This window comes from Micromonospora yasonensis, from assembly GCF_026013475.1.
GTDB classification, from domain to species: Bacteria; Actinomycetota; Actinomycetes; order Mycobacteriales; family Micromonosporaceae; genus Micromonospora; species Micromonospora yasonensis.
The window spans coordinates 1-54,921 of sequence record NZ_JAPDPH010000007.1 but is presented as its reverse complement, the minus strand read 5'-3'; the positions used below and the strand labels follow the sequence as shown (position 1 = coordinate 54,921).

Here is a 54,921-nt window from a genome sequence, read left to right as displayed (position 1 = left end):
GTCGACCGGGTAGCCGGTGGCGTGCGGGTTTTGGAAACCCGCAGGCCGGCCTATGAAGCGGTTGGGTGGAGGGGCGCATCTCCCAGTTGCCCTCGGGACAGCGGCGAAGCCGGATGTTCGCCGCGCTCGCCGACACCAACCCGGCCAACCCGTTTCCGCAGCTCACCGAGCGCGAGTTCGATGTCCTGGCCCGGATGGCTGCCGGCCAGTCCAACCAAGCGATCGCCGCCCGGCTCGGGATCAGCCCCAAGACGGTGCAGAACCACGTCTCCAACGTGCTGCTCAAACTCGGCGTCGAAGACCGGGCCCAGGCCGTAGCCCGCGCCCGAGACGCCAACGTCCACCGCCCGACCTGAAGGCGCGTCGAGTACGTTGAGCCAGATGTCGAGCAGGTGTCGGCGGGTCAGTGCGCTGTTCATCGGTCCTCCGGGGCGTCGGTGGTCTCGACGCGGGCGATGAGCAGCTTGAGCCGTTCGATCTCGTCGGTGAGCGCGGTGCTGCCAGCGGCGGTGAGCGTGATCCAGGTACGGCCACGCCTGCCCTCGTAGCCCTTCTCGACCTCGATCAGGCCGGCCGCATCCAGCACGCTCAGGTGCTTGGAGAGGTTCCCGGCGGTCAGGTCCAGTTGGGTACGCAGGTAGCCGAACTCGACCCGGCGGGCCTCGTGCGCGATGGTGAGGATGCCGAGGCGTACCCGCTGGTGCACCACCTCGTCCAGCCCCGTGACCGGGTGGGCGGGCTCGGGCGGTTCCGGGGCCCCGTTCTCGGCGGTCACCGGCGCCGCCGGTCGGCCAGCCGGAAGCCGATCGCGCCCAGCAGCAGCACGGTGCCGTTGATGATCTGCTGCGGCAGGAACGCCGTGCTGTTCTGGCCCTGCCAGTGCCAGCCGAGGTCGATCGGCACCAGTGCCACCGCCAGGTAGCCCGAGGGTGAACACCAGCAGCCCGACGTTGCGCTCCAGCCGGGCCAGCACCAGCAGCGCCACCCCGATCGTGCCCCACGGTGCGATCAGCCGGTCCAGCACGAGCACCCAGTACGGGAACTGGTGCGGGTGGCTCGGGAAGTACAGGCGCGCCGCCACCCAGGCGGCGGTGAACAGGACGGTCAGCGCGACACCGGTGAGCGCGTACGGCAGCACCCGGGCGCCCAGCCCCCGCACCCGGGCGACCCGCACGTAGCAGACGGCGATCGCCGCGTACGCCAGCAGCAGCGCCGGCGGCCAGTAGTACAGCACGCCTTGACGCGAGAACTGGCACACGGTGCCGTCGCCCACGCAGTGGAGGACGAGGAAGTACCAGTCGAACCAGATCCCCACGAACGTCACCGCGGCCAGCACCAGCAGCGCGAACCAGGTCACCCGCTGGTCGACCCGCACCCGGCGCGCGAGGCCGCGCGCCTCCGACAACAGCCGCCGGGGATCGCCACCGGCGGGTACCGAATCAGTGGTCATGCCAATAGGTTTCCACAGCAAACCTGTTGGCGCTAGTGCCAACTTCGACGCCGGGGAGCCGCCTGGGTTCTGGCCGGGGTCGAGGCGAGCCGAAGTACAGGCGTCGCTGGCAGACCAGGACGAGGGCAGTCGCAGGCGGCCGGGCCCGGACAGCCGGGCAACTCGTCGACGCGTGTCGACACCAGTCGGCAGCGGGCGACAGCTCGAGACCGCATCGACCGCGAGGAGTCCGGGAAATCTACCCATCGCAGCTCGCGGGACCGCGCCGAGCAGTGCCCTGGTACGAGGCAGCAGGGCGCGGGCCACCGTGATGGTCAGCCCGGTGCCGGGCGCCCGTGGGACGTCCCAGTGTGCTTCTCGATCGAGGATGGTGGCGTGGATGCCGGCGCGGCGAGTGCGGCGAGCAGGCCGGGTGCGGCGAGCCGCTGATAGATGCTGGCGAGGGCGGCGGGTCCGGGCCGGAAGTCCTGGTCGACCCACCAGGTGAGCATGCCGAGGGCCGCGGAGGTGTAGAACGCGGCTGCGACGTCGACCGGCAGGTCGCTGCCGGCGGTCTCGATGTGCGGGCGCAGGTGGTCGCGGAGCAGGTCGCTGACGAGCCGGTGCAGGTGGCGCTGCGCGACGGTGCCGCCGCGCCGGCCGCACAGCGCCTTGTAGAGGTCTCGGTGGCGGTAAGCGTGGGCGAAGATCACGCCGGTCGGACTGGTCGGATGGGGTGGCACGCCGGGGCTGAGGGCGTCGAGGTCGCGCTTCAGGTCGGTGCGGAGGTCGTCGAAGCCGGCCAGCAGCAGGTCGTCCTTGTCCCGGTAGTGGCTGTAGAAGGTGGAGCGTCCCACGTCGGCGCGGTCGAGGATGTCCTGCACGGTGATCCGGTCGTAGCCCTTTTCCGGGATCAGGGCGACGAGCGCCTCACGAAGAAGGCGTTGGCTGCGCCGGACCCGGCGGTCTTGTCCCGGCATCTCCCACCCACTTTGCGAACAGTAGCCAGCGGATGTCCGGTAACGGATCGTGGCGCTGTTCTGATCGTTGAACCGGCTCCCTGCCCGCGACCATACTCGGACATCGTGTTCGACATCGTACGGGTGTCCACCATGGCCCACAGCTGTGGCCACGTCAACGGGAGGGAGAGATCCGATGTACCTGCCCCCGGGTTCTCGTCGTCTGCTGCTGGCCGCCCACGTCATCGTCACGGTGGGTGCGCTGGGTGCCGACGCGGCGCTCCTGGCGCTGGGTGTGTCCGGCCTGCGCGGCGCCGATCCGCACGCGGTGTACCCGGCGGCGTACCTGCTCGGCCGGTGGCTGGTCGCGCCGTTGGCGATCGGCAGCGTGCTGAGCGGCCTGGCCCTGGCGGCGGCAGGGCCGTGGCGGCCACTGCGGCACGGCTGGGTCACCGTCAAGCTCGCGCTCGCGGCGGTACTCGCCGCAGCCGCCCTGGCTTTGCTCGTACCCCGGCTCGGGCACGCAGCCGCCGCGGCGGCGGTCGGGTCGTCGCCGCTCGGCATGCCACGCGGCGACCGGGTCGTGGCGGTGGCGGCACCGGCCACGGCACTGCTGTTCCTGGGGATCAACGTGGTCCTCGGCGTCTTCAAACCGGGCCGGCGGCGGCCCGGTCAGGCGGCAACCTCGGAGGTGGCACATGCAGCCGATCGTCAACGTTGAGCAGGCCGAGGCGTGGAACGGGCCTGAAGGCAGGCACTGGGCCGACCACGCCGCCCAGTGGGACGCGGTCAGCGCGGAGCTCAACGAAGCGCTTCTCACGGCGGCCGGGATCAACCCGGACGACCGGGTGCTCGACCTCGGCTGCGGTAACGGCCAGACCACCCGGCTGGCCGCCCGGCGCGCCCGGGACGGATCCGCGACAGGGGTCGACCTGTCCGGCCCGATGCTGCAGGCAGCGCGAACCCACGCCGCCGGCGAAGGGCTGACCAACGTCCGGTTCGAGCAGGGCGACGTACAGGTATACCGGTTTCCGCCCGGCGAGTTCGATGTCGCCCTCAGCCGCGGCGGACTGACCTTCTTTGCCGACCCCGCGGCGGCCTTCACCAACATCGCGCACGCGCTGCGGCCCGGCGGGCGCCTGGCGTTCACCTGCGCGCGAGCCGTCGGGGACCAGCAGTGGTTCACCGTATTCATGACCGCGCTGGCCGGCCGCGTCCCGCGCAGCGATCCGAGGGCGACGTACGAGCCGGGCATGTTCTCCCTCGCCGACCCCCAACGCATCGACGAACTGCTGACCGCGGCCGGCTTCCGCGACATCACCATCACCGGCCTCGACCCAGCCATGACCTACGGACACGACGCCGCGGACGCCGCTCAGCTCGTTCTCGGCAGCGGACCGGCACGGGCACTGCTCGAAAACGGTGACCGGAAGGCCGCCACCCGTGCGCGGATCGCGCTCACCACCGCACTGGGCAACTACGAGCAACCCGACGGCGTACAGCTGAAGGGGGCATTCTGGCTCGTCACCGCCGCGACGGAGATCCAGGGGCAGACGATCGAGGCTTGAGCTTCGTGGGTCAAACGGTGGTGAGCAGCGCGTCGAGCGGCCGCGGCAAGATATCCCGGCCAACTGCCGCCTCGACGAGCAGCCGCGCGTAGCGCAGGTTACGGCGTGAGCTGCTGCGCAGGAAGCGCCACAGCTGCGCTTCGGGCTCCCGGCCGCGCCACGCGGGCTGGCTCTGGAACGAGCGGAACGATCGGAGGTCGCCCTGCGAGTCGAAGAGTGCTTCGACCCGTGCGGTGCCGAGGGCGCGGATCAGCTCCTCCTCCAGATCGTTGACGCAGACGTAGAACCCGAGGTGCTCCATGTCGGTGCGCGTGCGGGGTGAGCCAACACGGGTCACGTCCAGCCCGCGCCGGAATACCTCCTCCTCGCGCACGTCACACAGGCCGGCAAGTCGCACCCGAGTGCCCAGGGGTGCCAACCTCGTCAGGAAGCGGCTGATCGCGTGCGCCCCGCCGATCGGCACAATCACGACCCGCTCCGCCTCGAGATCCCGGCCGCGGCCCACTGCGGCCGTTTCCAGGGCGATCTGGTCGCTGATGCCCTCGACGAGCACCACGGCCATGGCGGACTCGACCTTCGCCAGGGCGCGGGTCGTCGCCCGGATCGAGGCGGCATTGCCACCCAAGTGGCCATCGAGCGTCCCGGGGGTGCAGCTGTCAGCTCGTCGGGTCGTGGCCATGGCCGCAATCATCGGTGATACGCCTATCGGCCGACCAGGGATTTAGCCACCGCCCATCTTGTCGACGAGCTCCGCACCCGACACCCGTGAGCCCGCTACCCGTGGCCGTACAGCGTACGCCTAGGTGGGCCCGCTGTGGGCGACGTCGGGGTGGTGCCGGCTTGGCAGGTGATGCAGAACCGCCCCGCCGGCCGGAGCGCCAGCTGTTCGATCGGGATGTCGCGGTGACACCTGACGCAGCTGCCGTAGTGGCCCAGTTCCAGGTAGTGCAGTGCCCGGGCGATGTCGCTCAGGGCTCGTCGGGACGCGGCGGCCAGTGCGGAAGCGGCGTCAAGGCCGGCGCCGTCACCGGGCGCCTGCCGCGCCTGGCGGGCCAGCAGCGCCAGTTGGGTGCTGTGTCGCTCGTACTGCTCCTCCAGGACGATGCGCAGCACACCCAGCTCGTCCTGCCTGCTCGCGGCGTACATGATCGGTTTCCTTCCGGGTCGGAAATGACTGCGGGCGGAGCGCTGTGGCGCTCCGCCCGCAGTGCCGATCAGCGGGGCCGTGGTGCTGTCGAGCGACGGTGACGGAACGCCGGCACGACGAGGTGTCAGCGCAGCGGGTCGAACGGCCGGAGCTCCTCGGGCTGCCGGCCGGTGGTGATCTGCTCGGTGAGCAGCCTCCCGGTGAGCGGGCCGAGGGTGATGCCCCACATGCCGTGACCACCGGCGGCGAAGACCCGTGGTGACCTGGTCGCGCCGATCAGGGGAAGGCCGTCCGGGGTGCAGGGCCGGGCCCCGACCCATTCGTCGACCCGGGCGTCCAGGTCGGCGCCGCGCAGCAGGGGACGGGCGGCCTCGGCGATCGCGAGGATCCGGCGTGGGTCCAGCGGCGCCTCGGCGCTGCGGAACTCCATCATCCCGGCGACGCGTAACCGGTCGCCGAGGGGCGTGCACGCCACGCGCTGCGCCGGGAAGTACACGGGTCCGGCGGGAACGTGTTCGATCTGCACGCTGAAGCTGTACCCCCGGCCGGCCTGCACGACGGTCCGGACGCCGAAGCGCCGCGCCAGGTCGCCGAGCCACGTGCCGGTCGCCAGCACCACCGCGTCGTAGCGCTCGTCCGCGCCGTCGGCGGTCACCACCCGGACCGCCGCGCTCTCGTCACGGATGTCCACTACCTCCGTCCCGGTCACCAGCGACGCTCCGCGGGCGCGGACGGAGTCGGCGAGCGCGTGCACGTAGTGCCCCGGGTTGATGAACCGTTGGTCGTGCAGCCGGATGGCGGCGCCGATGGCGTCCGACAGTGCGGGTTCCACCTCGCGCGCCTCGGCCCCGGTGAGGACGTCGAACTCGATTCCCTGACCCGCGGCGTGGATGTGCGCCAGCTCGTCCAGCAGGACCGACCGTTCGGCCTCGGTCCGGTACGCGGCGATGAACGACTTCGCCTCGTTCGTCATCGACGCGACCCCGCCGTCCGCCAATGCGTCGAACGCCTCGAACGCGCGCCGGTTCATCGGGATGTAGGCGCGCATCGCGGTCCGCCACTTCGTGGGGGTGCTGTGCCGGGCGAAGCCGGTCAGGAACCGCAGCAGCCGGAGGTCCGCGCGGGGCGGTACGTAGACCGGCGACGACGGGCTCAGGACGGCGCGCAGCCCGTAGCGCAGCACCGCCGGCTCCGGCAGGGGAGTGGTGATGCCCGGGGTGAGCCAGCCGGCGTTGCCCCACGACGCGCCCGCCGCCACCCCCGTACGGTCGAGCACCGTGACCTGCACCCCTCGCTCCTGCAGGAACCAGGCGGTGGCCAACCCGACCATGCCGGCGCCGACGACGGCGACGCGTTGGGGGGAAGGCGGGGAACTCATGGCAGGCATCCGATCTCTCTCCTTCAGGGCACCTGGGATCCGGCCCATCCTGTCCCCGGCGTGACCGAACGTCATTGTTCGGCCAGGCCAATCTTGATCGTGGCGATTGGCCTGGCGGGACAACGTGCAGGCATAATTCGGCAATGATCACCACCGCTGGCGTGGCCGATGCCGTCGGTGCCGCCCTGCTCAAGATCGTCGTGCCCGCCGGTGACGCGGAGGTCCGCGACGTGACCATCGCCGAACTCGACGACGCACCGACGGGCCAGAGCGGCGACCTGGTGCTGGGTGCCGGTGTCACCACGCCGGAGCAGGCTCTCGCCGTGATCGAGCGCTGCGCCGCGGTTGCCGCGGCAGGCCTCGTCCTCAAGCCTCCGTTGGCCGCGCATCCGGTGGTGATGGCGTCGGCTGCCGAGCGCCACCTGACCCTGGTCGAGCTGCAGAGCCACGGATCCTGGGCGCAGCTCGTCTGGCTGCTGCGCGGGGTGATCGACCGCGCCGCCGCGCCGGGCCCGCCCGAGACCGGTGAAGCCGGCGTGTACGACGAATTGTTCGCCCTCGCCGACGCGACCGCCGCCGTACTCGACGCGCCAGTGACGATCGAGGACGCCCAGTACCGGGTGATCGCCTACTCATCCCGCCAGGACCGCACGGACCCGGCACGCGTCTCGACCATCGTCGGACGCCGTGTGCCCGGCGACGTCATCGCGCACTTCCGCTCCCGCGGTGTCTTCCGCAAGATCGCGACGGGCAGTCAGCTGATCTTCGTGCCGCAGGGTCCGGACGGCACGCTGCCCCGCCTCGTCATCCCGATCCGCGCCGGAGGTGAGCTGCTCGGCTCGATCTGGGCCGTGGTCGAGGGGCCGGTGCCCCAGGAACGCCTGCGCGATCTCCAGGCTGCCGCCTCGGTGTTGGCCCTGCACCTGCTGCGCCTGCGGGTACAGGCCGATGTCGTCCGGCGGGTGTCGGCCGACCGGCTACGGGCCGCCCTGCGGGCCTCCGGCCGGATGAGCCGCGAAGACCTGGGCCTGCCCGACGGCCCATGGCGGGTCGTCGCGCTCGGCGCGCACGGCGGGACGGGGGAGATGGTGCACAACCTGGCCCTGTGGGAGTCGATCACCCGTCGGCATGGCTGGCACCAGCCGCTGATCACCGACGTCGGAGACCTCCTGTTCGCCGTCGTGGTCGACGCCGGCGAGTCGGCGGGCTCCTGGCGGTGGCTGGAGCGGCTGATCCACGACATCGCCGAGCACGACCCGGGGTTGCACGCTGCGTCCGGGAGCACCGCCGCACACCTGACGGACCTGCCGCGCTCCCGCGTCGAGGCGGCGGAACTGCTCGCCCTGCACGACTCGGCCCACCGGCGGGGCCCGGTGCTCCGGTTCGAGGACCTCTGGGCCGAGGTGGTCGTACACCGGGTGGTCGCCGCAGTGCCACAGGTCGACCTGCTCGTCGGCGGTCCTTTGCCCGACCTCGTCGCCCACGACCGCAACCGCGGCACCGACTACGTCGCCACCATCTCCGCCTGGCTCGACCAGCAGGGTGACCCGCAGAAGGCCGCCCGAGAGCTGCACGTCCACCCCAACACCCTCCGACACCGGATGCGCCGCCTCACCGAGGTCGTCACCATCGACCTCGAGTCACCGCGAACCAGGCTGGCGTTGCAGATCCAGCTCGCGGCCCTCCGCGCGGGGCCGGCCATCGCCGCCAGAGCGCATCGGTGAAAGGCTCGCCGTTGGTGTCCTCAAGCAGATGTCGGTTGGCGGGGCAGCGGCGCGCTGGCCGCCTGGCTGGTGTCGTAGCCGGCGGCCTGGAGGGTGAACAGCTCGGCGTACCGGCTGCGGGCGGCCATCAGCTCGTCGTGGCTGCCGGACTCGACGAGGCGGCCGTGGTGCAGGACGTAGATCCGGTCGGCGTGGCGGACGTTGGCCAGCCGGTGGGTGATGAGGATGGTGGTGGCGCGGCCTTGCCGGTCGCGGATGGCTTGGAAGAGGGCGTCTTCGGCGCGCGGGTCGAGGGCGGAGGACGGCTCGTCCATGATGAGCAGTTCCGCGTCGCGGAGGAAGCCGCGGGCGGCGGTGATGCGCTGCCACTGCCCGCCGGAGAGGTCCTGGCCGTTGGCGAAGGTGCGGTCGAGCAGGGTTTCGTACCCGTGCGGCAGTTCGGTGATCATGTCGTGGGCGACGGCCCGGGCGGCGGCCGTCTCAATGCGCTCCTGGCAGTGTTCGGTGCCGATGTCACCGATGGCGATGTTCGTCGCGGCGGTGAAGGGCCACTTGTGGTACTCCTGCGTGACGACCGCGATGCGGGCTCGTAGCGCGTCGACGTCCCAGTCCGACAGCAGCCGGCCATTCCAGCGGATGGTCCCCGCGGTGGGAGCTCGCAGAATCGCGATCATCGCGGCGAGTGTGGACTTGCCGGAGCCGTTCTCGCCGACGAACGCCACTGTCTGCCCCGCGTGGATCGTCAGTGTCACCTGGTCGACGGCGGGGGTGTCCCGGTCGGGGTAGCACAGGCTCACCTCCTCGACGCTCAACTCCCGGAGCCGGTCCGGGGCCGCGCTCGCGGTCCGGGTGGTTTCGTCGGGTAGGTAGGTGACGGCGCGGGTCATGAATCCGGTGTAGTCGCGGAAGTGCTGGCCCTCGGTGTAGACGCGGTCGACCTGGAAGGTGACGACGGCCAGCGAACGCTGCGCGGACTGCACCGCCACCACGCAGGTCGCCGCGGCGGCGAGGGGGATCTGCCCGTCGACCAGCAGCAGCCCGAGCAGCACGTAGACCACGGCGGTGGCCACCCCCGCGATCATCGATCCCACGGTGGTGGTCGTGGTGACCCGCCGGGCCAGAGCGAGCTGTATGTCGGTCTCCACGCCCATGACCCGGTCGTACTGGTCGAGCAAAAAGCGGCGCAGCCCGTAGGAGCGCAACTCGGGCGCGGAGTCGCGTTCGGCCATCAGCCGGTGCAGCAGCCACAAGCGGCGCCGGCGTACCGAGCCCGCGGCGTAGGTCTGGTAGCGCAGGTGCCCGGCCCGCAGTGACGCCCACGCGTTCGGCACCGTTGCCACCAGCAGTGCCAACAGCAGCAGCGGATGGATCACCACGACGGCGACGGCCACGGCGAGCAGCCCGGCCAGCCCGGCGAGGAGATTCATCGACGACTGCACCAGCGAGGTGGTGGAGTCCGCACCGCGGGAGGCGCGTTCCATGTCGTCAGCGAACGCGTCGGCGTCGAACGCCTCCAGCCGCACGGCGGTGGTCATCTCGAACAGGCCCCGCTCCACATCCCGGTCCACCTTCGGATTCAGGCCGTTCTGGGCGTAACCCATCGTTGTCGCCATGCCCGCGCGCAGCGCGGTCGCCGCGGCCAGCGCCGCCAGCGCCGGCAGCGCCGCCACCACCTTGTCCGCGGTCGGTCCTCCAGCGAACAGTTCTACGAGTACCCGCTGCGTGGCGAGGAGCCCGAACGCCGCCATCACCCCCGCCCCGACCGTCGTCGCCGCCACTATCGATGTGCGGCTGCGGTCGGCGCGCCAACTGACCTGTAGGGCGGCCCAGACCAGCCGGGGGAGCTCGGCGAACACCGCGAACAAGCCGGCCTGCGCCCGTGCCCGCACCCCGGTCTCCCACCACATCGCCCGCAACTCGGGCAACACCGACTCCGCGGGCGAGTCGGGTCGTTCAGCCTCGGTGTCTCGCCCGGTGGTCGCGGTCTCTGCCATGGACGTACCTCCCAGCGCGGCGGCCGATATCCAAACTCGCTCTCAGTGTTCACCCAGGTACCAATAGTTATCACCCTGGATATGGTGACGGGCAGTGCCGCAAAGACGACAGAGGAGGTCGACGGCACTTGGTGACGCCGGCCTACCGAAGTCTTGATCTTGAAGGTTGAGGGGTGGGGCGGCTTAGCCGCCCCACCCCTCAATGAGCCGCCCGAGCCGCGGGATCAGATGGCGGCGTGCCAGCCCGTGCCAGTAGCCAGAGCCACCCCCCTCCGTCCGGCCCTCAGCTCACCGCCTGCTTCACGAGCGCGCCGATCCTCGCCTCGTCGTCGGCGGTCAGCTCGGTCAGGGCGTACGAGGTCGGCCAGATGGTGCCCTCGTCGAGGTTCGCCCCGTCACTGAAGCCGAGCACTGCGTACCGCGTCTTGAACTTGGCCGCAGGCTGGAAGTGGCAGACCACCTTTCCGTTGCGGGCGTAGGCGGGCATCCCGTACCAGAGCTTGGGGGTGAGGACCGGCGCGTTGGTCTTGATCACGGCGTGCAACCGCTCGGCGATCGCCCGGTCGGACTCCGGCATTTCGGCGATCTTCGCGAGCACCTCGCTCTCCGTGTCGGTCTTGGCGCCCCGCCGAGCGCTCGTCTTGAGCTCCTTGGCGCGCTCCTTCATCGCGTCGCGCTCCTCAGCGGTGAAGCCGTCGTACTTCTTGCCGTTCGCGGCGGTGGTCTTCGTGGTGGTCGCCATGACAATTCCTCTTTCTGTGACGTGTGGCTACAGGCGGGTACTAGTCGCGTTTCGGGAACAAATATCACCAATTGCCGGCCTGCTGGCGGGTCGGCGCGTTGAGGCGGTTGAAGGCGTTGGTGATCGCGATGTTGAGCAGCAGCGCGGCCAGCTCCTTCTGGTCGAAGTGCGTGGCGGCCATGTCCCACACCTGGTCCGGCACCGGGTCCGGCTGGTCGGCGAGCCGCGTCACGGCCTCGGTCAGGGCCAGCGCGGCGCGCTCCTCGTCGCTGAACCATGGCGTCTCCCGCCACGCGGCGACGGCGTGCAGCTGGTCTGCGGTCGCGCCGTGCTGCCGGGCCTGGTGCGCGCCCCCGGCCACGCACGGGCCGCAGCCGTTGATCTGGCTGGCCCGCAGGTGGCTCAGCGCCAGCACCTTGCCGTCCACTCCGGCGCCCGCGACGGCCCGGTTGACGGCCATCAGGGCCGCCATCGCCTCGGGGATCAGAACGGCCGGGTTCGGCATGCGCTCGGTCGACATCGCTTCTCCTTCGTCACGGGTGTTGCTGACGGGAGTCATCCGACCATCGGGATGCCGGGGCCAGCGCGGCCCGTGGGACACCGTGGGACACGAAGAACCCCGTCTAGCAGCGCAAACGCACCGCCGGTCCGGTTGCGCGGGCCGGGACGGGTACGGTGTTGCGCGTGTCCAGCCCCCAGGAGCGACTGGTGGCTCAGCTCGCCCGGATCAAGGAGCTGAGCGGGCTCAGCCTCCGCGCCCTTGCCCGCCAGACGGGCCTGAGCAGTTCGTCGCTCTCGCGGTACCTGACCGGTCAGCTCGTGCCGCCATGGGAGGCCGTCGTGGCGCTGTGCCGGGCCGTGGGCCGCGACCCCCGGCCACTGCGGGCGGTGTGGGCCGAGGCGGCCAAAGCCGGCGCGGCGCCCGCCCCGCGCCGCAACGACCTGCCAGCCGACCTGTTCGACTTCACCGGCCGGGAAGCGGAGTCCGCGCTGGTCGAAGAGCTGCTGAACACGGCCGGTGCGGCCGCCATCGACGGCATGGCGGGCGTGGGCAAGACCAGCCTCGCCGTACGCGTCGCCCATCGGCTCGCCCCGACCTATCCGGACGGCGGGCTCTACCTCGACCTGCACGGCTTCACCCCGGGTCAGGAGCCGCTGGAGCCGCACGCCGCGTTGGGCCGGCTACTGGGCGCGCTGGACGTCACGCACCCACCGGCCGGCCCCGCCGAACGCGCGGCGCTCTGGCGGTCGGAGCTGTCGCGCCGGCGGGTTCTCGTCGTGCTCGACAACGCGGTCGACGCGGATCAGGTGCGCCCGCTGCTCCCCGGCGCGGGGAAGTCCGCGGTCCTGATCACCAGCCGCCACCGGCTGGTCAGCCTGGACGGGGTGCCACCGGTGTCCCTGGAGCCACTGGCCGACGCCGACGCGGCGCACCTGTTCGGCCGGGCGGCCGGGCTCGCGCTCACCGACGAGGAAGCGGTCAGCCACGTGCTACGGCAGTGCGGCGGGCTCCCGCTGGCGTTACGGATGGCGGGCGCACGGCTTCGCCACCGCCCAGGCTGGACGGTGGGGGTGCTGGCCGAGCGGCTAAGCACCACCCCCAGCCGCTTCGACTCCGCGTTCAGCATGTCCCTCCGGCAGCTCGAGGCGGTCCAGCGCCGCATGTTCCGGCTGCTGGGCGTCCTGCCGGGCGCCGACTTCGACGCGGCGGTGGCGGGTGCGCTCACCGACCTGCCACCCGACCGGGTCGACGTGGCGCTGGAGGAGCTGGTCGACGCCCACCTGGTCCAGGAGCCCTCGCCCGGGCGGTACCGGATGCACGATCTGATCCGGCAGTACGCGGCGGACATCGCCGCCGACGAGGAGCCACAGACCGAAGCCGCCCTGCGCCGGGTCCTGAGGCACTATCTGGCGCTGGCCGTCGCCCACGATCAGACACTGCCCGCACCGCACCGTAAGCAACCCTCGCCGGGAGATCCGGCGAAGGCCATGGCCTGGTTCGACCTGGAGTACGTCAACCTGGTGGCCGGCTTCGACGCCGCCGTGCGGCTCGGGATGGACGAGGTGGTGGCCGAACTGCCGCAGGCCATGCGGGTCTGGTTCTTCCGGCACCGCGGCACCGACGACCAAGCGCGCCTGCTCGAAGCCGCCGCGGCCGCCGCGGCACGGCTCGGCCGCGACCAGCAGCGGGCTTCGCTGCTCGCGGACCTCGGCTACGCCCGTGCCGCCGCCGGACGCCTCGCCGAGGCGCTCTCCGCCTACGAACTGGCCGAGCAGTCCGGGCCGGACGACGGCGACCTCGCAGCCGGCCTGGCCCTGCGCATCGGTTTCGTGCGCCGGGATCTCGGCGACCTGACAGCGGCACAGGCGCAGTTCCGGCGGGCACGCGAGCTGTTCGAGAAGATCGGCAACCACGCCGGACAATCACAGGCCCTGGCCTTCGACGGATGGGTGACCCTTCACCTCGGGCGGCACGACGAAGCCGTCGAACTCGCCCGGGCATCCGTCGCCCTGGCCGACGGGCCCGCCCAGATCACCGGGCTGGTCACCCTCGGTGTCGCACTGGCATCGCACGACCCGGCGGAGTCGCTGCGAACGCTGCATGATGCGTTGCGGCTGTCCGAGCAGAACAACCTTCAACACAACCAGGCGTGGTGCCACAACTATCTCGGGGTCGCGCTGCGGATCATGGGTTCACCCGAGAGGGCGATCGAACAGCACCGGCGCGCCTTCGAACTGCTGGAACCGCTGGCCGAGGTACAGCTGGAGATCGACTTCCTGCACACCTACGCCGAGACGTGCCGCGCGACGGGCCGCTATGACGAGGCGCTGGCGCTGCTCGACCGGACCATCCAGCTCGCGCGTGCGCTGGGCCGGCCGCACGACGAGGAGCTCGCCCGTGCGGCGCGGGAGATCGTACGCGCCGCCTGCTGAACCATCGCCACCGTCCGTACGCTTCGCTCAAGCGCCGACCATGCCCTCTTGATAGGCAAGCTGTCGCTTGCCTATTGTGGGCTGCATGGGTGACCTGTACCAGGCACTGGCCGACCCCACCCGCCGGCAGATCCTCGACGAGCTGACCGAACGTGACGGTCAGACCCTGTTCGAGATCTGTGGCCGGTTGGCCACCAGGCACCAGATCACGTCGTCGCGCCAGGCGATCTCCCAGCACCTTGACGTCCTGGAGGCCGCCGGCCTGATCGTCACCCGCCGGCAGGGCCGCTACAAGTTCCACCACATCGATATCCGGCCGTTGCAGACCATCGCCGAGCGATGGCTCCGGCCCGAATCCGACAGGAGATGCCATGAAGATCAACCTGACCAGCGTATACGTCGATGATCAGGACAAGGCGCTGCGCTTCTACACAGAGGTGCTGGGCTTTGTGAAGAAGACCGAGGTGCCGGTGGGTGAGTACCGGTGGTTGACCGTTGTCTCGCCCGATCAGCCGGACGGTGTCGAACTGTTGCTGGAGCCCGACGCGCACCCGGCCGCCAAGGCGTTCAAAGAGGCCCTGGTCAGCGACGGCATCCCCCTCACGCAGTTCGCCGTCGACGACATCGCCGCGGAACACAACCGGCTGAGGCAGCTCGGTGTGCTGTTCACGCAGGAGCCCGTAGAAATGGGGCCGGTCATCACCGCCGTGTTCGATGACACGTGTGGCAATCTGATCCAGATCGTGCAGCCGAAGTAATCGCCACGAGGGGCCGGACGGCGGACCTCAATCGGTATCTCCAGTCAGTTACCGGCCGTCCGGTTTCGTTGCGGCTTCGCGGACCAGGCGGTTGGCCTGCTGGGGGGTGACGCCGGCGGCGCGCAGCAGGTCGCTGGCGGCGCTACGGATCTGCAGAACGACGGCCTCGCCGAACGGGAAGGGTTGGTGCCTGTCGGCGTAGCCGGCCAGGCGTGCGGCTTCGAGAACGCACTGGTGGGTCCGTCCTGATGGCTGGGCGGTGGTGCAATCGCGGTGGAGGTGGGCCAGGGCATCGCCGAGGGTGTCGACGGCCCGGTGCAGCGGGCGCGGGACAGGTTCGCGGTATTCGAGCAGGGTGGCGATCCGGCGGATCATCACCCGGATGTCGGTGGTGAAGCCGTCGAGTTGATCGACGGCCGCACGGTACTGCCGGTAGCGGTCGCGCCGGCGGCGCCACCACGGGGCGATGGTCACGTTTTCCTCGGCGGCCCGCAAGGCTTCGTTGAGGCGCGTGGAGTCGATGGCGACCTCGTCGAAGCTGTCCAGCGCTCGCATGGCCCGGTCCCGGTCGCCGGTGGCCAGGGCCTGGGCGGTCGTGTGAATGGCGGCGGCCAGGTGAGTGAAGAACGGTTTGGCGGCCCGGTCGACGGCCCCCAACGGGTCGAGGGGCAGGAGCAGCGCCACGGCGAGAAAGCCGATCGACGTGCCCACCGCGGCGTCGATGATGCGGGGTAGCTCAAGGCTGCGTTGGTTCCCGGCCAGTGTGGCGAACAGCGTGGCGGTGGCGCCGGCCTGACTGACCAGGGCACCGCTGCGGCCGGCGACCAACAGGCCGAGCGCGACGGAACTGGAGACGACCACGGCGATCTGCCACGCTCCGCTGCCGATGAAGTAGAGCAGAATGTCGGCCACCGTGATGCCCAGCCCGACGCCGATGAGTAGTTCCACGGTCTGCCTGGTGCGTTGCCCGGTCGCGGAGGCGATGGTGGCGAGAGCGGCCACGGGTGCGAAGACCGGCGCGTCGCGGCCGAGGAAATCCATGGCGATGATCCAGGCGGCGGCAGTGGCGAGCCCCGCCTGGACCGACACCACCGCAACGGCAGCCAACTGCCGGGTGGCGAGAAAACGCCGTACGGCCGGCAGCACCCGTGCCCGGCCGGAGCGCTCCGCCGGGCGGCCCGACCCCCGCAGAGCGGCCATGGTGCGGCCTTCCCACTGACGCCGCAGTCAATCCCTACCGCAAGGTCGGCAATCCCGGCACGGAACGCTGCCAATCAGGACACCACTGACAAGCCGTGACCCTATGAGTTGCCGCTTCTCATCAGCCACCCGAACGCAACAACAGAAGCCAGCATCCCGCCCATGAAGATAAGGGGCGCGAATTCGTCGACCGGCCCACTCGCCAACGAATTCAACTCATCGGCGAGGGGTGTTCTATAAAGCACGACGACGGAGATGTAGACAACCGGCACTGCGGCGAGGACTGCGCCGGCAAAAATCTTTCGCACCATGCTTCCATCCATCTAGACCAGGCCGGAGAGGTACTCCCTGCGTCGCTGCGGTTCAAACTTTTCGATCGCGTACCGCAGCATGACCCGTGGCATGACCCGGTAATGCCGGGCCAGGAAGTCCTCCTCCGCCATTCTGTCACGGTTGCCGACCTCGCGCAGCATCCAGCCGACCGCCTTGTGGACGAGGTCGTGTGGGTCACGCAGAAGCCGTTCACCGAGCCGGAAGGTCCAATGGAAATCGCCGGCTTTGATGAAGGCGAGAGTTGCCATGATGGCGATCCGCCGGTCCCAGAGCAGGCTCGACTCGGCCAGCCGATCCAGGACACTCCGGTCCTTGTCGATCAGCCAGGGGCCGACGATGTACGGCGCGGATGAGTCCACCAGGTCCCAGTTGTTGATGCGGCCGGTGTTGGCCAGGACAATGCTGAAGATCTTGCCCCGTTCCTCCGCGTCCCCCTTGGTGAACTTTCGTACCAGGATGAAGAGTGACGTCAGCCTCTCCTCGTGCACGCCGCTCTTCAGCAGCATCGCCGTTTCGGCCAGGGAGAGTTCGCGCCAGTACCGGCCGGCCACCCTGCGCTGTTCCGGCACGGAGACGCCGATGGCCTGGTCGCCTTCGCCATATCCGCCTGGAATCATCTGCAGAAACCGGCTCACTCCCTGCGCCCGGCGCGGGTCGGCGAGGCTGGCGAGTTCGTCACGGACGTCCGCAGTCGTGGCCATGACTGTGCAACCTACCGCGACCGGCGGTGCCTACCGTGCTGCGTCTAGGTCGGCACCAACCACGACCGGTCCCGGCGGGGCGCCCGCTGTGCGAGGCAGGCTCTCTCGTCGCGTCCGACGGGCCGCAGCCTACGACCAGTGTCGACCGTGCGAGGTGGTGTCCACCAGGGAGTAGCCGACACCCCGTGCGGCCTCCACCGCGATGGTGGCGTTCGCCTCGCGGAGCTTGGCACGCAGTCGCTTGACGGTGGACCGGACGGCTGCCGCGTCGTCCAGGTAGTCCGCCCCCCAGACCCGCTCGTAGAGCTGCTGATATGTCCAGACGCGCAGGGGTGGGTTGGCCAGGGCGGTGAGTACGTCTCGCTCCAGCCGGGTCAGGGGGAGGGCGCGCCCGGCCCAGCTGGCCTGTTGCCGCTGCTGGTCGACCACCAGGCGCCCGAGGGCCACCGGATCCGTTTCGCGGGCCGCGGAGGCGCCGGTGTCGTCGAACAGCAAGGTGCGGACCGCCTGCAGGTCGGGGAACATCAGCACGACGCCCTTGCCGCTCATGAGCCGAGCCACTTGTGCCCGCTTGCTGCGGTCGGCGGTCACACAGAGTATGACCGGCTGCTCGTCAAAATCCCCCCCAGGACTGCTCATGGGAGAAGGAAATCAACTTGCGCGAGGGCTGGTCAACATCAGCGGTGAATCGTTCAAACGTGAAGCTCGATATTGGACCGGTTTTGCCTCATATCTGCCCAGCTTCTGGGCTTGAGAGAAGATCGATACACATCGACGATGATCGCAGGATGCCGCCTACCTGCGGTTTTCCTGACACTGCGTCACTCGGCGGCCAGCACCCGCGGCCGCCGTCAGCTAGGAGGTCGTCGCCTGATGCGCAAGACGCGAAATGGACTGCTGAGGGCCGGGCCGGTCGCCGTTCTGGCCACCGCAGCCCTGCTCCTCGGCGCTCTACCAGCGGTCGCCCAACCCGTGGGCCCCGAATCCGCCGCTCCCGCCCGCCCGGCCGCAAAGGCCGAAGTGCGCCAAGCCGCCAAACATGACCTGTCTCGGAAACTGCGCGAAATCGCTCCGAAACAAAAAGATGGACAGGTATCGGCAAATGCGGTACAGCCCGCTCGATCGCTCGACCGGCAGGCGGCGGAGCTGACCGCCAAGGCGGGAAGCGATGCCGTGCAGCGAGGCTTCACCGCGTCTCAGGTACCTGAGTTCGCCGCCAACTTCGAGGGCGTCGGCAACATCGACGGGGTGCTGCCGCCGGACACCAACGGCGACGTGGGGCCCAACCACTACGTGCAGATGGTGAACCTGCACTACGCCGTCTACAGCAAGACCGGCAGCCTGCTGCTCGGACCGCTGCCCGGCAACGCCATCTGGTCGGGCTTCGGCGGACCCTGCGAGACCCGCAACGACGGCGACCCCGTCGTGCTCTACGACGAGGCCGCCGACCGGTGGATGCTCACCCAGTTCGCCCTGCCCGGCGGGTCGTCCGGCATGCACCAGTGCATCGCCATCTCGCAGACCGGTGACCCGACCGGCGCCTTCTACCGGTACGACTTCCTGTACCACCAGACCCGGATGAACGACTACCCGAAGTTCGGGATCTGGCCGGACGCCTACTACATGACGGCCAACGAGTTCGCGCCGTCGTTCGTCGGTGCCGGCGCAGTGGCGTTCGAGCGGGAGAAGATGCTCTCCGGCCAGGCGGCCCGGATGGTGTACTTCCACCTCGGACCGGACTTCGGTGGCCTGCTGCCGTCCGACTCGGAGGGTCTCGCCCCGTCGGCCGGGGCGCCGAACCCGTTCGTCATGTTCGACGACGACGCGTGGGGCATCTCGCCCACGGACCGGTTGCTTATGTGGGACTTCAAAGTTGACTGGGGCAACCCGGCAAACTCCACATTCGGCAACAACCTGGCCCCGAGCCGCTACCTGGAAACCGCGCCGTTCGACTCGAACATGTGCAACTACGCCCGCACCTGCGTCCCCCAGCAGGGCACCTCGGCGCGGTTGGACGCGATCGCCGACCGGTTGATGAACCGGGCCGCTTACCGGAACTTCGGCGACCACGCCTCGATCGTGCTGAACCACACGGTCGACGCCGACGGCACGGACCACGCCGGCATCCGGTGGTACGAGCTGCAGAGCAGCTCGCCCACCGACTGGCGCATCAACCAGCAGGGCACCTACGCGCCGGACGCCGAGCACCGCTGGATGTCCAGCGGCGCGATGGACGTCTCCGGCAACATCGCCTTCGGCTACTCGGCGTCGAGCAGCACCTCGTACCCGTCGATCCGGATGGCCGGCCGGCTCTCGGGTGACCCGCTCGGCCAGCTCGGGCAGAGCGAGCGGACGCTGATCGCCGGGACGGGCGCGCAGACCCACTCGGCGGCCCGCTGGGGTGACTACAGCTCGATGTCGGTGGACCCGACCGACGGCTGCACCTTCTGGTTCACCTCCGAGTACCTGACCACCACCAGCTCCGCTACGTGGCACACCCGCGTCGGGGCGATGAAGTTCCCCAACTGCGTCGCCGGGCCGCACGGTGAGGTCACCGGCAAGGTCACCAAGTCCGGCGGCGCGCCGATCGCCGGCGCTACCGTGCGCGTCGGCGGCAGCGGCACCGTTACCGACGACCAGGGCGGCTACAAGCTGAGCCTGCCGGCCGGGCAGCACGAGCTGACCGCATCGGCGTTCGGCTTCGCGCCGAAGACCCAGACGGTCACCGTCACCGACGGCGGCAGCGTGACCGCGAACTTCACCCTCGACGCCGTACCGGCCCGTAAGGTCTCCGGCGTGGTGAAGGACGGCTCCGGGCACGGCTGGCCGCTGTACGCGCGGATCGACGTGGCCGGCAAGCCGGGCGGACCGGTGTTCACCGATCCCGCCACCGGCGCGTACTCCGTCGACCTGCCGGCCGGCGAGTATGGGCTCACCGTGAAGGCGATGTACCCGGCGTACCAGCAGGGCGCCGCGCAGATCACCGTCGGTGACGGCGACCAGGTGAAGAACTTCGACCTTTCCGTCGAGAACACCTGCACCGCCGCCGGCTACAAGTTCAACTACGGCACCCCGGTGCTCACCGAGTCCTTCGAGTCGGGGACGACCCCGGAGGGCTGGAACGTGGTGAACCGTACCGCCAACGGCGGCTGGGTGTTCACCGACCCGCGCAACCGGGGCAACCTCACCGGCGGCACCGGCAAGTACGCGATCGTGGACACCGATGCGGCCGGTTCCGGCAAGCCCGTCGACTCCGACCTGATCACCCCGTCGCTGGACCTGACCGCCGTGCCGTCGCCGGTGCTGCGGTTCAACAGCGACTACCGGGCACTCAACGGTTTCGCCAACGTCGAGTTCAGCCTCGACGGCGGTAACACCTGGGTGATCGCCTCGAACTGGACCACCACCAGCCGCCGTGGCCCGGTGCTCGAGGAGGTCCAGATCCCGCAGGCCGGCGGGCACGCCGACGTGCGGATCCGGTTCCACCACCAGGCCACCTACGCCTGGTGGTGGGAGGTCGACAACTTCTCCGTCGTCAACCGGTCCTGCGACCCGATCCCCGGTGGACTCGTGCTCGGCCAGGTGCTCGACAGCAACATCTCGGGCGGTCTGAACGGCGCCACGGTGACCAGCGTGGACAAGCCGGCCGAGAAGGCCACCACCGCGGCGACGCCGGACGACGGCAACCTCGGCGATGGCTTCTACTGGATGTTCTCGTCGCTGAGCGGGGAGCACCCGTTCACGGCGGCGAAGAGCAACTACGGGTCGGTCACCTCCACCGTGAACGTCGCGGCCGACCAAAGCAACCGAGCCGACTACCTGCTCAAGGCCGGCCGGCTGACCATCACCCCGCCGTCGCTGACCGGCACCCAGACGCTCGGGCAGAAGTCGACGGTGAAGACGACGATCACCAACACCGGCAACGCGCCGGCCACCGTCGACCTGTCCGAGCGGCGCGGCGGCTTCGAGATCCTCGGGCCGCGCGGCGCGCCACTGCAGAACAACCTGGTCAAGGGCAGTGGCACGTCGATCGGCTGGCTGGGCGACAACAAGGCCGGTGACCCGGTCGAGCCGTCCCCGTACGCGCCGCCGTGGGTCAACACCGCCAACTACCCGGTCCCGGTGATGGATAACGCCGTGGCCGCGTACGACGGCAAGGTCTACTCGGTGGGCGGGGTCTCCGGCAGCGCCAACCTCGCCAACAGCTACGTGTACGACCCGGCGACGAACGCCTGGACCCGGATCGCCGACCTGCCGGCGGCGCTGGAGAAGCCGGCGGCGGCGTTTGTCGACGGCAAGCTGTACGTGTTCGGCGGCTGGGACACGGCCGGTAACACGTCCAGCAAGGTGTACGCCTACGACCCCGCCACCAACGCCTGGCAGACCCGGGCCGCGGTCAACCCGGCGCCGCGGGCAGCCCCTGGCATCGCGGTGGCCGACGGCCAGATCTACCTGGTCGGCGGGTGCGTGGACGGCAACTGCGCCAAGTCCAACGCGGTCGTCCGGTACAACCCGGGAGCTGACTCGTTCACCACCGTCGCGCCGTACCCGGTCGCCGTCGCCTGGCAGGGCTGCGGCGGGATCAACGGCACGGTCTACTGCGCCGGCGGTAACGGGCCGACGACCCTGAAGAGCACCTACGGCTACAACCCGGGCACCAACACCTGGACCCAGCTGGCCGACCTGCCGGTCGACTTCTGGGGCGTGGCCGCCGACACCGCCAACGGACTGCTCCTGCTGTCCACGGGTGTCATCAACAACTCCACCATCGTCACCAACCAGGGTTGGGCGTACGACCCGGCGGCCAACTCCTGGTCGGCGCTGCCCAACGCCAACTTCGCCCGCTACCGGGCCGGGGCGGCGTGCGGGTTCGTGAAGGTCGGTGGATCGACCGGCGGGTTCACCCCGACGCCGGAAAGCGAACTGCTGCCCGGCTTCGACCAGTGCGCCACCGTCACCGACGTACCGTGGCTGTCCGCGTCTCCCACCACGGCGACGCTCCAGCCTGGACAGAGCGTCACGGTGGACGTCTCGCTCGACGCCACCTCGGCGGAGGTGGAGCAGCCCGGCACCTACACCGCGCAACTCGGGATCAAGTCCGACACCCCGTACGCGGTCGCGCCGATCGACGTGACGATGGTGGTCAACCCGCCCAAGGACTGGGGCAAGCTGACCGGCACCGTCACCGGCATCGACTGTCAGGGCAACAGCGCCGCCCTGCGCGGCGCCACCGTTCAGGTCAACGGCAGGGGCGGCTGGACGTTCACCCTGAAGGCCGACGCCAACGGCAAGTACGCCATCTGGGCGCCGTCGGGCGCCAACCCGATCGAGGTCATCGTGGCCCGCGACGGTTGGGTCCCGCAGTCCCAGAAGGTGAGTATCAAGGCGGGCAAGACGCTCACCACCGACTTCGCCCTCCGACCCGGCACCTGTTGAACCGCTAGCTGAGATCACCGGACCCGCGTCGATCAGTCGGCGCGGGTCCGGCCTGCTGTCCGGTATCGCCGAAGTAAGTCTGACCAGAATCCGAGCCCGGCCGGCCAGATATAGCTTGCGAGCAGCACGTCAAGAAATCGACCGCTCGCAACCTTCAACTGGATCGGACCGGCCTCCCCGGCGCCGAGCCCGACGACCGGCCCGGGCGGGCGCAGCCGGAGGTTCCGGGATCGTGACCGGATCCGTCGAGCCCCCGGCGCCGAGCGCCTGAGGTGGCGCGGTTCGTGGCCTCAGCGCAACGGGCCGTCGCCCGGGCCCTCCGGGTCGTCGACCAGGTGGACCGCGGCTTCCTCCGCGCTGGCCCCGCCGCCGTCGATCCCGGCGTCCCAGGCGAACGAATCCGCCTCCTGATCCTCGCCGAAGGCCGCGTCGGGGGCGACCAGGCGCCCCGTCCGCGCCTCCCGCTCGTACCCGCGGCGGGTCAGCTCGTCCTCGTCGTCGTCCGGCTCGGCGTACGGGTCGATGTCCGGCTCCTCCTGGGCGAGCAGCTGCGCGAGGGACTCGCCGGCCCGCTCCTCCGCCGGGGTGGTGCCGAACCGGTTCGCTCCCGCCCAGCGATCCGCCGGGGCGATGCCGGTGTCGAGGGGATCGCCGACGCCGTCGTCGAGGGTGTCCGAGGCGTCCAGGACGCCGTCGTCCTCGGCCACGTTCCATTCGTCGGTGAAGTCCGTCCGCTCGGTCTGGCTCATGGCGCTCCCTCCCTGCTCACAGCGCGGTACCGACCCCCAGCTTAGGGCCGTCCCGGTGATGACGAAACCGTAGCCCGGCGGGGCCCGGTGTTCCCCTCCGGGCTGGCCGGACGCAACGGACACCCGGTGTCGGCGCGGGCGGTGAGGTCGTCGCGCAGGGCGGCGAGTTCGGCCATCCGGGCGTCGATGACGGCGATCTTCTCCCGGAACAGCGCCGACAGCGCCGCTGCGGTGTCGGGCGCGTCGCGCAGTTGCTCGCCGGTCCGGGCGATCTCCGCCAGCGAGAAGCCGAGGAGCTGCGCCGTGCGGACGTAGTGCAACCACTCCACCGTCTCCGGCGGGAAGTCGCGGTAGCCGTTCGGCAGCCGCCGGCCCGCGACCAGGCCGACCTTCTCGTAGAAACGGATGGTGTCCGTGCTCGTACCCGCTCGCGCGGCCAGTTCCCCGATACGCATGGCACCCCGCCGGCTCGTGGACTTGACCTTGGAGCGTACTCCAGGGTTTAGCGTCGGGCATCCCCGCAGCCCGACCAGCAGGAGGTCGTCGTGCACCCCCGTCCCGCCTACCTTCGTCTCGTCCGCGCGAGCGCCTGGTACGACCTCGTCGTCACCGCGGGCTTCGCGACGCCGTGGACCTACGCACTGCTGCACGACGCGCTGTCACGGCTCGGTAACGCCCTCGGACTGGGCGTGCTGCCCGCCCTTGACCCGGTGCAGACTCTGTTCGCGAACCTGATGGGCTCGGTCGTGGTCGTCTGGGCCCTCCTGCGCATCGTCCGGACGCGGCCTGTGCACGGACTGTTCGATGGCATCGCGCGCACGCTGTTCGCGATGTGGCAGGCGTACGCGCTGGCCCAGGGTGTCACCCGGATGCTGTGGCTGTTCCTCGCCGTCGAGGTGCTGTTCGGCCTCGCCCAACTCCTGCCCTGGTGGGGGAGGCGTCACCCGGCTGCGCCGTCGACGTACCGGTGATCAGGACCTTCGCCGCGCCGTACGCCTCAGGTGTTGGCGCCGCGGGCGGCGACGGCCCAGCGGTCGATCTCCCGACCGCCGGACACGACGACGAACTCGTCGGCGAGGTTGACCGCGGCGCACACGTGGTTGGGCGCCACCCGGACGACGTCGCCGAGCCGCACGGTGGGCTGCCCCTCGGGGAAGGTGACCGTGGCGTGATGCTCGGACAGCGCGGTGATACGGGCCTCGGGGTGGTCGGGCAGCCGACCGGCCCCGGTTGCCCAGGCGGCCTGGTCCGCGCCGAGGACCTTGCCGCCGGCGTCGAGGATGACACGCGACCCGGACCTGCTCACCACGGTCGCGGCGATCGTCAGCGCCACGTCCGACCAGTCGCAGCCGCCCAGCTCGACCTGCTGCGCGTCGTTGAAGACGTAGACCCCGGGACGCATCTCGGTGAGTGCGCGGGGGTCCGCCGCCGCCGCGGTGGGCGTCGACCCGCCGCTGCGTACCCGGGGATCGATGCCGACGGCGGTGAGCGCCGCCGTCGCCCGGTCCAGCGCGGCGGCCTCGTCGGCCGCCGCCGAATCCCGCCGGCCCGGCGCGTAGCCGTGGCCGGGAAAGGTGAAGACGCCGCCGACCCGGGCGCCGCCTCGGGCCGCCGCCACGGCCACCTCGCCCGCCGCCTCCGGCCGTACCCCGCTGCGGTGATGCCCGCTGTCGATCTCGACGAGCAGTTCGGCGCCGGTTCCGCGCAGGGCGTCGGCGAGGAGGGCGGCGGCCTCGGTCGAGTCCACCCCGATCCGCAGCGACGCGCGCTCGGCGAGCGCGCGCAGCCGCCGGGCGCGGGCCGGCGACGCCCAGATCGGGTACGCGATGAAGAGGTCGGTGAACCCGGCCTCGGCGAGCACCTCGGCCTCGCTGATGGTGGCGATGGTCAGGCCCACCGCACCGGCTTCCCGCTGGCGGTGGGCGATCTGCAGGCACTTGTGGGTCTTGGCGTGCGGCCGAAGCGCGATCCCGCGTGCGGCGGCGCTCGCCGCCATCGCCCGCACGTTGCGGTCCAGCACGTCCACGTCGACTACCGGATACGGCGTGCTCAGCTCACCGGGCAGCACAGACATGCCCATGATCCTGCCATCGACGGTCGGCGGTCATCGACATCGGCCCACCAGGTCCATAGACTTCGATCTTTCTGGTCCCACGAGTCCAGGGAGGACCCACGTGTCGAGCGACACCCGACCGCACGCCGTCCCGCCGCTGCTGTCCCGCCTGGCCGGCGTGGTGGTGATCTCCGCCGCGCTGGTCACCACCGGGGGCGCCGCCGCGACCGCGGCGCCGGCCGTCACGCCGGCGCCCACGGCGGGGCCGTGCGCGTACACACCGACGCCGGATGAGCCGGCGGCCCGGCCGGTGCCGCTGCCGCCGGACCCCCGACACACGCCCGACCACGGCGCGGTCCGGGTCACCCTGCACACCAACCAGGGGCCGATCGGGCTGACCCTCGACCGGGAACAGGCCCCGTGCACCGTGCAGAGCTTCCTGCACCTGGCCCGACACGTGTTCTACGACCGGACGCCGTGCCACCGGCTCACCGCGTACCCGACGCTGAAGGTGCTGCAGTGCGGCGACCCGTCCGGCACCGGCGAGGGCGGCCCGGGCTACCGGTACGCCGACGAACTCCCCACCGACCTGCCGCCGGCGCCGACCGACCCGACCGGGGTCCGCCGGCTCTACGCCCGGGGCACCCTGGCCATGGCCAACGCCGGACCGGACACCAACGGCAGCCAGTTCTTCCTGGTCCAGTCCGACTCGGCGCTGCGCCCCAACTACACCGTCTTCGGCACCGTCGACGAGGCCGGGCTGGCCACCCTGGACCGGATCGCGGCCGGCGGGATCGCCGCCACGCCGGAGGACCCGGCGCCGATCGACGGCGCGCCGGCCCTGCCGGTGGAGATCCACCGGGCCAAGCGGGGCCACTGAACCCCGACCCGGCGGGGCGGACCACCGCCCCGCCGGGATCGTCGCGGGGTCAGTGGTGGGCGTGCGGGTCGAAGCCTTCCGGCGCCCGGTCCAGGAACGCCGTGATCTCGCTGATCCGGCCGTCCGCGTCGAACACCAGCACATCGGTGCCGGTGGCGAAGGACTTTCCGTCACCCACCTCGATCTCCCACAGCAGCCGGCCCCGGTCGTGGTGGAACTGCGGCTCGCCACGGCGCTGGAACACCGCGTCGGTCATGTGCCCGGTGAACTGGTCGTGGAAGCCGATCAGCGCCTGGCGGCCGGTGAACACCCCGATCACCGCGTGGTACCGGACGTCGTCGGTGAACGTCTCCGCGGCGAGTTCCTGCTGCTCGTCGGGCTTGCCGGTGTTCCAGAACCGGACGTAGCGCTCGACGGTGGCCTGGTACGCGGATGTCATGGTGGTTCCTCCTCGTGTCGACGGTGCGGTGCGGCGGCTGCCACACCTGGAACCGTGCGGCCCCGACCCGGTCGGCGTCGATTACCTGGGAGGTCATTGCCCCGTGCCGCGTTACGCGTGAGGCTGGTGCCATGACCAGGACCGAACCGGTGGGCGTGTTGATTCGGCGCTGGCGGGAGCGGCGAGGCCGCTCACAGCTCGACGTGTCGGTCTCGGCCGAGCTGTCCACCCGGCACCTCAGCTTCGTCGAGACCGGGCGGGCCAACCCGAGCCGCGGCATGATCGAGCGGCTCTGCGACGAGCTGGACGTGCCGCTGCGGGAGCGCAACACGCTCTACCTCGCCGCCGGGTTCGCGCCGGTGCACCCCGAGCGGCCGTTCACCGACCTCGGCGCCGCGCGGGCCGCCGTGGAGGCCGTCCTCGCCGGCCACGAGCCGAATCCGGCGCTGGCCGTCAACGTACGGTGGGAAATGCTCGCCGCGAACCGCACCATGGCGGTGTTCCTGCAGGGGGTGCCGGAGGAGCTGCGGACGCCACGGGTCAACGTGCTGCGCGCGACGCTGCATCCGGACGGCCTGTCCCGGCGGATCGTGAACCTCGCGCAGTGGCGGGCGCACGTGCTGCGCCGGGTCCGCCGCCAGCTCGCCCGCACCGCCGCCGAAGGCTTGGCCGAGCTGCTGGCGGAACTGGAGAGTTACCCGGCGCCGGAGCCGAGCCCGGTCGCCGCCGCGCCGGCCGAGGATCTGGTCGTCCCGCTGCGGCTGGCGACCGAGTACGGCGAGCTGGCGCTGCTCTACACGATGACGATGTTCGGTTCGCCCCGGGACGTGACGCTGGACGAGATCTCCATCGAGACGTTCTTCCCGGCGGACGCCCCGGCGGCCGAGCTGCTCCGGGCCGTGGCGGCCATGGCCGACGAGCCCGCGCCCCTGGCCGAGAGCGTGGGCTAGCTGTCAACTCTGCTGGTAGTTGACGGCGGCGAGGCCGCACGGCGCGTGCAGGTGGAGGTAGTAGGCGCCTTCGCCGAAGTCGAGGTCGGCGCCGCCGACGAGGCCGACGTAGTCCATCGGCTCCCCGCACGCCGGGCAGCCGACGTGCTCCGCGTCCTGGATCCACTGCGGGTGGCCGCCGAGCGTTGACCCGCCCTCGTGCCAGGCGCTGGCCTGGTAGGGCGTGGCTCGGCGCGGCCCGACGGCAGGCAGCAGCGTGGGCGGGTCCTCGGTGGAGCGCGGCAGCCAGCTCGGCGGCGTGTTCTGCGGTGACCAGACCGCGCCGCCGTCCGGTGTGACCTGGACGTACAGGGTGGTGTAGCAGGAGCACAGGTGGCAGGTGGTGGGCCGTAGCCGCCCCTGCCAGCCGGTGTGGGCCAGCGCCGCCGCGACGCGCGGATCCTCCGCCCCCCCCAACGCCGTAGCCCGGCCGCCGACCTGGCAGAGCTCCTGACGGCGACTGGACGCCCGCCTGGACAGGGGGTCGGTCAACAGGGCACGGTCACGGCCGTGACGATCAGGCCGCGGGCGACCAGCCAGCGGCCGTGCAGCTCGGTCAGCGGCGGCCCGCCGTCGGCGCGGGTGCCGTCGACCAGCACCCGGGCGGTGAAGGTCCCGGCGGCGGGGTCGATGGACAGCTCGGCGTCCTCGAAGCCGAGCCAGCGCCCGGTCAGCGGGTACCACGCCTTGTAGACCGACTCCTTGGCGCTGAACAGCAGCCGACCCCAGTGGACGGTCGGGTTCCCCCGGCCGAGCCGGCGCAGCAGCTCCGGCTCGCCGCGGACGGTCACCGCCGCACCCACCCCCTCGGGGAGGATGTCGTGCGGTTCCGCGTCGATGCCGACGGCGGCCAGGTCGGTGTCCCGGGCGACCGCCGCCGCCCGGTAGCCGGCGCAGTGGGTGATGCTGCCGACCACCCCGGCCGGCCACACCGGCTCCCGGCGAGGGCCGGAGCGGATCGGAGCCGGGGCGTGGCCCAGCTTGCCCAGCGCCTCGCGGGCGCAGCGGCGGGCGGTGACGAACTCGCGGCGGCGAATCTCCACGGCCTTGGCGACCAGGTCCTCCTCGCCCGGGTACGGGGCCTCGCCGGGGATGTCGGAGAAGGCGTGGACCGTCACGACGGCCGGGGGCAGCAGGGTCTCGATCACTGCTTGCCGCCCAGGATCCGGCGCATGGGCTGAGGCTCGTCGCCCCTTCTGCGCCACTCGCGCGGGTAGCCCAGCGACACCTCCTCGAAGCGCACCCCGTCGTACTCCGTGGTGCGGGGGATGTGCAGGTGCCCGTAGACGGCGGCGACCGCCCGGTGCCGGACGTGCCAGTCGGCGGTGCGCTCGGTGCCGCACCACTGGGCGAACTCCGGGTACCAGAGGACCTCGGTGGGCTGGCGCACCAATGGCCAGTGGCTGACCAGGACGGTCGGCAGGGCCGGGTCGACGGCGGCGAGCCGGCGTTCGGTCTCGGCCAGCCGCGCCCAGCACCAGGACTCCCGGTCCGGGTACGGGTCCGGGTGCAGCAGCACCTCGTCGGTGCACACCACCCCGGCGTCGTACGCCCGGCGTAGCGACTCCTCCTTGCTGCTGGTGCCCGGCGCGCGGAACGAGTAGTCGTAGAGCTGGAACAGCGGGGCCACCACCACCGGCCCGTCCTCCGACTGCCAGACCGGGAAGTCGTCCTCCGGGGTCAGCACGCCGAGGTCACGGCACATCGCCACCAGCGCCGCGTAGCGCTCCTGCCCGCGCAGGGTCACCGGGTCGGACGGGTGCGTCCACAGCTCGTGGTTGCCCGGCGCCCAGATCACCTGGGCGAACCGGTCGCGGAGCAGCCGCAACGTCTCCTCGACCGCGCCGAACAGTTCGGCCACGTCACCGGCCACGATCAGCCAGTCGTCCGCCGACTCCGGCTGCAGGCGGTCGACCACCCTACGGTTCTCCTCGTACGACACGTGGAGATCACTGACCGCGAACAGCGAACCCGTCACGCGGATGATCCTGCCACCGGCGGTGGTGGCTGGGTAGATCACGAGGGGGCGCCCGGACGACGGAAACCCGACCGCTACGGGCCGAGCAGGGGTGAACCAGACGCCCGCACGGGGCAGAATGGGCCGCATCGGTGTCGCGACCCCGGCGGCGGTGCAGGGCCGTACGGGCTGAAACGTCGACTCTTCACGGAAGGGACGACGGATGCACCCGATGCTGCGTCGACTCGACGACCTCGCCGTCCACCTCGCCGCCCGGCCGGACACCCTGGCGCTGCTCGGCCTCGGGTCCGCCGGTGCCGAGCACGACCGCCTCGACGCCCACTCCGACCTGGACTTCTTCCTCGTCGTGCGGGACGGGGCGGTGGCCCGGTACGTCGACTCGGTCGACTGGCTGGCGGTGCCCTGCCCGGTGGCGTACAGCTTCCGCAACGAGCGGAACGGACGCAAGGCGCTCTACGCCGACGGCATCTTCGTCGAGTACGCGGTCTTCACGGTCGACGAGTTGGCCCGGCTGCCGTTCACCGGCGCCCGGGTGGTGTGGCAGCGCCCCGACGCGCCCGCCGGCCTGGCCGAGTCCGGTCCGCCACCCCGGCCCGGCACGCCGTACGACACCGTCGAGTTCCACCTCAACGAGGCGCTGACCAACCTCTACGTCGGCCTGCACCGCGAGCTGCGCGGGGAGCGGCTCACCGCGTCGCGGTTCATCCAGTCGTACGCGGTGGACCGGGTGCTCGCGCTGCTCCGGCTGACCGCCCCCGAGGCGACCGCGCACCGGCGGGACCCGTTCGACCCCAGCCGCCGGGTGGAGCGGGCGTACCCGCCGGAGGTGCTGCCGCTGGCGGAGATGGTGCCCGGCTACCAGCGCAACCGCGAGGCGGCCCGGGTGACCCTGGAGTGGTTGGCGGCGCGCTTCCCGGTGGACCCGGTGATCGGCGACGCGATTCGCGCGCTGCTGGCCGCAGAGCACAGCGTCCAGCAACTGAGCGGAGCGCCGGCTCGCTCAGCCGGCGAGCCGGACGGCGAACTCGTCGGTGGCGCGTAGCAGTTCCCGGGCGATGCCCGGCTCCGCCGCCGAGTGCCCGGCGTCCGGCACGATCCGCAGCTCCGCCTCCGGCCAGCGCCGCGCCAGGTCGTACGCGGACACGGTTGGGCAGCACAGGTCGTAGCGGCCGTTGATGATGACGGCGGGCAGGTGGCGGATCCGGTCCACCCCGTCGAGGAGTTGCGTGTCTGCGCTGAGGAAGCCGCCGTGCCAGACGTAGTGGGAGAGGATCCGGGCGATCGGCAGGGCGTGCGCGTCGGCGGTGAAGTGCGCGAGCAGGCCGGCGTCCGGCACCAGCGAGGAGTTCACCGCCTCCCACCGGCCCCACGCCGCCGCGCAGGCCCGCGCCTCCGCCTCGTCCGGTCCGTGCAACCGCCGGTGGTACGCGGCCAGCACGTCGTCCCGCTCCGGCTCCGGGATCGGCGCGACGAACCGGTCCCACTCGTCCGGCTGGAGGTGGCGCAGGCCGCCCTGGTAGAACCAGTCCCGCTCGGTGCGGCGCATGAGCAGGACGCCGCGCAGGATCAGGCCGGTGACCCGGGTGGGGTGGGTCTGCGCGTACGCCAGGCCGAGGGTGACGCCCCACGACCCGCCGAACACCAGCCACGAGTCGACCCCGAGCCGCTCGCGGATCACCTCCATGTCGTCGACCAGGTGCCAGGTGGTGTTGCCGCGCAGGCCACCCGCCGGCGTGCTCCGGCCCGCGCCCCGCTGGTCGAACAGCACCACGCGGTAGCGGTCCGGGTCGAAGAACCGCCGGGCCGCTGGCACGAGGCCGCCGCCGGGGCCGCCGTGCAGGAAGACCACCGGCACGCCGTCCGGCCGGCCCACCTCCTCCACGTACAGCTCGTGGCCGTCGCCGACGGCCACCCGATGCGTGGCGTACGGCTCGATCGGCGGGTACAGGATCGGCTCGATGGTGTCCATGTCGAGCCATCCTGCCCGCTCGTCGCGGCCGGCGCGGGGACGGTCAGCAGGCGATGCCGCTGCCGAGGCCGTCCAGCAGGGCGTCGGCGACCCAGCCGGACACCCCGGTCGTGGTGTCCTTCAGGTAGGTCCAGGTGTAGGTGGTGTGGCCGTTCGCGCTCACCCGGTCGCCGTTGGTGAAGCAGTGGAAGTCCACGCTGTGGCTGAACTGCCCGTAGCCCAGGGAGGGGCAGCTCGTGTGCGGGCCGGTGCGGATGTTGACGTTGCTGGCGTTGAAGAGCTGGCCGAATTTGGTGTCGACGTTCTCGTGGTAGTGGCTGCAGGTGGCACTTGCCGGCGCCGCCGCGCTGACCACCGCGACACCCGTGCAGCCGACGGCCAGTGTGGCCGCCGCCGCGATCGAGGAAATCTTCCGCACGTCGATCAACCCCCCGAAGTCAGAGACACACGCAAAGTGATCAAATATTGACATGCCTCAAGGTCCAGGGCAAGACCCTCAGGGCGCCGGTTGCGCGACGCGGGTGCGGTCCGGGATTGCCATGTGGACCGTTGCCGCGGAACGCCGGGCGGCGAGCGCGAACCAGAGCACCGGGACCAGGAAGACGCCGGCGCCGAGCACGGTGCCCACCTGGGCGAGCTGCCCGGCCCGGACGAACGCCCGGCCGACCCGCGCCACCCCGATCTCGTCGGCGGCCCAGGCCTCCAACGCGCCGTCGACGCAGACCGCGCCGACCGCCCAGACCACGTTCGCGGCCAGCAGCGCCGACGCCGCTGAGGACGAGGAAGAGACGGTACGCGGGCACGCGGGACTCCCGGGACGGGTGGCGGTGCCCGGTGCCGGAGGTGCGGCCCGTCTCCCCCCGGCACCCGTCAACGCGGTTGCTCACCGGGCCAGCAACGCGCGCAGCTCCTTCACCACCTCGGCCGGAGCTTCCTCCGCCATGAAGTGCCCGTACGGGACCGGCACGTGCCGCAGGTCCGTGGCCCAGGCCCGCCAGAGCGCCGCCGCGTCGAAGCCCAGCGCCGATCCCCAGTCCTGCTGGAGCACGGTCACCGGCATGCGCAGCCGATTCCCCGCCGCCCGGTCGGCCCGGTCGTGCTCGACGTCGACGCCGGCCGACGCCCGGTAGTCGGCGACGATCGAGGGCACCGCCGCCCGGCAGGCCCGCAGGTAGGCGGCCCGGACGTCGGCGGGGATCGCGTCCGGGTCACCGGCCCAGAGGTCCAGGAAGTAGCCGAAGAAGGCGTCCGGGGCGGCCCCGATCAGCTGCTCGGGCAGGCCGGGCGGCTGCGCCATCAGGTAGAGGTGGAATCCGACGGCGGCGGTCACCCCGTGCATGACCTCCCACATGTCGAGGGTGGGCAGCACGTCCAGCGAGGCCAGGTGGGTGACCACGTCCGGGTGGTCCAGGCCGGCGCGGATGGCCACCAGGGCGCCCCGGTCGTGCCCGGCCAGGGCGAACCGCTCGTGCCCCAGCGCCCGGGCGAGGGCCACCACATCGGCGGCCATGGTGCGCTTCGCGTAGGCCGTGCCGTCCGTGTCGACGGGCTTGTCGCTGGCCCCGTAGCCCCGCAGGTCCGGGCAGATCACGGTGTGATCGGCGGCCAGATCGGCGGCGACGTGCCGCCACATCAGGTGGGTCTGCGGGAACCCGTGCAGCAGCACGATCGGGCGGCCGGTGCCGCCGACCGCGGCGTGCAGGGTGACGCCGTCGGCGACGGGGACGCGGTGTTGGTCGAATCCAGGGATCATCGGTGTCACGAGAGGTCCTCTCCGGGTGTCGTCTGGTCCGGGTCGACCATGACCGGGGCGGATGAGCAGCGGATCAGTGTCGGATGAGTGCCCTGGCCGGAGCGCCGGTCCGCCGGCCGGGGCCTGCCTAGAGTGGTCGACGTGACCAGCCGGCCGAGCGCACCCAGGGTGACCTTCGGCGTGCTCGGGCCGGTGGTGGCCGCCGACGACCGGGGCCCCGTGCCGCTGAAGGGCACCCGGCCGCGCGCGGTGCTGGCGCGCCTGCTGGTCGCCCGGGGCCGGGTGGTGCCGGTCGACCGGCTCGTCGGCGACCTCTGGGCCGAGCCGCCGGAGGGCGCGGTCGCGGCCGTCCGGACCTTCGTCGCGGACCTACGCCGGGCCCTGGAACCCGACCGGCCGCCGCGGCAGCCGGCCCGACTGCTGGTCACCGCCCCACCCGGGTACGCGCTGCACGCCGCCCCCGAAACGGTCGACGCCGGCCGGTTCGAGGCGGCGCTCGGCGAGGCGGGCGAACTGCGGGTGGCCGGGCGGGACGAGCGGTCGCTCGCCGCGCTGGACGACGCGCTCGCCCTCTGGCGCGGACCCGCGTACGCCGAGTTCGTCGACGCGCCCTGGGCACGGGCGGAGATCGACCGGCTGGACGAGCTGCGGACGCTGGCGGTCGAACGGCGGGCCGAGGCGCTGCTGGCGCTGGGCCGCGGTGCCGAGGCCGCCTCCGATCTGCGCGCCCACACCGCCAACCACCCGTTCCGGGAGGAGGCGTGGCAGTTGCTCGCCGTCGCCCTCTACCGGACGGGCCGGCAGGGCGACGCGTTGGCCGCGCTGCGGCGGGCCCGGGAGGTGCTGGTGGCGGAACTCGGGGTGGACCCCGGCCCGGGGTTGCGCCGGCTCGAGGCCGACATCCTGGCCCAGGCTCCGCACCTCGACGCGCCCCTGGCGCCCCCGCCCGCGGTCGGACGGCCCGGATCGGCGGTCGCCCCCGCCGTCGAGCCGCCGCCGGGCCGTCGCGTCCGACCCGTCATGGGGCCGCTGCCCAGGGTGGGCGCCGCCGCCGAGCAGCCCGGGCACCGGCGGCCCTTCGTCGGGCGCGGCGCCGAGCTGGCCGCGTTGGCCGGGCTCGCCGAGGAGGTGGCCCGGCACGGCCGGCCGGCCCTCGCCCTGGTCTCCGGGGACGCGGGCGCCGGCAAGACCGCGTTCGTCGAGGCGCTCACCGACCGACTTGTCGAGGCCGGCTGGACCGGCGCGTGGGGGCGGGTGCCCGAGTACGAGGGCGGTCCCGCCACCTGGCCGTGGACGCAGATCGCCGCCGCGCTGCCCGGCCCGCACGGGGCGCCGCCCGCCGAGCCAGCCGAGGAGCCGGCCGTGGCCCGGTACCGGCTGCACGAGATCGCCGCCGGGCAGCTGACCAGGGCGGCGCGGCAGGCCCCGGTGCTGGTGGTCGTCGACGACCTGCACCGGGCCGACGAGGACACCCTCGACCTGCTGACCGCCCTGGTCACCGGCCCCGCGCCGGTGACCGGACCGGTGCTGGTGGTCGGCACCTACCGGGCCACCGGGATCACCGCCGAGCTGACCTCGGCGCTCGCCCGGCTCGCCGGCGCCGAACCCGTCCGGGTCTATCTGGGCGGGCTGTCCGAGGCCGAGACCGCCGACCTGGTCCGGGCCGTTGCCGGGATGCAGCCCGACCCGGCCGCGGTCCGCGTGCTGCACCGGCGCAGCAGCGGCAACCCGTTCTTCGTCCGGGAACTGGCCCGGCTGCTCGCCGTGGCAGGCGCCGCCGCGCTGGACACCGTCCCGGCCGGCGTGCGGGACGTCATCCGGCACCGCCTGGCGCAACTGCCCGAGCCGGCCCGTACGGTGCTCCGGCAGGCCGCGGTGATCGGCCGGGACGTCGACGCGGACGTGCTGGCCGCCCTCGTCGGCGAGGACGCCATGCTCGACGCCGTGGACCGGGCCGTACAGGCCGGGTTCCTCACCCCGGACGGCACCCGGTTCAGCCACATTTTGGTCCGCGACACCCTCTACACCGACGTGTCGGCACCGCGCCGGGCCCGCTGGCACGCCGCCGTCGGGGCGGCGCTCGAGCGGCTGCGGCCGGAGGACGCCGTCGCCCTCGCCCACCACTTCGGACAGGCCACCGGTCGGTCCGCCGCCACCCGCGCCGCCCGCCACGCCCGGGACGCGGCGGCACGGGCCGAGCGCCGCTACCGCCCCCACGAGGCGGCCCGGCTCTGGCAGCAGGCCGTCGCCGCCCACGACCGGGCCGGCGGCGACGACGTACGCGGTCGACTGGCCGCGCTCATCGGCTGGGGCCGCAACCTCGCCGTCACCGGCCACCTCGACCGGACCCGGCGGCTGCGGGCCGAGGCCGTCGCCACCGTGGACCGGCTCGACGACCCCGGGCTGACCGCCGACGTGCTGGCCGCCTTCGACGTGCCGGCGGTCTGGACCCGCAACGACGACGAGGAACTGTCCCGGCGGATCGTCGCCGCCGCCGCGAGCGCCCTCGTCGCGCTCCCCGCCGACCCGGCGGAACGCCGCAGCCGGCTGCTCAGCACCCTCGCCCTCGAACTGCGCGGCAGCACCACCGACCGGGGGCGACGGGCGGCGGCCGAGGCGGAGGAGATCGCCCGCGAGGTGGGCGAACCGGCGCTGCTGGCCTTCGCCCTCAACGCCCGGTTCATGCACACCTTCTGGCGGACCGGCCTGGCCCCCGAACGGGCCCGCATCGGCGTCGAACTGGTCGACCTGGCAGCCCGGCACCACCTGTTGACCTTCGAGGTGCTGGGGCACCTCATCGCGCTGCAGGCACACTGCGCGTACGCCGACCTGGCCGCCGCCGACGCGCACGCGGCCGCCGCCGACCGGCTCGCCGAGCGGTACGACCTGCCGCTGGTCGGCGTCTTCACCGCCTGGTACGCCGCCCTGCGCGAGGCGGTGCAGGGACGCCGGGCGGAGGCGGAGGCCGCGTATCGGGCGGCGGCGGGTCGACTCGACGGCGGTCAGATGCCCGGCATGGCCCCGGGACTGCTTCCGTTCGCCCTGCTCTGCCTGCGGCTGTCCACCGACGAAGACCTCCGGCCGGCGCTGGTCGACGGCCCCGACTGGGGCCCGTACGAGCCGTGGGTGCGACCGCTCGCGGCGCTGACCGCCGGCCGCCGGGACGAGGCCGCCGAGGCGCTGCGATTCCTGCCGGAATCGCCGCACGACCTGCTGCGCGAGGCGCGGCTCTGCCTCGCCGCCCGGGCGGCCGTCGCGCTGGCGGACCGGGCCGCCGCCGCCCGGCTGTACGACGAGCTGCTGCCCGCCGCGGATGAGCTGGCCGGCGCCGGCAGCGGCGTGCTCACCGCCGGCCCGGTCGCCCGGTACCTGGCCGCGCTGCGCCGCACCTGAACCGGCCTTCGGATCGTCGCCCGGAGACCATGATGGAGGCCGCGTACGGCGGAGCGGAGACGACGATGAGCCGGCCGGCTCCTGACCGGCGCCCGGGGCGGGGCGCCGGTCAGGGGGCGTCGTCAGGCGTTGGCCGGGATCCCGGTGTCCGGGCCGGCGGTAAGTTCGCCGGTGATCTCCACCTCCGGGGCGTGCCGCGGGGCCGGCGGGCGAACCGCGAACGCGTTGAAGCTGGGACCGTCCAGCGCCGGCCGCTCGGGGACGGCCTCCAGGGCAGGTCGCTCCGCAGCGGGTACGGCGGGACGCTCCGCCGACGCGGTAACCACCGGCTCGTCCAGCGTTCGCGCCGTCACCATCGGGTACTCGGCGGTCTCCGCGCCGCCCGCGGCGGCCGCCATGACCGCCGCCGCGGCCAGGTCGGCGACCCGCTTCGCCTCCCGCTGCACCCGGGCCCGGGTCTCCTTGGCATGCTGCTCGGCCAGGTCCGCCGCGCGGCGCGCGTCGTCCAGTCGCTTGGTCTCGGCGGCCAGCTCCCGGCGCACCTCGACCAGCCGCTCCTCCAGCGCGGCGCCCTCCCGCTCGACCGTCCCGATCTCCTGCTGGCTTCGCTCCAGCTCCTTGGCGACGGTGTCCAGCTCGGCCTGCAGCTGCGCCAGCGTCTCCTGCCGCTGCTGGATCTCCTGCTGCACGGTGGACAGCTGCTCCTGGTGGGACGCGGTCTCCTCGTCGGCCCGTTCGCGGACCTCGGTGGCGTACTGCTGGGCCTCGGCGACCAGGGCGGCGATGTCCCGCTCGGCGGCGCTGGCCCGGTCGGCCAGCTCCTGCTCGGCGGCGGCCCGCCGCTCGTCCAGCTCGCGGGCCATGGTGGCCTGCCACTGGGCCAGCTCCTGCTGGGCCTTGCTCCGGGTGGCCTGTACCTCCTGCTGGATCTGGGTGCGGGCCGCCTTCACCAGCGCCTCCGACGCCGACCGGGCCTGCTCCACCTGCTGGGTGCTCTGCTCGGCGATCCGTTTCGCCTCCTGCTGTGCCCGCTCGTGAGCGGCCTGCCCCTCCGACCGCAGTTTCTCCGCCAGCTCCCGGATCGCGGTCAGCTCCGCCTGCGCGGCGGTCCGCCGCTCCTCGTCCGCCCGCTCCGCCTCGGCGCGGCGGTGGGACAGCTCCTCCTCCAGCTCACGCCGCTCCCGGGCCGCCTCCTCCTGGGCGGTGGCCAGCACCTTCTCGGCCTGGGCCTGCAGGTCGGCGGCCCGCTTGCCGGCGGTCTCGGCGATCTGCCCGGCCTGCCGCTCGGCCAGGTCGAGGATCTGGTCGACCATCGGGCCGAGGTCGCGGAAGGACGCCCGGTCCACCTCCGCCGGCCGTTGCCGCAGCTCGGCCGCCTCGGCCTGGACCCGCTGCAGCTGCGCGGTCAGCTCCCGCGCCTGCGCGTACGCCCGGTCCCGGCCGGCCACCACTGCGGACAGTTCGCCGTCCAGCTGCTCGACGTACCGGTCCACCTGGCGTTTGTCGTAGCCACGCAACGCCGTCTCGAACCTCGGCCGCCCGGACACGTCGTCGTGCGGTGCGAACGGTTCCTCGCCGTTGGACATTCGCCATCCTCCGTCGGTTCGCCAGCGCCAGGCCGGCGGATGACCGCCCCGCAGGGCATGATGAGGCGCAACGGTACCGCCGTCGGCGTGCGAGCCCCAGCCCCACCCCGGCCTTCGGCGGTTCCGGACCGGCTCGGGAGCCGTTCCCCCAGCCGGTCAGACCGGGAAGTGCGGGTTCCCCGCGGTCAGCCGGACGGTGAAGCCGCCGTCGTCCTGGTGCAGCGCCACATGGTTGCAGGACTGGTGGCTGATCCACAACCCGAGGCCGCCGGACGCGCCGTTGCCCGCCGGCAGCAGGCCGGCGTACGGGTCCTTCGGGCCGGCCCCGCGGTCGTGCACGGTCACCACGATCCGGTCCGGGCCGCTCCACAGCCGGATCCGGGCCGGTCCGTCACCGTGCCGCAGCGCGTTGGTCACGATTTCACTGACCGCCACCATCAGGTCCTCGACCTCGTCGGCCGGGAGCTGCCCCCGGTCGGCGGCCCGGACGGCGGCGCGGGCCTCGGCCGGGGTCGGGTCGGTCAGCTCGAGCACCGGCGCGGCCCGCTGCACCGGGTCGAGCCGCACCGGCCGTCGTTCCGCCAGGTAGCTCGCGGGTTCGGTGTAGCACCCGGTGGGCACGTGACTGCCGTCCGGCCGGGCCGTCCGGGGATGGGTGCGTGCCACGTCCGCCAGCACCTGCGGTGCGGTGGTCCGGGTGTCGTACGCGCACATGCTCCACAGTGGGAAGTCGTCGTACGCGTGGTTGATGGCCGACTCGTAGCGGGCCCACCAGTCCCAGGTCGCGCCGAGGACGGCAGCCGGCAGCTCGCCGACGATCCGGATCTGCTCCGCGCCCTCGGCGACGTGTCCGGCCAGCAGCGTCCGGTACGCCCTGATCGCGGCGGCCGGGCGGGCGTAGAGGTCGCCACCGGGCAGGAAGGCCACCCCGGAGTCGGCGGGAAGGGCCCGGCGGACCAGTTCCGCGTTGTGTTCGCCGAGACCCACCAGCGTGGGTTCGCCGGCTTCGACCCCGGCGAGCAGGAACGGCACCACCACGGCGAGCAGGTGCTCCTCGGAGTCGTAGCAGACCGCCTCGTGGTAGTAGCCGACGTGCCCGGCCGCGGCGCCGGTCCTCATCGCCCCACCTCGACCCGGACCTCCGGGAGGTCCAGCAGCTCGACCAGTCGGCCGACCGCGGACCGGGAGGTGCGCAGCACGACGTCGGCGCCGTGCCGGCGCGCGTGGTCACGCAGGTGCAGCAGGTTGCGGTGGTCGACGAAGCGCAGCCCGGTCGCGTCGACCAGCAACCGGCCGTCGACACCCCGCGGATCGGCCCGGTCGAGGGCGGCGGCGAAGAGCCGGTCGTTGGACGGGTCCAGCTCGCCGCCGAGCGCGACAACCGTCTCGCCGGTCGCCGCGTGCAGCCGGAACAGCACCTCCGCATTGGTCTCCGGGTGCAGGCAGGCCAGCTCCGCGATCGCGGGGCCGCCCAGCTCCCGCCGGTCGTACGCGCAGGTCACCGACAGCGGCCGGCGGCGGATGTAGTGGTCCATCAGGTGCTCGTAGCGGGCGAAGGTGTCGCGCTGGGCGGCGGTGCGGACGAGCGTGGTCGCCTCGGCCACCACCCGCAGCCCGGTGTAGCCGGCGGCCAGCGCCTCCTCGGTGGCGGCGTCGTACACCCGGACCTGGGCCTGCGGGTCGACGACCCCGCCGGAGCGGTACATCTGCGCGACGGAGAGGAGTCGCAAGGCGCCCTGGCGCAGCGCGGCGTCGCGGCCGGGCAGCCGGTCCAGCCGGCGGGCCAGTTCGTCCGGCGCGCCCGGGGCGATCAGGGCGACCCGCTCGCCGGCGGCGAGCCCGGCTGCGAGGTACCCCACTGCCCAGGCGTCGAGCCCGGCCGGGTCGTCGTACGCCAGGCAGACGTGACCGTAGGCCGTGGCCGGCGTGCTTCCGCTGGTCACCAGGTCTGCCTCATCTGGCAAGTGTAGGCCTGACTGGCGGAACGGCCACGCCGGCCCGTTACCGCCCCGGCCCGGCGGAGGTGTTGCCGGACCGGGCCGGGCCGGGGCGTCAGACCGTCCTGGCGTACTCGCGCAGGCCGGCGGGCCAGCCGCCGTCGCTGCCGACCCCGTTCCGGACGCTCTCCCAGCCGGGGCCGTGCGCGTCCAGTCGATCGTGCACCAGGTCGACCCGGGTCCCGGTGCCTTCCGGGGAGAAGGTGACGGTGACCCGGCTGCTGGGCGCGTCGGGAGCGGGGATGCCCCAGTCGGGGCCGATGAGCCAGGAGAACGCGAAGGTGCGCGGCGGGTCCCAGGTCAGCACCCGGCCCCAGGCGCAGACGTCCCCGGCGTCGTTCTCCTCCCACAGGCGACCGCCCACGCGCGGCTCGACGCCGATTTCCTTGAGTGTGCCGGGCTGGACGTGATGCGAGCGGTCCCACCACCGGTCCATGCCGGCGGTGAAGACCTCGAAGGCGCGCTCGGGCGACGCCTCGACGTGGACGCTGGTGCGTACGGCGGTGTCGGTGTCTGCGGTGGTCACTGATCCTCCTCGGGAGGGTTCTCGACGGCGTCCGCGAACGCCGCCAGGGCCTGCTGCCAGAACTGTTCGAAGTAGCCGCGCACGGCGGCCAGACCCCGTGGGTCCAGCGTGTAGACGCGGCGGGTGCCGACGGCCGTCGAGGAGACCAGGGCGGCCTCCTTGAGCACCTTGAGGTGCTGGGACACCGCGGGACGGCTGACCGGCAGGTCGGCCGCGATCTCGGCGACCGAACGTGGCCCGGCGGCGAGGAGTTCGAAGACGGCACGCCGGGTCGGATCGCCCAGCGCGTCGAGCATCCGTCCTTGGTAAGTGGCCACGAACGGTAAGTCTAGGCTTTCCGATGCGCCTGTCAACCCGGCGGACCGGTGGGCGTGGCCCGGAAACCGGTGGCCCGGCGGTCGTCGGGGACCGCATCCTGGCCGGCGTGACGACGGTACGAGAACTGACCGCCCGGGACTGGCCGGCGCTCTGGCCGATGCTGTGCGACATGGGGGTCGGGCAGGATCCGCCGGCGGTGCACCGGCAGCGGTTCCTGGACCTGCTCGCCGATCCCCGCTGGGCGCTGCTCGGCGCGGTGGACGCCGACGGGCTGACCGGGTACGCCGCCGCCCAGGACCACGGTCCGCACCTGCGTTCGGGTGACGCGCACCGCACCGTCCGCCTGCACGACCTCTACGTACGCCCGGACCGGCGCCGGTGCGGGGTGGGCGCGGCGCTGCTCGCGGCGGTGTCTGAGTGGGCGGCCGGGCGGGTCCGGCACCTGGAGTGGCAGGCCCACCGCGAGCTTGCCGCGCCCTTCTACGAGCGGCTCGGCCACCGCGGCGAGCCGTGCCCGCAGCCGGAGTACCCGACCTTCCTGGTCGACTTCGGGCCGCGCTGACCCCCGGCGGGTCAGGGGAGCGGGTGGGAGATGCCCCGGGCGTGGTCGGTGACGGACGCGCCGACCACGGTGGCGGTCAGCGGCAGCACCTCCAGGCAGCGGCGTACCGCGGCGGCCATCAGCGCGTTCGGCACCCGCATGGACAGCGTGCAGTGCGGCACCCACCGGCCCGGCTGGTAGTGCTCGACCAGGTCGATGCCGGCCCGGGCGAGCCGGTGGTGCACCTGGGCGTGGTGGGACAGCAGGTCGGCCGTGGGACTTGGCCCGAGCCAGAGCACCCGCCCGACGAACTGGCCGGCGTGCTGGAACTCCAGCCGCAACGGGGCGGCCACCACCATCCCGGCGAGCGCCTCGGCGACCCGTTCCGGGTCGAAGCGCGGGGCCACCGCGAGCGAGACGTGCGGCCGGTGCCGCTGCTCGAGCAGGGACTTCATGCTCTGCACGCCCTCGGACTCCAGCGCGTCCCAGAGCACCCGGATCCGCCGGGTGGCGTCGGTGTCGAGATACAACTCCAGCGCCGCGACCACATGATCAGCCTAGGGCGAGGTTTGCCCGGCCGTGCGCGCGGTACTGCCCGAGGTGGCACCGACGGCGGAGGAGCGTGGACCTGTGGACGTGAACGACCTGCTGACCGAGGCGTACAGCCGGCTGCCCGACCTGGTCGAGTCGGCGGTCGGCGGGATGAGCGCGGAGCAGCTGCGACGGGCCCCGGCCGCCGGCGCGAACCCGGTGGGCTGGCTGGTCTGGCACCTGACCCGGATCCAGGACCACGGCGTGTCCGACGTGCTGGGGGAGCAGCAGCTCTGGGTCACCGGCGACTGGGCGGGCCGGATCGGACTGACCGCCGATCCCGACGACACCGGCTTCGGGCACGGGCCCGAGCAGATCGCCGCCGTCCGGCCGGCCGACGGCCGGCCCCTCGTCGACTACCACCGGGCGGTGGTCGACCGGACCCTGGCGTACCTGCGCGGCCTGCGGCCGACCGACCTCGACCGGGTGGTGGACGAGAACTGGGACCCGCCGGTCACCCTCGGCGTGCGGCTGCTGAGCCTGCTGGAGGACGATCTTCAGCACGCGGGCCAGGCCACGTACGTACGCGGGCTCATCCAGCGGGGCTGACCACCACCTGCCCTCACCTGGATCGGGTGAGTTGGACTCACCCTGCCGCCGGGGAACCCTGTGGGGACGACCGGAGACGGGAGGACCCATGCGCAGCTCGGCGGTGGAGCACCTGGAGACGCGGGTGGCCGGTTGGCACCCTGACCTGCCGGAGAACACGGCCGGCAGCCTCCGGCTCGACCTGCGCGACGACGGGCGGACCCAGCACTGGTATCTGACCATCGACGGGCAGGAGGTCCGGGTCACCCGTTCCTCGGACGACGCCGAGCTGGTGGTCCGCGCCGACCGGGAGGTCTTCGACCGGCTCAGCGAGGGGCGCCTGCACCCGGCGGCGGCGCTGCTGCGCAACGACCTCACGGTGCAGGGCAACCTGCGGCTGCTGCTGGCCCTGCGCCGGCTCTTCCCGGGCCCGGCGGCGGCTCAGCACCCCCGCGTCGTGAGCTGCGGAGGGGGCGGTCGATGAAGCACGAACTGCTCCACATCCTTGCCGGCAACTCCTTCGCCATGGGCGACACGCAGGGCGACATGGAGATCGACCCGTACGCCCCGATCGGCCTGTGGTCCTTTGACACCCGGTTCGTGTCCCGCTGGGTGCTCACCGTCGGCGGGGAGCGGCTGCACGCCCTGTCCCGGGACGAGCTGGCCTCCTTCGAGACCCGGTTCGTGCTGGTCCCCGGCACCGCCAGCCACTACGTGGACGCCGACGTGTCGGTGATCCGCCACCGGTCCATCAACGACAGCTTCAACGAGCGGATCACCGTGCTCAACCACTCGGCCGAACCGGCCGAGTTCACCGTACGGATGGAGATCGGCAGCGACTTCGCCGACACCGCCGAGATCAGTCGTCCCGTGCCCCGCCGGACGGCCATCACCGCTGATCCGGCCCGCCGCCAACTGCGGCTCTGCTACCAGCGGGAACGGTTCGTCCGGGAGGCCGTCGTCACCAGCACCGAGCCGGTGGAGGTCGACCAGCACGGGATGACCTTCCGGATCCGGGTCGCGCCGAACGGCGAGTGGCACACCGACCTGCACGTCGCCATGATCATCCACGGGGCCGGCGGCCAGGACCTGCGGGCCAGCCTGACCGCCCACCGGCGGCAGGTCCGCCGGGACATGCGAGAGGACCTGGCCCGGTGGTTCGACCACGCCCCGCAACTCGTCGCGGAGCGCGAGTTCCTGGAGTCGGCGTACACCCAGGCGCTGACCGACCTGGCCGCGCTGCGGTACATGCCGCTGTCGTACCGCGAACGGGTGCCGGTGGGCGGTCTGCCCTGGGCGATGGCGCTCTACGGCCGGGACGCCATGATCACCTGCCTGCAGACCCTGCCGTTCACCCCCGAACTGACCCCGCCGACGCTGCGCCTGCTCGCGCTGCTGCAAGGCGGCCAGCTCGACGACTACCACGACGAGGAGCCGGGGAAGATCCTCGCCGAACTGCGCTACGGCGAGGCGGCCGCGTTCGGCGAGCAGCCCACCGCGGTCTACTACGGCGCCGTCGACACCACCCCGCTCTTCGTGGTCCTGCTCGACGAGTACGAGCGCTGGACCGGCGACGCCCAACTGGTCCGGCAGTTGCGCCACCCGGCCCGGATGGCGCTGGACTGGATCGACGAGTACGGCGACCTGTGCGGCGACGGCTATCTGCGCTACCAGCCGCGCAACACGGTGAACGGGGTGGCCAACCAGACCTGGCGCAACTCGCCGGAGGCCGTCGTGGACCGGCACGGCCGCCAGCCCGCCTTCCCCCGGGCCACCAGTGAACTCCAGGGGTACGCGTACGACGCGAAGCTCCGGGGCGCCCGGCTGGCCCGCGAGTTCTGGGACAACCCGACGTACGCCGACCGGCTGGAGGCCGACGCGGCGCGGCTGCGCGAGCGGTTCAACCGTGACTTCTGGCTGCCCGACCGCGGCTACTACGCGTTCGCGCTGACCCCCGACGGGGAACCGGTCGACGCGCTCACCTCCAGCCTCGGCCACCTGCTCTTCACCGGCATCGTCGAGCCGGAGCGGGCGGACGCCCTCGCGGCGCACCTGTCCGGGCCGGACCTGTTCTCCGGCTGGGGAGTGCGCACCTACGCCGCCGGCCAGCGGCCGTACAATCCGGTCGGCGCGCACCTGGGCGCGGTCTGGCCGCCGGACAACGCGCTGATCGCGGCCGGCCTGCGCCGCTACGGGCACCACGCCGAGGCGGCCCGGATCGCCGCCGGCATGTTCGCCGTGATGGAGACGCTCGGCGGCTCGGTGCCCGAGGTGATCGCCGGCTACTCCCGCGACGTGACCAAGTACCCGGTCCAGCTCCCGGCCGCCGGCCGGCCGCAGTCGTGGGCCTCCGGCGGGCTGCTCATGCTGCTCGCCACCATGCTCGGGCTGCGCCCCTGCGACGGCAACCTGGCGGTGGACCCAACGATCCCGGAGGGGTACGGCCAGATCGAGCTGCTGGACGTGCCGGGCCGCTGGGGCCGGGCCGACGCCTACGGCCGGGAGCGGCCCGCCGACCGGCGCCGCCCCCACCGCCGGGTCGGCCCGGAGCCGGATCAGCAGCCCGGCGCCGGCGTCTGGTAGGCCGGCACCGGATCATCGGGCTGCGGCCCGGGGCTGCTCGGGTTCCGCCGCGCCGGCGGGCGCCGGCACCGCCCGGGTACGCCGGGCCAGGCCCTTGTCGATGCCGACGAAGAGGAGTCCGAGCAGCCAGAACGCGAACGCGAAGACGACCGAGGAGAGCGCGACCCCGGTGTAGCCCAGCTCGCCGGCGTCGATGAACGGGTACGGGTAGCGGTGCACGATCAGGCCGCGCACCAGGGCGAACCCGAGGTACGCCAGCGGGAACGCCAGCCACCAGGCGGCGTACCGGAGGCGGAGCCGGCCGCGCCCGTCGAACAGCGCCCAGTCGGCGACCGCGAGCAGCGGTACGACGGTGTGCAGGAACTGGTTGCCCCACCACTCGCCCAGCTCCCGGTGCGGCTGGATCATGGCGAACGGGCTGGCCGGGTTGGCCAGCACCAGGTGGTAGACCGTGCCGGTGATGGTGATGTAGAGCGTCACCGCCCCCTTGAGCGCCGACCGCGGCTCCGGCCGGCCCTGCCAGGCCCGCCAGGCGGCGTACCCGGCGAAGGCGCCGACCGCCACGTTGCTCTGGATGGTGAAGTAGGGCAACAGGCCGGTCACCGTGGCCGGGCCGAGGGCGGTGAGCACGATGCCGGCCACCACGCTGAGCACGATGGCCAGCCGGAAAGGGATCGCCAGTCGTCGACGCCGCGGAGTCACCGGGGCAAGTTAGCAGCCGGTACGGCGGCGGGTGCCTCGCCGGGCCCGGCTGCCGGTCGGGCCGGCGCGGCCCGGTCCGGTGTCTTCGTGGCGGCCGCCGCGCCAGCTCCAGGGGAGGTGGGCGTGCTCCGCGCCGGTCGACCGCCTTCCGTGGCCGGGATGTCCGTCGGCGGGCCCGCGTCGGTGGCGGATACGCCCGGCTGGCCCGCCGGTCGGCCGGTGCCGCCGCCCGGGTCGTCCGCCGGCTGGCTGGCCTGGGTGACGGGCGTGGCCACGGCAGGGGCGGTCGCGGGCGGGGCGGGGTGGCTCGGTTGGTCGGGCGCGGCCGGCGACGCCGGCCGCGCCGGCCCGGCTCCGTCGTCGGGCAGCACCACCGCCGACGGGGTCACCGCTGTCGGATCGCTCACCGGCTGCCCGGCCGACGGGGGCGCCAGCGGGGCACCCGGCAGGGGCGCCGGTGGGGTGGGGCTCGCCGGCCCGGCGGCCGCCGGCAGGCGGCCCCGCAGGTCGTCGAGGTCGGTCCGCAACCGGCCGGCGCGCCGGTCGTCGCTGAGGTGGGCGAGGAGGGTGGCGGCCCGCTCCAGGTCGGCGCGGGCCTCGGCGTACCGGCCGGCGCCCAGGTCGCGCCGTGCCTGCTCCAGCAGTTGGTCGATCTCGCGTTCGGTGACCAGGGACTCGGCCCGTTCCGTCCAGACCAGTTCGGTGACCGGCCAGAGCAGCCCGTCCGGCTCGGCCCGGGCCGCGCCCAGCCAGACACCGCCGGTCATCGCGACGACGGTGAGGGCGGCTCCGGACAGCATCCGCGCCCGTCGGCGGGCGGTCCGTCCGGCACCGGGCCGCGCCCGTCGGAGACCGGCCGCCGGCCCGGTGGACCCGTGGTCCGTCCGGTCGGTGCCGTCGTCCACATCGGGCCGTCCCGTCGCGGCGGCCGGCCGCGGCTCGGGCGGTGCCGGCCGGGCGGCGGCGGCCTCCACCCGGGCGGCGCGGGTCTCGATCGCGGTGTGCCAGCCGGCCAGCAGGGCGGCCACCGGGTCCTCGGGCGGCGGTGGCGCGCCGCGGCGGAGCGCGTCGAGCAGCGCGTCGTCGCGCAGCACCGGGTCCTCGGGCTCCGGCCCGGCGCCGGCGCGGTTCACCGAAGCACCCCCGCCACGGAGTCACCGGCGAGGGCGCGCAGCCGGGTCAACGCCCGGTGCTGCGCCAGCCGTACGGCCCCAGCGGTCATACCGAGCACCGTACCGACCTCGTCGGCCGTCATGCCGACGCCCAGGCGGAGCACCAGGATCTCGCGGTGGGTCGCGGGCAACTGGGCGAGCAGTCCGGAGAGGCGGGCGCCGAGGTCGGCGATGACCGCCCGAGGCTCCGGGCCGGGATCGGGGTCGACGGTGTCGGGCAGCTCGGCGACGCTCTCCGTGCGGTCGCGGCCGGCGGCCCGGCAGGCGTCGGCCACCTTGCGGGCGGCGATGCCGTACACGAATGCGAGGAACGGGCGGCCCTGGTCGGTGAAGCGGGGCAGCGCGCGCAGCACCGCGAGGCAGACCTCCTGGGCGACGTCCTCGGCCGTGGCCCCGCCGGCGCCGACGTGTCCTAGCCGGGCCAGGCTGTAGCGCACCACGATCGGCCTGATCTGGCCGAGCACCCGCGCCACCGCCACGGAGTCACCGGCCACGGCCCGCCGGACGAGGTCGGGATCCGGTGTGTCCATCGAGGTCAACGACGCCCTTCCGCTGTGCGTGGCTCGACGGTAACCGGCCGCCGTCGTACCGCCAAGGGGGCGGGTGAAACACCGCACCGGCCGCCGGCGATAACCCGACAGGAGCCGCATGCGCGTTCCTCCGACCTGGCGTTTCCGACGCCGGGTCAGTCGTTGTGCGGCTTTTCCCACAAATTGATATATTTCCAATAACAAATGGCCGGCGGCTCTGGTCCACGGGTTGCCGGCTGCGCCAGCCTCGATCCGGGCCGACCGGCCCGATCGCACGTGGAGAGGAACCGCATGCGCAAGACACTGGGCGTCGCGATGCTCACCGGCATCGTCGTCGCCGCCTCGGCCACCGGCGCCACCGCCGCCCCACGGGCCGAGGTGCAGACCGGCTACATCGTCGTACTCCGCGCCGACGCGAACTCGTCGTCGGTCGCCGCCGAGCAGGCTCGGGCGACCGGCGCCACCGTGGGCCACGTCTACGAGCACGCCCTGCGTGGCTACTCGGCCCGGATGAGCGCCACCGCCGCGGCTCGCATCGCCCGCGACTCGCGGGTGCTCTTCGTCCAGCCCGACAGGGTGGCGACGGCCGACGCCCAGACCACGCCGACCGGCATCAACCGGGCCGACGCGGAACTGAGCCCGACCGCGAAGATCGACGGCGCGGATGAGCGGGTGAACGTCGACGTCGCCGTCATCGACACCGGCATCGACCTGACCCACCCCGACCTCAACGTCTACACCGCCGGCGCGAAGAACTGCTCCACCGGCAACAGCGCCAACGACGGCAACGGCCACGGCTCGCACGTAGCGGGCACCATCGGCGCGCTGGACAACGGCATCGGCGCGGTCGGTATGGCCCCGGGCGCCCGGGTCTGGCCGGTCCGGGTGCTCAACAACGCCGGCAGTGGGACCTTCTCCGACATCATCTGCGGCATCGACTACGTGACGGCGCACGCCAGCGAGATCGAGGTCGCCAACATGAGCCTCGGCGGCTCCGGTTCCGACAGCGCCTGCGGCAGCAACAAGGACGCGATGCACGAGGCGATCTGCAAGTCGGTCGCGGCCGGCGTGACCTACGTCGTGGCCGCCGGCAACGAGACCGACAACGCGGCCAACCACGTGCCGGCCGCGTACGACGAGGTCATCACCGTTTCCGCGCTGGCCGACTTCAACGGTCTGCCGGGCGGCGGCGCGGCGCCCACCTGCCGCACCGACGTCGACGACACCATCGCCGACTTCTCCAACTACGGCGCCGACGTCGACCTGATGGCTCCGGGTGTCTGCATCTACTCGACCTGGAAGGGCGGCGCCTACAACACCATCTCCGGTACCTCGATGGCCAGCCCGCACGTCGCCGGTGGCGCCGCGCTCTACAAGGCGACCCACCCGACGGCCACGCCGAGCGCGGTCAAGTCGGCCCTCCAGGCGGCCGGTACGACCAACTACAGCTGGCCGGCCGGCGACCCGGACGGCATCCAGGAGAAGCTGCTGAACGTGGCCACGTTCTGACCGTCGACGCCTCGGCCGTGCCGACCCGCCCGGGTCGGCACGGCCGAGGCCGGTCCGGCACCGCTCGGTGCCGGGTCGGGCCGATCTCAGTGCCGGGTCGGGCCGATCGAGGCGGGCTGGTTCCCGGCCGGACCCGCCGGACCGGACGGTTGCGAGGTCGGCGTGACGGTGACCGCTGGGGCGGGGGTGCGCTCCGGTTTGCCGGTGACCCGGCCGCTCGGCTCGGCGTCCGGTCGCTTCGTCTCGCCGCCGGTGGACCCGCTCGGCTTGCCCGGCCTGTCCAGCAGCCGGTTGCAGTAGCTGGCGACCTTCTCCCGACCACCCGCTGCCGTGACCAGCTCCGCGAAGCGCGGGGACTCCAGCGCCTGGCGCCGGCTCTCGTCCGGCTCGCTCCGGTAGGCAATGCAGAGCCCGGCCAGGGCGGGCGTGCCGCCCGGCGCGTCGGTCCGGTTCGCGCCCGGGGTTCCGGAGGCGCTGGGGCCGGACGTGGGGGCGGGGCCGCTCGTGGTGCTGGTGCCCGGCGTGGTGGCCGGGTCGCGACCCAACGGGCCGGGCATCGTGCCGGTGACGGCGGCCAGCGCCACGCCGCCGGTGGCGGCCGCGACCAGCGCGGCCAGGGCGACCTTGGCACCGAGCAGGCCGGCCAGGAACCGTCGGCCGGGACGGGCGGCCAGCACCGGCGCCGATCCGGCTCGCGCCAGGCGGAACGCCTGGAGGGCAGCCGCCTCACCGCTCAGCTCGTGCGGTCGGGGGGCGGCGCGGACGGCGGCGAGGAGCTGGACGAGCACCTCCGGACCGTCCGGCGCGTGGGCGACGGGACCGACGAGCAGGCGCTCGACGGTCTCCTGGTCCATACGGTGTGCGTTCATCTCGTGTCCCTCAGCGCCGCCACCGGTCGTGACGTCACATCCGGACCCCGCCCGAAGCGCATCTCAGATTGTGAGATCCATCACTGCCCGGGATTCAGCCCATCGTCTTGGCCCCGTCGATCGATTCGCGAAGGATGTCGGCGTGACCGGCGTGCTGCGCGGTCTCCGCGATCACGTGCAGCAGCACCGGCGTACCGACCAGCTGGCTCCCGGCTCGAACCACGGCGCGACCGGTAGCGGTTGCGCGGCGTCCAGGTCGAGGGTGCCGACCAGCGCGTCGGCCTCCACACCGGGCCACCCCGGTTGCCGATCCGGCCACGTCGGGGTGCACTGAATTACATGGGTGTCATCAAGGTGGGCACGTCCTCCTGGGCCGACCAGGGGCTGGTCCGTTCCGGCTGGTACCCCCGCGCCGTCAACACCCCCGCCGGTCGCCTCGGCTGCTACGCGCAGCGGTTCGGCCTGGTCGAGGTGGACACGTCGTACTACGCCATCCCGCTGCCGGAGACCGCCGAGGGCTGGGTGGCGGCAACCCCGCCCGGGTTCACCTTCGACGTCAAGGCGTTCCGCCTCTTCACCGGCCACCACACGCCGGTCGCCGCGCTGCCCCGGGAACTGCGACCGGCCGGCGGCGCGAGCCGGATCCGCTGGCGGGATCTGTCCGCCGGGGCGAACGACGAGCTCTGGGACCGGTTCCACGCGGCGCTGGCGCCGATCGCGGCGGCCGACCGGCTCGGCGCGGTGCTGCTCCAGTTCCCGCCCTGGCTGGCCCGGGGCGACGCGGCCAAGCGGCGGATCCTGGCCGCGGCCCGGCGGTGCCGGCCCTTCCGGGTCGGCGTCGAGCTGCGGCACTCCTCCTGGTTCGCCGACGACGCGATGGCCGACACGGTGACGTTCCTCGGCGAGCACGGGCTCGGCTACGTGTGCGTGGACATGCCACAGGGGCACGTCTCGTCGGTGCCGCCGATCCTGGTCGCCACCACCGACCTCGCGGTGGTCCGCTTCCACGGGCACAGCACCGCCTGGGAGAGCGGCGACAAACAGGAGAAATTCCGGTACGCCTACGGTGCGGAGGAGCTGCGCCGCTGGTCCGTGCTGCTGCACGAGCTGGCCGACCAGTGCGCCGAGCTGCACGTGCTGATGAACAACTGCTGCGACGACCAGGCCCCGCGGGACGCGGCCCGGCTCGCCGAGCTGCTCGGCGTGGTGCCCACCGGCCACCCGGCCGGCGCCCGACCCGGCCGGTGATCCGTGGTCAGCCGCGCCGGCGGAACCCCTCGGGGTGCATTCCGGTGGCCTCCTCCAGCGCGTTGTCCGGCAGGTCCCCACCGGCGCTGTCGTCCGGGAAGGTACGCGCCGACGGCGCCGGATCCGGCGGCGCGCCCGGTCCGGCCTCCGGGTAGCGGGTGGGCTCGACCGAGCCGAGTCCGTGCCGGCCGGCCTTCGGGCCGTCCGGCCCGGCGCCCGCCGCGCGGCGCTCCCCGCGGCGCCCCTCCGGCACCGCGTTCTCCTCGCTGCCCTCGTCCATGGGCGCGTCCTCGCCCGCGCCCCACGGCGGGTCGGCGTCGAAGCCGTCGGTGGTGCCCCACGGGGCGGCCGCCTGCGGCCCGCTCCCGTCGCCCGTACCCGGTCGCTTCTTGCTGCTCATGGCCCACCTCACCTGGCTTGGCTTCCCGTCCGCGCTGATTGCCCGCCGGCCGCCCGGTCATGCCGCGCCGTCCGGACCCCGCCCCCGGGTACGCCGCGTGGCCGGCGGCCCACCCCGATGTGAGTCGCCGGCCACCCGGCGGGTCACCGGCCGGCCGTCATCAGCCGTCGCTTGGCCACGCCCATCGCGGCGATCGAACCGATCGCCTTCGGTCCCGGCGTGGCAAACGCGGCGAGCTTGCCGATCGTCTTCGGCCCGGGCGTGGCGATGGCGGCCACCTTGCCGACCGTCTTCGGCTTGGACATCAGCCCGCCCGCCCGGCCGAGCAGCCCCCGGAACACCTGGCCCGGCCGCTGCTGCTCGCTCATGTACGCGGTCACCACCACCAGCGCGCCGGTCAGCGCCGGGATCGCCCACTGGAGCAGCTTCATCTGCCGCTGACAGGAGGCGACGTTCGCCGGGGTCTGGTAGCTCGGTTCGGTGGCCCCCTCGACGGGCGGTCCGCCCGCCTTCGCCAGCCTCATGCCGAGCAGCCGGCTGTAGCCGGTCACCGCCAACGCGCCCACGGTCAGCGCGGTCTTCACCGCGCTCATCCGGGCCACCCCGGCCTGGGCGGCGACCCGCGGGCTCTCGGTGACCATCTCGCCGACCGCGCCGGCCAGGTGGGTGCCGATGGCCGCCGCGTTGACCGGGGTCCACCGCGCCCAGCCCGCCGAGGCCACCGGCAGGCGCTGCGTCGAGTCCTCGAGCTGGGCCGCCGCCCCGTTGACGCCGAGCGCCCCCATCAGTGAGCCGCCGAACCAGGCCGCCAGGCCCAGATCGTGCATGGAGCGCAACGCCGTGTGCCGTTCGGACATCTGATCCCCCTCCACCGTGTTCGGGCGGTGCCGCATACCCGCGTTGCGGCGGACTACGCGCCCGATCTCCGCGGCCAAGCCTCAGCGGTGCGGCAGGCCGGCGGCGAACGCGGCGACCCGGGCGGCCAGCGGGGCGGCGGCGCGGACCCAGGTGAAGTGGTCCAGCGGGCCGCCCGCCTCGGCGACGGTGTAGCGGTGCCGGGTCACCGGCGCGGCGGCGAGCTTGCCGCACAGGTGGTCCAGCGTCTCGTGCGGGGTGTACTGGTCGTCGTCCACGCTCACCGCCAGGACCGGGGTGGCCATCCGGGCCACCGCCGCCTCGGCGTCGACCCCGTCGAGCACCGGGAACCGGCCGGTCCGCGCGGTGTACGCCCAGTCGCGGATCACCCCGCGCGCCTGCCGGCCGCCGAACCCCCAGCCCGGCCAGACGCCGAGCACTCGGGCCACCGCCGCGATCCCCTGGGTGTACGGCAGCACGCCCCAGCCGCGCCGCCCCGGGTAGCCGCGCCACCACGGGAGGCCGACCGCCACCAGGGCCAGCCCGTCCACCCGCTCGGCGTCGTGCAGGGCCTGGTGCAGCACCGCGACCTGCCCGCCGAGGGAGTGCCCGAGCAGCACCCGGGTCCGCCCGTCCAGCCGCGGCTTGAGCGCGTCGAGCACCGCGCCGACGTCGGCGGCCAGTTCCGCGTAGCCGTACCGGCAGGTGCGGGCGGGGGCGGGCGTGCTCTCGCCGGTGCCGCGCAGGTCGGCCACGATCACGGCGAGCCCGGCCTCGCGCAGCGCGGCGGCGAACGGCCGGTACCAGCGGGCCCGGACGCCCATCGCTGGCCAGATCAGCACCACCGGCGCGCCGGGCGGCCCGGCCGGCTCCGGGTAGATCTGGACGCCGATCCGCGCCCCGTCGACGTCCACGAACTCCTGGGTGTACTCCGCGCTCACCGGCCCAGCGTACGGCGCGAGGCTACCGGCGGGTAGGAAAGGGTGGCTCAGCCGGCGGCGGAAACGACCGGCGCGGCCTGGCGCGGCACGCCCGGCCGGCAGAGCGTGGCCCGCTCCACCCGGTTCACCGCGCCCAGCACGGTCGGCACGTCCAGCTCGGCCAGGGCGGGGTGCGCGCCCGTGCCGTCGCCGGACGGCCGGTGACCCACCCAGAGCGCCTGGTGCCACGGCCGGTCCGGCGGCGGTCCCCAGTGCGCCGGCGGGACCGGGCCGAAGAGCAGCACCGACGGGGTGGCGTAGGCGGTGGCCAGGTGACCGATGCCGGTATCGCCGGCCAGCACCAGCCGGGCGTGGGCGACCAGCGCGGCCAGCTCACCGAGGCCGGTGGCCCCGGCCAGCACCGCGTCGGCCGGCAGGCCGGCCCGGCGGGCCACCTCGTCGGCGATGCCCCGCTCGCCCGGGTTCCCGGTCACCACCACCCGGTGGCCGCGCCCGGCCAGGCCCCGGGCCACCGCCGCGAACCGCTCCGGCGGCCAGCGGCGCGGGCCGGCCTTCGCGCCCGGGTGCACGATGCTCACCCCGGTCGGCAGCCCGCCCGCACCGGGCCGGCGCAGCGCCAGGTCGGCCCGGTCGGCCGGAACGCCGTACCAGGCCAGCAGCCGGCACCAGCGGTCCACCTCGTGCTCGTCGGCCCGCCACGGCGGCCCGTCGAGGTGCCCGGCCTCGGCGTTGGCGAAGGCGTACAGCCGACCCGGCTGGGTGGCGGCCAGCACCCGGTGCGACTGCGGGCCCCGGCCGTGCAGGTTGACCGCCAGGCGGGGCGGGGGGCCGGGCCACCCGAGGTGGCCCAGCCCGTCCGCCTCGACCAGCCGGTCCACCCCGCCGACGAGGTCGACCAGCGGGGCCAGCCAGCGCGGCGCGACCAGCGCCAGCTCCTCGCCCGGGTACGCGGCGCGCAGCGCACGCAGCGCCGGAACCGCAGTCGCGAGGTCGCCGACGCCGAGCGCCCGGAGCACGAGGATCACGGGTACGAGGACTCCTGCTCGGCGCAGACCACCAGCTCGCGTACGGCGCAGCCGGGCGGCTGGGAGAGCGCGAACAGGACCGCCTCGGCGGTGTCCGCCGGGTCGTTGAGGATGGCGTCCGGGCCAGGCTTGTACTTCTCGTCCCGGTCGTCGAAGAAGGCGGTGCGCATCCCGCCCGGGATCAGCAGGGTCACGCCGACCGTGCCGGCCAGCTCGGCGGCGAGCGCCCGGGTGAAGCCGACCACCCCGAACTTCGCCGCGCAGTACGCGGTCGCGTCGCTGACCGCCTTGACGCCCAGCGTGGACGCCACGGTCACCACCGTGCCGTGCCCGCGTTCCAGGTACGGCACGGCCGCCCGGACCACCGCGGCGGTGCCGAGCAGGTTGACCCCGACGATCCGGTCCCAGGCGGCGCCGTCGAGGTCGGCCAGCCGGCCGGGCACGTCCATGCCGGCGGCGGTGACCACGCCGGCCAGGCCGCCGGCCTGCTCGGC

At 72.9% G+C, this 54,921-nt stretch carries 58 protein-coding genes; 19 read left to right on the top strand and 39 right to left on the bottom strand.

Going from position 1 to position 54,921, the window contains the following annotated elements; genetic code table 11:
* The first annotated feature begins 65 nt into the window (after positions 1-65).
* Complete coding sequence (locus ONA70_RS03180; RefSeq protein WP_265004793.1) at positions 66-356, top strand: response regulator transcription factor; 291 nt, start codon at positions 66-68, stop codon at positions 354-356.
* A 59-nt stretch (positions 357-415) separates the two neighbouring features.
* Here ONA70_RS03180 and ONA70_RS03175 read toward each other — a convergent pair whose 3' ends face one another.
* Positions 416-775 (bottom strand): transcriptional regulator, encoded by a 360-nt coding sequence (locus ONA70_RS03175; RefSeq protein ID WP_265004821.1) that lies wholly within the window; start codon positions 773-775, stop codon positions 416-418.
* Between the two features lie 989 nt (positions 776-1,764).
* Positions 1,765-2,409, bottom strand: coding sequence for a TetR/AcrR family transcriptional regulator (locus ONA70_RS03170; protein WP_265004792.1), 645 nt, complete (start codon positions 2,407-2,409; stop codon positions 1,765-1,767).
* A 175-nt stretch (positions 2,410-2,584) separates the two neighbouring features.
* Between ONA70_RS03170 and ONA70_RS03165 the strand changes: the two genes are divergently transcribed.
* Positions 2,585-3,109 carry a hypothetical protein gene (locus ONA70_RS03165; protein WP_265004791.1) on the top strand — a complete coding sequence of 175 codons (525 nt, stop codon included), beginning with the start codon at positions 2,585-2,587 and terminating at the stop codon, positions 3,107-3,109.
* Positions 3,087-3,956, top strand: a complete 870-nt coding sequence (locus ONA70_RS03160) for a class I SAM-dependent methyltransferase (protein ID WP_265004790.1) — start codon at positions 3,087-3,089, stop codon at positions 3,954-3,956. The genes ONA70_RS03165 and ONA70_RS03160 overlap by 23 nt, the downstream gene beginning before the upstream one ends.
* Before the next feature lie 10 nt (positions 3,957-3,966).
* On the opposite strand, the gene ONA70_RS03155 is transcribed toward ONA70_RS03160, so the two are convergent.
* From ONA70_RS03155 to ONA70_RS03145, 3 genes are all read right to left on the bottom strand, one after another.
* Positions 3,967-4,635, bottom strand: coding sequence for a TOPRIM nucleotidyl transferase/hydrolase domain-containing protein (locus tag ONA70_RS03155; protein ID WP_265004789.1), 669 nt, complete (start codon positions 4,633-4,635; stop codon positions 3,967-3,969).
* Positions 4,636-4,730: 95 nt separating this feature from the next.
* The gene (locus ONA70_RS03150; RefSeq protein WP_265004788.1) at positions 4,731-5,102 is read right to left on the bottom strand and encodes a TraR/DksA family transcriptional regulator; all 372 of its coding nucleotides are present in this window, start codon (positions 5,100-5,102) and stop codon (positions 4,731-4,733) included.
* Positions 5,103-5,227: 125 nt separating this feature from the next.
* On the bottom strand, positions 5,228-6,481 hold the full coding sequence (locus tag ONA70_RS03145; RefSeq protein ID WP_265004787.1) for an NAD(P)/FAD-dependent oxidoreductase: 1,254 nt from the start codon (positions 6,479-6,481) through the stop codon (positions 5,228-5,230).
* Positions 6,482-6,624: 143 nt separating this feature from the next.
* On the opposite strand from ONA70_RS03145, the gene ONA70_RS03140 reads away from it, so the two are divergent.
* Complete coding sequence (locus ONA70_RS03140) at positions 6,625-8,205, top strand: PucR family transcriptional regulator (protein ID WP_265004786.1); 1,581 nt, start codon at positions 6,625-6,627, stop codon at positions 8,203-8,205.
* A gap of 20 nt (positions 8,206-8,225) precedes the next feature.
* Here ONA70_RS03140 and ONA70_RS03135 read toward each other — a convergent pair whose 3' ends face one another.
* The 3 genes from ONA70_RS03135 to ONA70_RS03125 all read right to left on the bottom strand — a co-directional run bounded on the left by ONA70_RS03135 (position 8,226) and on the right by ONA70_RS03125 (position 11,461).
* Positions 8,226-10,112 carry an ABC transporter ATP-binding protein gene (locus tag ONA70_RS03135; protein WP_265004820.1) on the bottom strand — a complete coding sequence of 629 codons (1,887 nt, stop codon included), beginning with the start codon at positions 10,110-10,112 and terminating at the stop codon, positions 8,226-8,228.
* Between the two features lie 370 nt (positions 10,113-10,482).
* The gene (locus ONA70_RS03130) at positions 10,483-10,941 is read right to left on the bottom strand and encodes an iron chaperone (RefSeq protein ID WP_265004785.1); all 459 of its coding nucleotides are present in this window, start codon (positions 10,939-10,941) and stop codon (positions 10,483-10,485) included.
* A 64-nt stretch (positions 10,942-11,005) separates the two neighbouring features.
* A complete protein-coding gene (locus ONA70_RS03125; protein WP_265004784.1) occupies positions 11,006-11,461 on the bottom strand; it encodes a carboxymuconolactone decarboxylase family protein in 456 nt (151 codons plus the stop codon).
* Between the two features lie 164 nt (positions 11,462-11,625).
* On the opposite strand from ONA70_RS03125, the gene ONA70_RS03120 reads away from it, so the two are divergent.
* From ONA70_RS03120 to ONA70_RS03110, 3 genes are all read left to right on the top strand, one after another.
* Positions 11,626-13,875, top strand: coding sequence for an ATP-binding protein (locus tag ONA70_RS03120; protein ID WP_265004783.1), 2,250 nt, complete (start codon positions 11,626-11,628; stop codon positions 13,873-13,875).
* A gap of 85 nt (positions 13,876-13,960) precedes the next feature.
* Positions 13,961-14,281: an ArsR/SmtB family transcription factor gene (locus tag ONA70_RS03115; RefSeq protein ID WP_265004782.1), complete on the top strand. Its 321-nt coding sequence runs from the start codon at positions 13,961-13,963 to the stop codon at positions 14,279-14,281.
* Positions 14,247-14,633, top strand: a complete 387-nt coding sequence (locus ONA70_RS03110; RefSeq protein WP_265004781.1) for a VOC family protein — start codon at positions 14,247-14,249, stop codon at positions 14,631-14,633. The genes ONA70_RS03115 and ONA70_RS03110 overlap by 35 nt, the downstream gene beginning before the upstream one ends.
* 48 nt (positions 14,634-14,681) lie before the next feature.
* On the opposite strand, the gene ONA70_RS03105 is transcribed toward ONA70_RS03110, so the two are convergent.
* The 4 genes from ONA70_RS03105 to ONA70_RS03090 all read right to left on the bottom strand — a co-directional run bounded on the left by ONA70_RS03105 (position 14,682) and on the right by ONA70_RS03090 (position 17,458).
* Positions 14,682-15,833: an FUSC family protein gene (locus ONA70_RS03105; protein ID WP_265004780.1), complete on the bottom strand. Its 1,152-nt coding sequence runs from the start codon at positions 15,831-15,833 to the stop codon at positions 14,682-14,684.
* Positions 15,834-15,934: 101 nt separating this feature from the next.
* Positions 15,935-16,144: a hypothetical protein gene (locus ONA70_RS03100; RefSeq protein ID WP_265004779.1), complete on the bottom strand. Its 210-nt coding sequence runs from the start codon at positions 16,142-16,144 to the stop codon at positions 15,935-15,937.
* A gap of 12 nt (positions 16,145-16,156) precedes the next feature.
* The gene (locus tag ONA70_RS03095) at positions 16,157-16,867 is read right to left on the bottom strand and encodes a DNA alkylation repair protein (protein ID WP_265004778.1); all 711 of its coding nucleotides are present in this window, start codon (positions 16,865-16,867) and stop codon (positions 16,157-16,159) included.
* Between the two features lie 129 nt (positions 16,868-16,996).
* The gene (locus ONA70_RS03090; protein WP_265004777.1) at positions 16,997-17,458 is read right to left on the bottom strand and encodes a winged helix-turn-helix domain-containing protein; all 462 of its coding nucleotides are present in this window, start codon (positions 17,456-17,458) and stop codon (positions 16,997-16,999) included.
* Positions 17,459-18,040: 582 nt separating this feature from the next.
* Here ONA70_RS03090 and ONA70_RS03085 point away from each other — a divergent pair.
* Positions 18,041-22,303, top strand: coding sequence for a carboxypeptidase regulatory-like domain-containing protein (locus ONA70_RS03085; protein WP_265004776.1), 4,263 nt, complete (start codon positions 18,041-18,043; stop codon positions 22,301-22,303).
* 290 nt (positions 22,304-22,593) lie between these two features.
* Here the strand turns inward: ONA70_RS03085 and ONA70_RS03080 are convergent, their stop codons facing one another.
* Positions 22,594-23,052, bottom strand: a complete 459-nt coding sequence (locus ONA70_RS03080) for a DUF5709 domain-containing protein (protein WP_265004775.1) — start codon at positions 23,050-23,052, stop codon at positions 22,594-22,596.
* 41 nt (positions 23,053-23,093) lie between these two features.
* On the bottom strand, positions 23,094-23,507 hold the full coding sequence (locus ONA70_RS03075; protein WP_265004774.1) for a MerR family transcriptional regulator: 414 nt from the start codon (positions 23,505-23,507) through the stop codon (positions 23,094-23,096).
* 90 nt (positions 23,508-23,597) lie between these two features.
* Here ONA70_RS03075 and ONA70_RS03070 point away from each other — a divergent pair, with 90 nt between their 5' ends.
* Positions 23,598-24,023 (top strand): hypothetical protein, encoded by a 426-nt coding sequence (locus ONA70_RS03070; RefSeq protein WP_265004773.1) that lies wholly within the window; start codon positions 23,598-23,600, stop codon positions 24,021-24,023.
* 26 nt (positions 24,024-24,049) lie between these two features.
* Here ONA70_RS03070 and ONA70_RS03065 read toward each other — a convergent pair whose 3' ends face one another.
* Positions 24,050-25,126 carry an alanine racemase gene (locus tag ONA70_RS03065; protein ID WP_265004772.1) on the bottom strand — a complete coding sequence of 359 codons (1,077 nt, stop codon included), beginning with the start codon at positions 25,124-25,126 and terminating at the stop codon, positions 24,050-24,052.
* A 100-nt stretch (positions 25,127-25,226) separates the two neighbouring features.
* On the opposite strand from ONA70_RS03065, the gene ONA70_RS03060 reads away from it, so the two are divergent.
* Complete coding sequence (locus ONA70_RS03060) at positions 25,227-25,985, top strand: peptidylprolyl isomerase (protein ID WP_265004771.1); 759 nt, start codon at positions 25,227-25,229, stop codon at positions 25,983-25,985.
* A 49-nt stretch (positions 25,986-26,034) separates the two neighbouring features.
* On the opposite strand, the gene ONA70_RS03055 is transcribed toward ONA70_RS03060, so the two are convergent.
* Positions 26,035-26,424 (bottom strand): nuclear transport factor 2 family protein, encoded by a 390-nt coding sequence (locus ONA70_RS03055; RefSeq protein ID WP_265004770.1) that lies wholly within the window; start codon positions 26,422-26,424, stop codon positions 26,035-26,037.
* Positions 26,425-26,555: 131 nt separating this feature from the next.
* Between ONA70_RS03055 and ONA70_RS03050 the strand changes: the two genes are divergently transcribed.
* Entirely contained in the window at positions 26,556-27,374 is an 819-nt protein-coding gene (locus ONA70_RS03050; RefSeq protein ID WP_265004769.1) for a helix-turn-helix transcriptional regulator, read from the top strand.
* A 3-nt stretch (positions 27,375-27,377) separates the two neighbouring features.
* Here ONA70_RS03050 and ONA70_RS03045 read toward each other — a convergent pair whose 3' ends face one another.
* The 3 genes from ONA70_RS03045 to ONA70_RS03035 are packed head-to-tail and all read right to left on the bottom strand — an operon-like array spanning position 27,378 to position 29,391.
* The gene (locus ONA70_RS03045; RefSeq protein ID WP_265004768.1) at positions 27,378-27,905 is read right to left on the bottom strand and encodes a hypothetical protein; all 528 of its coding nucleotides are present in this window, start codon (positions 27,903-27,905) and stop codon (positions 27,378-27,380) included.
* Entirely contained in the window at positions 27,902-28,561 is a 660-nt protein-coding gene (locus tag ONA70_RS03040; protein ID WP_265004767.1) for a 4'-phosphopantetheinyl transferase family protein, read from the bottom strand. Before ONA70_RS03040 ends, ONA70_RS03045 begins: the two co-directional genes overlap by 4 nt.
* Complete coding sequence (locus ONA70_RS03035) at positions 28,558-29,391, bottom strand: metallophosphoesterase family protein (RefSeq protein WP_265004766.1); 834 nt, start codon at positions 29,389-29,391, stop codon at positions 28,558-28,560. Before ONA70_RS03035 ends, ONA70_RS03040 begins: the two co-directional genes overlap by 4 nt.
* A 211-nt stretch (positions 29,392-29,602) precedes the next feature.
* Between ONA70_RS03035 and ONA70_RS03030 the strand changes: the two genes are divergently transcribed.
* Positions 29,603-30,433, top strand: coding sequence for a hypothetical protein (locus ONA70_RS03030; protein ID WP_265004765.1), 831 nt, complete (start codon positions 29,603-29,605; stop codon positions 30,431-30,433).
* On the opposite strand, the gene pip is transcribed toward ONA70_RS03030, so the two are convergent.
* The 4 genes from pip to ONA70_RS03010 all read right to left on the bottom strand — a co-directional run bounded on the left by pip (position 30,392) and on the right by ONA70_RS03010 (position 33,113).
* Entirely contained in the window at positions 30,392-31,360 is a 969-nt protein-coding gene (pip, locus tag ONA70_RS03025; protein WP_265004764.1) for a prolyl aminopeptidase, read from the bottom strand. The two genes, ONA70_RS03030 and pip, sit on opposite strands and share 42 nt — an antisense overlap.
* A 43-nt stretch (positions 31,361-31,403) precedes the next feature.
* A complete protein-coding gene (locus ONA70_RS03020; protein ID WP_265004763.1) occupies positions 31,404-31,778 on the bottom strand; it encodes an SH3 domain-containing protein in 375 nt (124 codons plus the stop codon).
* Positions 31,779-31,856: 78 nt separating this feature from the next.
* Positions 31,857-32,105 (bottom strand): hypothetical protein, encoded by a 249-nt coding sequence (locus ONA70_RS03015; RefSeq protein WP_265004762.1) that lies wholly within the window; start codon positions 32,103-32,105, stop codon positions 31,857-31,859.
* 138 nt (positions 32,106-32,243) lie between these two features.
* Positions 32,244-33,113: an alpha/beta fold hydrolase gene (locus ONA70_RS03010; RefSeq protein ID WP_265004761.1), complete on the bottom strand. Its 870-nt coding sequence runs from the start codon at positions 33,111-33,113 to the stop codon at positions 32,244-32,246.
* 141 nt (positions 33,114-33,254) lie between these two features.
* On the opposite strand from ONA70_RS03010, the gene ONA70_RS03005 reads away from it, so the two are divergent.
* A complete protein-coding gene (locus tag ONA70_RS03005; protein ID WP_265004760.1) occupies positions 33,255-36,506 on the top strand; it encodes an AfsR/SARP family transcriptional regulator in 3,252 nt (1,083 codons plus the stop codon).
* 122 nt (positions 36,507-36,628) lie between these two features.
* On the opposite strand, the gene ONA70_RS03000 is transcribed toward ONA70_RS03005, so the two are convergent.
* From ONA70_RS03000 to ONA70_RS02980, 5 genes are all read right to left on the bottom strand, one after another.
* Positions 36,629-38,092 (bottom strand): hypothetical protein, encoded by a 1,464-nt coding sequence (locus tag ONA70_RS03000; RefSeq protein WP_265004759.1) that lies wholly within the window; start codon positions 38,090-38,092, stop codon positions 36,629-36,631.
* Between the two features lie 156 nt (positions 38,093-38,248).
* Complete coding sequence (locus tag ONA70_RS02995) at positions 38,249-39,211, bottom strand: sensor histidine kinase (protein ID WP_265004758.1); 963 nt, start codon at positions 39,209-39,211, stop codon at positions 38,249-38,251.
* Positions 39,208-40,035, bottom strand: coding sequence for an MEDS domain-containing protein (locus ONA70_RS02990; RefSeq protein ID WP_265004757.1), 828 nt, complete (start codon positions 40,033-40,035; stop codon positions 39,208-39,210). Before ONA70_RS02990 ends, ONA70_RS02995 begins: the two co-directional genes overlap by 4 nt.
* A gap of 109 nt (positions 40,036-40,144) precedes the next feature.
* Entirely contained in the window at positions 40,145-40,615 is a 471-nt protein-coding gene (locus ONA70_RS02985; RefSeq protein WP_265004756.1) for an SRPBCC family protein, read from the bottom strand.
* A complete protein-coding gene (locus ONA70_RS02980; protein WP_265004755.1) occupies positions 40,612-40,932 on the bottom strand; it encodes an ArsR/SmtB family transcription factor in 321 nt (106 codons plus the stop codon). Before ONA70_RS02980 ends, ONA70_RS02985 begins: the two co-directional genes overlap by 4 nt.
* A 107-nt stretch (positions 40,933-41,039) precedes the next feature.
* On the opposite strand from ONA70_RS02980, the gene ONA70_RS02975 reads away from it, so the two are divergent.
* Positions 41,040-41,495, top strand: coding sequence for a GNAT family N-acetyltransferase (locus ONA70_RS02975; protein ID WP_265004754.1), 456 nt, complete (start codon positions 41,040-41,042; stop codon positions 41,493-41,495).
* A gap of 11 nt (positions 41,496-41,506) precedes the next feature.
* Here ONA70_RS02975 and ONA70_RS02970 read toward each other — a convergent pair whose 3' ends face one another.
* Positions 41,507-42,022, bottom strand: a complete 516-nt coding sequence (locus tag ONA70_RS02970) for a 2'-5' RNA ligase family protein (protein WP_265004753.1) — start codon at positions 42,020-42,022, stop codon at positions 41,507-41,509.
* A gap of 82 nt (positions 42,023-42,104) precedes the next feature.
* Between ONA70_RS02970 and ONA70_RS02965 the strand changes: the two genes are divergently transcribed.
* The 3 genes from ONA70_RS02965 to ONA70_RS02955 all read left to right on the top strand — a co-directional run bounded on the left by ONA70_RS02965 (position 42,105) and on the right by ONA70_RS02955 (position 45,176).
* On the top strand, positions 42,105-42,614 hold the full coding sequence (locus tag ONA70_RS02965) for a mycothiol transferase (protein ID WP_265004819.1): 510 nt from the start codon (positions 42,105-42,107) through the stop codon (positions 42,612-42,614).
* An 88-nt stretch (positions 42,615-42,702) separates the two neighbouring features.
* Positions 42,703-43,077, top strand: coding sequence for an SCP2 sterol-binding domain-containing protein (locus ONA70_RS02960; protein WP_265004752.1), 375 nt, complete (start codon positions 42,703-42,705; stop codon positions 43,075-43,077).
* On the top strand, positions 43,074-45,176 hold the full coding sequence (locus ONA70_RS02955; protein WP_265004751.1) for an amylo-alpha-1,6-glucosidase: 2,103 nt from the start codon (positions 43,074-43,076) through the stop codon (positions 45,174-45,176). The genes ONA70_RS02960 and ONA70_RS02955 overlap by 4 nt, the downstream gene beginning before the upstream one ends.
* 12 nt (positions 45,177-45,188) lie before the next feature.
* Here the strand turns inward: ONA70_RS02955 and ONA70_RS02950 are convergent, their stop codons facing one another.
* The 3 genes from ONA70_RS02950 to shbA are packed head-to-tail and all read right to left on the bottom strand — an operon-like array spanning position 45,189 to position 47,580.
* Positions 45,189-45,878: a Pr6Pr family membrane protein gene (locus ONA70_RS02950; protein ID WP_265004750.1), complete on the bottom strand. Its 690-nt coding sequence runs from the start codon at positions 45,876-45,878 to the stop codon at positions 45,189-45,191.
* Positions 45,875-47,011 (bottom strand): hypothetical protein, encoded by a 1,137-nt coding sequence (locus ONA70_RS02945; RefSeq protein WP_265004749.1) that lies wholly within the window; start codon positions 47,009-47,011, stop codon positions 45,875-45,877. The genes ONA70_RS02950 and ONA70_RS02945 overlap by 4 nt, the downstream gene beginning before the upstream one ends.
* Complete coding sequence (gene shbA, locus ONA70_RS02940) at positions 47,008-47,580, bottom strand: RNA polymerase sigma factor ShbA (RefSeq protein WP_265004748.1); 573 nt, start codon at positions 47,578-47,580, stop codon at positions 47,008-47,010. The genes ONA70_RS02945 and shbA overlap by 4 nt, the downstream gene beginning before the upstream one ends.
* 291 nt (positions 47,581-47,871) lie before the next feature.
* On the opposite strand from shbA, the gene ONA70_RS02935 reads away from it, so the two are divergent.
* Positions 47,872-49,089 (top strand): S8 family peptidase, encoded by a 1,218-nt coding sequence (locus ONA70_RS02935; RefSeq protein WP_265004747.1) that lies wholly within the window; start codon positions 47,872-47,874, stop codon positions 49,087-49,089.
* 86 nt (positions 49,090-49,175) lie between these two features.
* Here ONA70_RS02935 and ONA70_RS02930 read toward each other — a convergent pair whose 3' ends face one another.
* Both ONA70_RS02930 and ONA70_RS02925 read right to left on the bottom strand, forming a co-directional pair.
* Positions 49,176-49,958, bottom strand: coding sequence for a hypothetical protein (locus ONA70_RS02930; RefSeq protein WP_265004746.1), 783 nt, complete (start codon positions 49,956-49,958; stop codon positions 49,176-49,178).
* A gap of 94 nt (positions 49,959-50,052) precedes the next feature.
* Entirely contained in the window at positions 50,053-50,181 is a 129-nt protein-coding gene (locus ONA70_RS02925) for a mycothiol transferase (protein ID WP_406601135.1), read from the bottom strand.
* Positions 50,182-50,297: 116 nt separating this feature from the next.
* Here ONA70_RS02925 and ONA70_RS02920 point away from each other — a divergent pair, with 116 nt between their 5' ends.
* On the top strand, positions 50,298-51,206 hold the full coding sequence (locus tag ONA70_RS02920) for a DUF72 domain-containing protein (RefSeq protein ID WP_265004745.1): 909 nt from the start codon (positions 50,298-50,300) through the stop codon (positions 51,204-51,206).
* 7 nt (positions 51,207-51,213) lie between these two features.
* On the opposite strand, the gene ONA70_RS02915 is transcribed toward ONA70_RS02920, so the two are convergent.
* The 5 genes from ONA70_RS02915 to ONA70_RS02895 form a co-directional block, all read right to left on the bottom strand.
* On the bottom strand, positions 51,214-51,606 hold the full coding sequence (locus tag ONA70_RS02915) for a hypothetical protein (RefSeq protein ID WP_265004744.1): 393 nt from the start codon (positions 51,604-51,606) through the stop codon (positions 51,214-51,216).
* A 143-nt stretch (positions 51,607-51,749) separates the two neighbouring features.
* Positions 51,750-52,463, bottom strand: coding sequence for a hypothetical protein (locus tag ONA70_RS02910; protein WP_265004743.1), 714 nt, complete (start codon positions 52,461-52,463; stop codon positions 51,750-51,752).
* An 81-nt stretch (positions 52,464-52,544) separates the two neighbouring features.
* Positions 52,545-53,402 (bottom strand): alpha/beta hydrolase family protein, encoded by an 858-nt coding sequence (locus ONA70_RS02905; RefSeq protein WP_265004742.1) that lies wholly within the window; start codon positions 53,400-53,402, stop codon positions 52,545-52,547.
* Between the two features lie 47 nt (positions 53,403-53,449).
* Positions 53,450-54,427: a glycosyltransferase family 9 protein gene (locus ONA70_RS02900; RefSeq protein ID WP_265004741.1), complete on the bottom strand. Its 978-nt coding sequence runs from the start codon at positions 54,425-54,427 to the stop codon at positions 53,450-53,452.
* Positions 54,424-54,921: SDR family oxidoreductase (locus ONA70_RS02895; protein WP_265004740.1), on the bottom strand; the 498-nt coding region annotated here is incomplete at its 5' end. The genes ONA70_RS02895 and ONA70_RS02900, both read right to left, overlap by 4 nt.

Excerpts from the sequence above, each read along its gene's own strand:
- ONA70_RS03170 (WP_265004792.1), bottom strand. The coding sequence starts at position 2,409 with ATGCCGGGACAAGACCGCCGGGTCCGGCGCAGCCAACGCCTTCTTCGT.
- ONA70_RS03165 (WP_265004791.1), top strand. The coding sequence starts at position 2,585 with ATGTACCTGCCCCCGGGTTCTCGTCGTCTGCTGCTGGCCGCCCACGTC.
- ONA70_RS03160 (WP_265004790.1), top strand. The coding sequence starts at position 3,087 with ATGCAGCCGATCGTCAACGTTGAGCAGGCCGAGGCGTGGAACGGGCCT.
- ONA70_RS03155 (WP_265004789.1), bottom strand. The coding sequence starts at position 4,635 with ATGGCCACGACCCGACGAGCTGACAGCTGCACCCCCGGGACGCTCGAT.
- ONA70_RS03150 (WP_265004788.1), bottom strand. The coding sequence starts at position 5,102 with ATGTACGCCGCGAGCAGGCAGGACGAGCTGGGTGTGCTGCGCATCGTC.
- ONA70_RS03145 (WP_265004787.1), bottom strand. The coding sequence starts at position 6,481 with ATGAGTTCCCCGCCTTCCCCCCAACGCGTCGCCGTCGTCGGCGCCGGC.
- ONA70_RS03140 (WP_265004786.1), top strand. The coding sequence starts at position 6,625 with ATGATCACCACCGCTGGCGTGGCCGATGCCGTCGGTGCCGCCCTGCTC.
- ONA70_RS03135 (WP_265004820.1), bottom strand. The coding sequence starts at position 10,112 with ATGTGGTGGGAGACCGGGGTGCGGGCACGGGCGCAGGCCGGCTTGTTC.
- ONA70_RS03130 (WP_265004785.1), bottom strand. The coding sequence starts at position 10,941 with ATGGCGACCACCACGAAGACCACCGCCGCGAACGGCAAGAAGTACGAC.
- ONA70_RS03125 (WP_265004784.1), bottom strand. The coding sequence starts at position 11,461 with ATGTCGACCGAGCGCATGCCGAACCCGGCCGTTCTGATCCCCGAGGCG.
- ONA70_RS03115 (WP_265004782.1), top strand. The coding sequence starts at position 13,961 with ATGGGTGACCTGTACCAGGCACTGGCCGACCCCACCCGCCGGCAGATC.
- ONA70_RS03110 (WP_265004781.1), top strand. The coding sequence starts at position 14,247 with ATGAAGATCAACCTGACCAGCGTATACGTCGATGATCAGGACAAGGCG.
- ONA70_RS03105 (WP_265004780.1), bottom strand. The coding sequence starts at position 15,833 with ATGGCCGCTCTGCGGGGGTCGGGCCGCCCGGCGGAGCGCTCCGGCCGG.
- ONA70_RS03100 (WP_265004779.1), bottom strand. The coding sequence starts at position 16,144 with ATGGTGCGAAAGATTTTTGCCGGCGCAGTCCTCGCCGCAGTGCCGGTT.
- ONA70_RS03095 (WP_265004778.1), bottom strand. The coding sequence starts at position 16,867 with ATGGCCACGACTGCGGACGTCCGTGACGAACTCGCCAGCCTCGCCGAC.
- ONA70_RS03080 (WP_265004775.1), bottom strand. The coding sequence starts at position 23,052 with ATGAGCCAGACCGAGCGGACGGACTTCACCGACGAATGGAACGTGGCC.
- ONA70_RS03075 (WP_265004774.1), bottom strand. The coding sequence starts at position 23,507 with ATGCGTATCGGGGAACTGGCCGCGCGAGCGGGTACGAGCACGGACACC.
- ONA70_RS03065 (WP_265004772.1), bottom strand. The coding sequence starts at position 25,126 with ATGTCTGTGCTGCCCGGTGAGCTGAGCACGCCGTATCCGGTAGTCGAC.
- ONA70_RS03055 (WP_265004770.1), bottom strand. The coding sequence starts at position 26,424 with ATGACATCCGCGTACCAGGCCACCGTCGAGCGCTACGTCCGGTTCTGG.
- ONA70_RS03050 (WP_265004769.1), top strand. The coding sequence starts at position 26,556 with ATGACCAGGACCGAACCGGTGGGCGTGTTGATTCGGCGCTGGCGGGAG.
- ONA70_RS03030 (WP_265004765.1), top strand. The coding sequence starts at position 29,603 with ATGCTGCGTCGACTCGACGACCTCGCCGTCCACCTCGCCGCCCGGCCG.
- pip (WP_265004764.1), bottom strand. The coding sequence starts at position 31,360 with ATGGACACCATCGAGCCGATCCTGTACCCGCCGATCGAGCCGTACGCC.
- ONA70_RS03010 (WP_265004761.1), bottom strand. The coding sequence starts at position 33,113 with ATGATCCCTGGATTCGACCAACACCGCGTCCCCGTCGCCGACGGCGTC.
- ONA70_RS03000 (WP_265004759.1), bottom strand. The coding sequence starts at position 38,092 with ATGTCCAACGGCGAGGAACCGTTCGCACCGCACGACGACGTGTCCGGG.
- ONA70_RS02995 (WP_265004758.1), bottom strand. The coding sequence starts at position 39,211 with ATGAGGACCGGCGCCGCGGCCGGGCACGTCGGCTACTACCACGAGGCG.
- ONA70_RS02960 (WP_265004752.1), top strand. The coding sequence starts at position 42,703 with ATGCGCAGCTCGGCGGTGGAGCACCTGGAGACGCGGGTGGCCGGTTGG.
- ONA70_RS02955 (WP_265004751.1), top strand. The coding sequence starts at position 43,074 with ATGAAGCACGAACTGCTCCACATCCTTGCCGGCAACTCCTTCGCCATG.
- shbA (WP_265004748.1), bottom strand. The coding sequence starts at position 47,580 with ATGGACACACCGGATCCCGACCTCGTCCGGCGGGCCGTGGCCGGTGAC.
- ONA70_RS02935 (WP_265004747.1), top strand. The coding sequence starts at position 47,872 with ATGCGCAAGACACTGGGCGTCGCGATGCTCACCGGCATCGTCGTCGCC.
- ONA70_RS02930 (WP_265004746.1), bottom strand. The coding sequence starts at position 49,958 with ATGAACGCACACCGTATGGACCAGGAGACCGTCGAGCGCCTGCTCGTC.
- ONA70_RS02920 (WP_265004745.1), top strand. The coding sequence starts at position 50,298 with ATGGGTGTCATCAAGGTGGGCACGTCCTCCTGGGCCGACCAGGGGCTG.
- ONA70_RS02915 (WP_265004744.1), bottom strand. The coding sequence starts at position 51,606 with ATGAGCAGCAAGAAGCGACCGGGTACGGGCGACGGGAGCGGGCCGCAG.
- ONA70_RS02910 (WP_265004743.1), bottom strand. The coding sequence starts at position 52,463 with ATGTCCGAACGGCACACGGCGTTGCGCTCCATGCACGATCTGGGCCTG.